General features: G+C 60.5%; 52 protein-coding genes and 1 pseudogene (2 of these 53 running past the window's edge). 22 read left to right on the top strand and 31 right to left on the bottom strand.

What is annotated here, in order from left to right:
* Both JKL48_RS08260 and JKL48_RS08255 read left to right on the top strand, forming a co-directional pair.
* Positions 1-968, top strand: the 3' portion of a protein-coding gene (locus tag JKL48_RS08260; RefSeq protein ID WP_317191912.1) for a PAS domain-containing sensor histidine kinase. 43 nt of this gene lie to the left of the window's left edge; the window shows 968 of its 1,011 coding nt (coding positions 44-1,011); the start codon falls outside the window, past its left edge; the stop codon is at positions 966-968.
* Positions 969-1,678: 710 nt separating this feature from the next.
* Positions 1,679-2,149: a hypothetical protein gene (locus JKL48_RS08255; RefSeq protein WP_201981234.1), complete on the top strand. Its 471-nt coding sequence runs from the start codon at positions 1,679-1,681 to the stop codon at positions 2,147-2,149.
* 115 nt (positions 2,150-2,264) lie between these two features.
* On the opposite strand, the gene JKL48_RS08250 is transcribed toward JKL48_RS08255, so the two are convergent.
* Complete coding sequence (locus JKL48_RS08250; RefSeq protein ID WP_201981233.1) at positions 2,265-3,359, bottom strand: DNA polymerase beta superfamily protein; 1,095 nt, start codon at positions 3,357-3,359, stop codon at positions 2,265-2,267.
* An 83-nt stretch (positions 3,360-3,442) separates the two neighbouring features.
* Positions 3,443-4,213, bottom strand: coding sequence for a nucleotidyltransferase domain-containing protein (locus JKL48_RS08245; RefSeq protein ID WP_201981231.1), 771 nt, complete (start codon positions 4,211-4,213; stop codon positions 3,443-3,445).
* A 216-nt stretch (positions 4,214-4,429) separates the two neighbouring features.
* On the opposite strand from JKL48_RS08245, the gene JKL48_RS08240 reads away from it, so the two are divergent.
* The 3 genes from JKL48_RS08240 (at position 4,430) to JKL48_RS08230 (ending at position 6,920) form a co-directional block, all read left to right on the top strand.
* Positions 4,430-5,029, top strand: coding sequence for a TMEM175 family protein (locus tag JKL48_RS08240; RefSeq protein WP_201981218.1), 600 nt, complete (start codon positions 4,430-4,432; stop codon positions 5,027-5,029).
* A 191-nt stretch (positions 5,030-5,220) separates the two neighbouring features.
* Entirely contained in the window at positions 5,221-6,393 is a 1,173-nt protein-coding gene (locus JKL48_RS08235) for an ImmA/IrrE family metallo-endopeptidase (RefSeq protein WP_201981216.1), read from the top strand.
* A gap of 2 nt (positions 6,394-6,395) precedes the next feature.
* Complete coding sequence (locus JKL48_RS08230) at positions 6,396-6,920, top strand: DUF4411 family protein (RefSeq protein ID WP_201981207.1); 525 nt, start codon at positions 6,396-6,398, stop codon at positions 6,918-6,920.
* A 69-nt stretch (positions 6,921-6,989) separates the two neighbouring features.
* Here the strand turns inward: JKL48_RS08230 and JKL48_RS23075 are convergent, their stop codons facing one another.
* From JKL48_RS23075 to JKL48_RS08220, 3 genes are read right to left on the bottom strand one after another with little or no spacing between them, the layout of a single operon-like run.
* Entirely contained in the window at positions 6,990-7,292 is a 303-nt protein-coding gene (locus JKL48_RS23075) for a hypothetical protein (protein ID WP_236668677.1), read from the bottom strand.
* Entirely contained in the window at positions 7,283-7,951 is a 669-nt protein-coding gene (locus tag JKL48_RS08225; RefSeq protein ID WP_317191908.1) for a metallophosphoesterase, read from the bottom strand. The genes JKL48_RS23075 and JKL48_RS08225 overlap by 10 nt, the downstream gene beginning before the upstream one ends.
* A complete protein-coding gene (locus JKL48_RS08220) occupies positions 7,909-8,805 on the bottom strand; it encodes an AAA family ATPase (RefSeq protein WP_236668676.1) in 897 nt (298 codons plus the stop codon). Before JKL48_RS08220 ends, JKL48_RS08225 begins: the two co-directional genes overlap by 43 nt.
* A gap of 28 nt (positions 8,806-8,833) precedes the next feature.
* Between JKL48_RS08220 and JKL48_RS08215 the strand changes: the two genes are divergently transcribed.
* From JKL48_RS08215 to JKL48_RS08205, 3 genes are read left to right on the top strand one after another with little or no spacing between them, the layout of a single operon-like run.
* Positions 8,834-9,364 carry a hypothetical protein gene (locus tag JKL48_RS08215; RefSeq protein ID WP_201981205.1) on the top strand — a complete coding sequence of 177 codons (531 nt, stop codon included), beginning with the start codon at positions 8,834-8,836 and terminating at the stop codon, positions 9,362-9,364.
* An 18-nt stretch (positions 9,365-9,382) separates the two neighbouring features.
* Positions 9,383-9,931, top strand: coding sequence for a hypothetical protein (locus tag JKL48_RS08210; protein WP_201981202.1), 549 nt, complete (start codon positions 9,383-9,385; stop codon positions 9,929-9,931).
* Positions 9,932-9,939: 8 nt separating this feature from the next.
* Positions 9,940-10,524 carry a Fic/DOC family protein gene (locus tag JKL48_RS08205; RefSeq protein WP_201981200.1) on the top strand — a complete coding sequence of 195 codons (585 nt, stop codon included), beginning with the start codon at positions 9,940-9,942 and terminating at the stop codon, positions 10,522-10,524.
* Here JKL48_RS08205 and JKL48_RS08200 read toward each other — a convergent pair.
* The 3 genes and pseudogenes from JKL48_RS08200 to JKL48_RS23735 all read right to left on the bottom strand — a co-directional run.
* On the bottom strand, positions 10,499-10,660 hold the full coding sequence (locus JKL48_RS08200; RefSeq protein ID WP_201981369.1) for a hypothetical protein: 162 nt from the start codon (positions 10,658-10,660) through the stop codon (positions 10,499-10,501). The genes JKL48_RS08205 and JKL48_RS08200 overlap by 26 nt on opposite strands.
* Positions 10,661-10,671: 11 nt before the next feature.
* Positions 10,672-10,815, bottom strand: coding sequence for a hypothetical protein (locus JKL48_RS23740; RefSeq protein WP_394368847.1), 144 nt, complete (start codon positions 10,813-10,815; stop codon positions 10,672-10,674).
* A gap of 77 nt (positions 10,816-10,892) precedes the next feature.
* Positions 10,893-10,943, bottom strand: a pseudogene (locus JKL48_RS23735) (hypothetical protein); the annotation flags it as partial.
* Positions 10,944-11,037: 94 nt separating this feature from the next.
* Between JKL48_RS23735 and JKL48_RS08190 the strand changes: the two are divergent.
* Entirely contained in the window at positions 11,038-11,802 is a 765-nt protein-coding gene (locus JKL48_RS08190; protein ID WP_201981194.1) for a hypothetical protein, read from the top strand.
* Positions 11,803-11,884: 82 nt separating this feature from the next.
* Positions 11,885-12,517 (top strand): hypothetical protein, encoded by a 633-nt coding sequence (locus tag JKL48_RS08185; RefSeq protein WP_201981192.1) that lies wholly within the window; start codon positions 11,885-11,887, stop codon positions 12,515-12,517.
* A 72-nt stretch (positions 12,518-12,589) separates the two neighbouring features.
* On the opposite strand, the gene JKL48_RS08180 is transcribed toward JKL48_RS08185, so the two are convergent.
* The 4 genes from JKL48_RS08180 to JKL48_RS08165 form a co-directional block, all read right to left on the bottom strand.
* Positions 12,590-14,059, bottom strand: coding sequence for a GH1 family beta-glucosidase (locus tag JKL48_RS08180; RefSeq protein WP_201981189.1), 1,470 nt, complete (start codon positions 14,057-14,059; stop codon positions 12,590-12,592).
* A 46-nt stretch (positions 14,060-14,105) separates the two neighbouring features.
* Positions 14,106-15,137, bottom strand: a complete 1,032-nt coding sequence (locus JKL48_RS08175; RefSeq protein WP_201981186.1) for a glycosyltransferase family protein — start codon at positions 15,135-15,137, stop codon at positions 14,106-14,108.
* Positions 15,138-15,218: 81 nt separating this feature from the next.
* Positions 15,219-16,139, bottom strand: coding sequence for a UDP-2,3-diacylglucosamine diphosphatase (locus tag JKL48_RS08170; protein ID WP_317191907.1), 921 nt, complete (start codon positions 16,137-16,139; stop codon positions 15,219-15,221).
* Positions 16,136-16,369 (bottom strand): hypothetical protein, encoded by a 234-nt coding sequence (locus JKL48_RS08165; RefSeq protein ID WP_201981183.1) that lies wholly within the window; start codon positions 16,367-16,369, stop codon positions 16,136-16,138. The genes JKL48_RS08170 and JKL48_RS08165 overlap by 4 nt, the downstream gene beginning before the upstream one ends.
* 224 nt (positions 16,370-16,593) lie before the next feature.
* On the opposite strand from JKL48_RS08165, the gene JKL48_RS08160 reads away from it, so the two are divergent.
* Complete coding sequence (locus JKL48_RS08160) at positions 16,594-17,181, top strand: hypothetical protein (RefSeq protein WP_201981181.1); 588 nt, start codon at positions 16,594-16,596, stop codon at positions 17,179-17,181.
* 134 nt (positions 17,182-17,315) lie between these two features.
* Positions 17,316-18,464 carry a hypothetical protein gene (locus tag JKL48_RS08155; RefSeq protein ID WP_201981179.1) on the top strand — a complete coding sequence of 383 codons (1,149 nt, stop codon included), beginning with the start codon at positions 17,316-17,318 and terminating at the stop codon, positions 18,462-18,464.
* On the opposite strand, the gene JKL48_RS08150 is transcribed toward JKL48_RS08155, so the two are convergent.
* From JKL48_RS08150 to JKL48_RS08090, 13 genes are all read right to left on the bottom strand, one after another.
* Complete coding sequence (locus JKL48_RS08150) at positions 18,430-18,978, bottom strand: NUDIX domain-containing protein (RefSeq protein WP_236668675.1); 549 nt, start codon at positions 18,976-18,978, stop codon at positions 18,430-18,432. The genes JKL48_RS08155 and JKL48_RS08150 overlap by 35 nt on opposite strands.
* 62 nt (positions 18,979-19,040) lie before the next feature.
* Positions 19,041-19,787 carry an HAD family hydrolase gene (locus tag JKL48_RS08145; protein ID WP_201981178.1) on the bottom strand — a complete coding sequence of 249 codons (747 nt, stop codon included), beginning with the start codon at positions 19,785-19,787 and terminating at the stop codon, positions 19,041-19,043.
* Positions 19,788-19,851: 64 nt separating this feature from the next.
* On the bottom strand, positions 19,852-20,835 hold the full coding sequence (locus tag JKL48_RS08140; RefSeq protein ID WP_201981177.1) for a hypothetical protein: 984 nt from the start codon (positions 20,833-20,835) through the stop codon (positions 19,852-19,854).
* A 44-nt stretch (positions 20,836-20,879) separates the two neighbouring features.
* Entirely contained in the window at positions 20,880-21,935 is a 1,056-nt protein-coding gene (locus JKL48_RS08135) for an alpha/beta hydrolase (protein WP_201981176.1), read from the bottom strand.
* A gap of 236 nt (positions 21,936-22,171) precedes the next feature.
* Complete coding sequence (locus JKL48_RS08130) at positions 22,172-23,464, bottom strand: glycoside hydrolase family 5 protein (RefSeq protein ID WP_201981174.1); 1,293 nt, start codon at positions 23,462-23,464, stop codon at positions 22,172-22,174.
* A gap of 155 nt (positions 23,465-23,619) precedes the next feature.
* The gene (locus JKL48_RS08125; RefSeq protein ID WP_201981172.1) at positions 23,620-25,098 is read right to left on the bottom strand and encodes a glycoside hydrolase family 30 protein; all 1,479 of its coding nucleotides are present in this window, start codon (positions 25,096-25,098) and stop codon (positions 23,620-23,622) included.
* 46 nt (positions 25,099-25,144) lie between these two features.
* Positions 25,145-26,668 (bottom strand): carboxylesterase/lipase family protein, encoded by a 1,524-nt coding sequence (locus tag JKL48_RS08120; protein ID WP_201981169.1) that lies wholly within the window; start codon positions 26,666-26,668, stop codon positions 25,145-25,147.
* A gap of 11 nt (positions 26,669-26,679) precedes the next feature.
* Entirely contained in the window at positions 26,680-28,140 is a 1,461-nt protein-coding gene (locus JKL48_RS08115; protein ID WP_201981167.1) for a glycoside hydrolase family 30 protein, read from the bottom strand.
* Positions 28,141-28,254: 114 nt separating this feature from the next.
* Positions 28,255-29,691, bottom strand: a complete 1,437-nt coding sequence (locus JKL48_RS08110; protein WP_201981165.1) for a glycoside hydrolase family 30 protein — start codon at positions 29,689-29,691, stop codon at positions 28,255-28,257.
* A gap of 297 nt (positions 29,692-29,988) precedes the next feature.
* Entirely contained in the window at positions 29,989-31,473 is a 1,485-nt protein-coding gene (locus JKL48_RS08105; RefSeq protein WP_201981162.1) for a RagB/SusD family nutrient uptake outer membrane protein, read from the bottom strand.
* 26 nt (positions 31,474-31,499) lie between these two features.
* The gene (locus tag JKL48_RS08100) at positions 31,500-34,670 is read right to left on the bottom strand and encodes a SusC/RagA family TonB-linked outer membrane protein (RefSeq protein WP_201981159.1); all 3,171 of its coding nucleotides are present in this window, start codon (positions 34,668-34,670) and stop codon (positions 31,500-31,502) included.
* A 74-nt stretch (positions 34,671-34,744) separates the two neighbouring features.
* Positions 34,745-35,212: a carbohydrate kinase family protein gene (locus JKL48_RS08095; RefSeq protein WP_201981156.1), complete on the bottom strand. Its 468-nt coding sequence runs from the start codon at positions 35,210-35,212 to the stop codon at positions 34,745-34,747.
* Between the two features lie 183 nt (positions 35,213-35,395).
* A complete protein-coding gene (locus tag JKL48_RS08090; protein ID WP_201981153.1) occupies positions 35,396-38,248 on the bottom strand; it encodes a substrate-binding domain-containing protein in 2,853 nt (950 codons plus the stop codon).
* 723 nt (positions 38,249-38,971) lie between these two features.
* On the opposite strand from JKL48_RS08090, the gene JKL48_RS08085 reads away from it, so the two are divergent.
* Positions 38,972-40,486 carry a DEAD/DEAH box helicase gene (locus JKL48_RS08085; protein ID WP_201981151.1) on the top strand — a complete coding sequence of 505 codons (1,515 nt, stop codon included), beginning with the start codon at positions 38,972-38,974 and terminating at the stop codon, positions 40,484-40,486.
* A gap of 371 nt (positions 40,487-40,857) precedes the next feature.
* Positions 40,858-41,343, top strand: a complete 486-nt coding sequence (locus JKL48_RS08080; RefSeq protein ID WP_201981149.1) for a hypothetical protein — start codon at positions 40,858-40,860, stop codon at positions 41,341-41,343.
* A 111-nt stretch (positions 41,344-41,454) separates the two neighbouring features.
* On the opposite strand, the gene JKL48_RS08075 is transcribed toward JKL48_RS08080, so the two are convergent.
* The 3 genes from JKL48_RS08075 to JKL48_RS08065 all read right to left on the bottom strand — a co-directional run bounded on the left by JKL48_RS08075 (position 41,455) and on the right by JKL48_RS08065 (position 45,426).
* A complete protein-coding gene (locus tag JKL48_RS08075) occupies positions 41,455-41,640 on the bottom strand; it encodes a hypothetical protein (protein WP_201981146.1) in 186 nt (61 codons plus the stop codon).
* 970 nt (positions 41,641-42,610) lie between these two features.
* Complete coding sequence (locus JKL48_RS23730) at positions 42,611-43,339, bottom strand: helix-turn-helix domain-containing protein (RefSeq protein ID WP_201981145.1); 729 nt, start codon at positions 43,337-43,339, stop codon at positions 42,611-42,613.
* Between the two features lie 311 nt (positions 43,340-43,650).
* Positions 43,651-45,426 (bottom strand): L,D-transpeptidase family protein, encoded by a 1,776-nt coding sequence (locus JKL48_RS08065; protein ID WP_201981144.1) that lies wholly within the window; start codon positions 45,424-45,426, stop codon positions 43,651-43,653.
* A gap of 394 nt (positions 45,427-45,820) precedes the next feature.
* Between JKL48_RS08065 and JKL48_RS08060 the strand changes: the two genes are divergently transcribed.
* The 3 genes from JKL48_RS08060 to JKL48_RS08050 all read left to right on the top strand — a co-directional run bounded on the left by JKL48_RS08060 (position 45,821) and on the right by JKL48_RS08050 (position 49,811).
* Positions 45,821-47,644: a M1 family metallopeptidase gene (locus tag JKL48_RS08060; RefSeq protein WP_201981142.1), complete on the top strand. Its 1,824-nt coding sequence runs from the start codon at positions 45,821-45,823 to the stop codon at positions 47,642-47,644.
* A gap of 112 nt (positions 47,645-47,756) precedes the next feature.
* Positions 47,757-48,671, top strand: coding sequence for a cyanophycinase (locus JKL48_RS08055; protein ID WP_236668674.1), 915 nt, complete (start codon positions 47,757-47,759; stop codon positions 48,669-48,671).
* Positions 48,672-48,824: 153 nt separating this feature from the next.
* The gene (locus JKL48_RS08050) at positions 48,825-49,811 is read left to right on the top strand and encodes an aldo/keto reductase (protein ID WP_201981138.1); all 987 of its coding nucleotides are present in this window, start codon (positions 48,825-48,827) and stop codon (positions 49,809-49,811) included.
* A gap of 62 nt (positions 49,812-49,873) precedes the next feature.
* On the opposite strand, the gene JKL48_RS08045 is transcribed toward JKL48_RS08050, so the two are convergent.
* Positions 49,874-50,797 carry an isoaspartyl peptidase/L-asparaginase family protein gene (locus tag JKL48_RS08045; RefSeq protein ID WP_201981135.1) on the bottom strand — a complete coding sequence of 308 codons (924 nt, stop codon included), beginning with the start codon at positions 50,795-50,797 and terminating at the stop codon, positions 49,874-49,876.
* Positions 50,798-50,924: 127 nt separating this feature from the next.
* Here JKL48_RS08045 and JKL48_RS08040 point away from each other — a divergent pair, with 127 nt between their 5' ends.
* Both JKL48_RS08040 and JKL48_RS08035 read left to right on the top strand, forming a co-directional pair.
* Entirely contained in the window at positions 50,925-51,338 is a 414-nt protein-coding gene (locus JKL48_RS08040) for a DUF3127 domain-containing protein (protein ID WP_201981134.1), read from the top strand.
* A gap of 81 nt (positions 51,339-51,419) precedes the next feature.
* Positions 51,420-52,046, top strand: coding sequence for an AlbA family DNA-binding domain-containing protein (locus tag JKL48_RS08035; RefSeq protein WP_201981133.1), 627 nt, complete (start codon positions 51,420-51,422; stop codon positions 52,044-52,046).
* Positions 52,047-52,429: 383 nt separating this feature from the next.
* Here JKL48_RS08035 and JKL48_RS08030 read toward each other — a convergent pair whose 3' ends face one another.
* Together JKL48_RS08030 and JKL48_RS08025 are read right to left on the bottom strand one after the other, a co-directional pair.
* A complete protein-coding gene (locus tag JKL48_RS08030; protein ID WP_201981132.1) occupies positions 52,430-52,957 on the bottom strand; it encodes a DinB family protein in 528 nt (175 codons plus the stop codon).
* A 63-nt stretch (positions 52,958-53,020) separates the two neighbouring features.
* Positions 53,021-53,980, bottom strand: coding sequence for an alpha/beta hydrolase (locus tag JKL48_RS08025; RefSeq protein ID WP_201981130.1), 960 nt, complete (start codon positions 53,978-53,980; stop codon positions 53,021-53,023).
* Positions 53,981-54,125: 145 nt separating this feature from the next.
* On the opposite strand from JKL48_RS08025, the gene JKL48_RS08020 reads away from it, so the two are divergent.
* The 3 genes from JKL48_RS08020 to JKL48_RS08010 all read left to right on the top strand — a co-directional run.
* Positions 54,126-54,833, top strand: coding sequence for an alpha/beta fold hydrolase (locus JKL48_RS08020; RefSeq protein ID WP_201981128.1), 708 nt, complete (start codon positions 54,126-54,128; stop codon positions 54,831-54,833).
* 60 nt (positions 54,834-54,893) lie between these two features.
* Positions 54,894-56,066 (top strand): ATP-grasp domain-containing protein, encoded by a 1,173-nt coding sequence (locus JKL48_RS08015; protein ID WP_201981126.1) that lies wholly within the window; start codon positions 54,894-54,896, stop codon positions 56,064-56,066.
* A gap of 82 nt (positions 56,067-56,148) precedes the next feature.
* Positions 56,149-56,751 carry the 5' portion of a carboxylate-amine ligase gene (locus tag JKL48_RS08010; protein WP_201981124.1) on the top strand. The gene runs 501 nt beyond the window's last position, so only the first 603 of its 1,104 coding nucleotides appear in the window; its start codon is at positions 56,149-56,151; its stop codon lies off the right edge, out of view.

Below are 56,751 nucleotides of genomic sequence, written 5' to 3'. Positions count from 1 at the left end.
TGGCCGCCATGCTGGGCATGGCCCACCCCGACGAACTGCTCGGGCGCGCCCTGCTTGAGTTTGCTCATCCCGACCACCGCGACGATTGGCGCTACCTGCAAGAGCGCCTCTGGACCCACAAGCTGCCCTCGTTTTCCCTCGAAACCTGCCTGGTGCGCCCCGAGGGGTCGTCCTTCTGGTGCCGCGTAACGTCGGTGCTCTTCGACGACCAGGGCCAGGAGCTGGGCTACACCACGGTGGAAGACATCGACGACCGCAAGTCGTTGGAAATTTGGCACAAGCGCTTGTATGATGCACAGGAAACCATCCTGCACCTGGTGGCGCACGACGTGAAAACGCCCATCGCCCACATCCAACTGCTGGCCGACCTGCTGCGGCGCGAGCTTGCGCTGCCCGCCGGGGCTTTGCCCGCCACCGGCCAGTACCTTGCCCTCATTCAGCGCGCGTGCGAAGACATCCACGTTCTGCTCAAGGACCTGCTTTACCTCGGGGAGCTCGACGCGGCCCGCTTGCAAAAGGAGCGCACGGACCTGGGGGCATTTTTGGAGGCGCAGTTGGTTGTGCACCGGCTTGCTGCGCAGGAAAAGGGCATTGCCCTCGCCGTGGAAGTGCCGCCCGCTTCCGTCCAGGCCAACCTCAACCGGGCCTACTTCGGCCGGGTGGTCCACAACCTGGTCAGCAACGCACTTAAGTTTACCCCCGCCGGTGGCCACGTGTGGGTGCGCGTGAGCGAACAGGCCGGCCGGGCGCTGCCCGCGGTGCAGGACACCGGTGTGGGCATTGCCGCGGAGATGCAGCCCGCGGTGTTTGACAAGTTTACGCCCGCCAAGCGCGCCGGGCTCTACGGCGACACCACCACCGGCTTGGGCCTGTTCATCACCCAGCAAATTGTGCGCTTGCACGGCGGACGCATCTGGCTCGACAGCCGCGAGGGCGAAGGCACTACTTTCTTCGTTGAGTTGGTCTGAAACGGCGTTTGGATACCCTGAACCTGTTTAGGAAGTCGCTGGCGCGCGTCTCCGACGCGTGCTGACTGATTTCGCGCCTCTGGCTCGGGCGCTGAATACGTTCGGGGCGGAATGGCTAACCCGAGCCAACGGCTCAGACCCAGTCGGCACGCGTCGGAGACGCGCGCCAGCGACTTCCTAAACAGGTTCCCTGGCACTGCCACGGCCGGGCCCACCGCTGACATCGGCCAACTGTCACGCCCCTGCTGGCAAGTAAATGGAGTTCGACGGCGCCGGCAATCCCGGCGTTCGCTCCTGCTGCTTCCGCGCTGGAGCGCGCAGTTCTTTTGAGGGTTTGCATGGCGGCAGCACGGAGCCGGGAATTGGCAGGGAAAACCGGCACCCTGGCGGTGCAGGGTTTCGCACTCGTCCAATTCGTGGTACTGATTGAAGCGCACAAGGCAGGACCGGAACGGCCGCGGTGGGCGCACTGTAGCCGGGCCCACTGGTCGTCTACTTCCAGTCAGGCCGATTCGTTGCCGGGCAGCAGCGCAGTGGGCAGTCACGCACACGCGCCCAGCCAGCGCAGAGAAATAAGCTGAATTCAACCGTGTGTCAGAACAGCATCGCAGGAATTTAAACGCAACGGAATTTTAAGGCATATACCTCATAAAGATTAGCTGTTTTAGAAGCGTTATCGTATACACAAGTTCATTTAAATTGCTTTGAAAATGCGATATCCATTCTTTCTTCCGCTAGCTCTGTTGCTGGGTTGTGCTACAACCGACCAGACGGTTGTAGAAACCCCCACTGTAGCCACTGAACCGACGGTTCAACGAGCTTTTGATGTTCCGGCGTTGCTGGGGCTCAATGCTAATGAAATCGCAAGGCCACTGATTAGCCAGTCTATTCGGCCCGACCATGACCAAACACCCCGCGCGTCGGCAAACGGCACGACCGAAGCCCTCTACACGTATTGGCGCGATACAACGGCCCTGGAAGTGAGCTATGACCCGGCAACGTTGCGTGTCAATAGCTTCTTTGTCAAGACCAAGAGCGGACACGCGGCGGACTACACCACGTTGCTGAAATTGGCCAACGTCAGCAAGTTCGACAAGCGCTTTAGCATCGAGCCCATGTCTGCTGTCGATAATCCGAAACTGTATACGGGCGTGAAAATAGTGCCTGTAAGGAGCCTGTAGCGGCGGATGCCTGCCGGTAATTATTCAGCGAGAAACTCAATGCAACGCAACATGCTGTCGACCAGAGCATACGAAGCCGCAGGCACTGACGTGGGGTGGTCATTTACCACGGCCATTACCGAGTCAATTCGGTAGTGTCTGTATGTGCATAAAATTGTTTTCGCAGCTTGATGAGGAGGTTTTCAGCCGCAGCTTTGTCAGGAGCGTCGGGCAACTGGGATGCGGCAAAGGTCGTTTCGACCCGGACAACCCACTTCTCTGCTTCGGCAACCAATTCTTCGTACTCAAATTCGCCGCGTCGAATTTGCAACAGAAATTCCCGATTAGGTCGGCGCACGTTTAATCGGCCTTCCTTGGCAATTTCTTCTGCCATTTGCAACAGGCGGAAAACGTGCAGCATGTTTTTTGCGTCGTAATTTTTTCCGTGCTGCACGGTGTTTTGGTAGCGCTCGGCATTTCGCGTCTCTACCCATTCCCAATATTCCCGAAAGGCGCGGCAATACACGCTGTAGCCAGTGCGGTTGAAGGACAAATACGCCACCGGTTCCTCGCCTTTCGGCACAGCAGAAAGCACGACCTCCTGCGAGGTATCCGGGTCGCGCACCAGGCCGCGGTAGCCGCAGCGGCGCTCCAGCGTGTCATCCACAAACAGGGCGTATAAGTCGCTGAGGTGCGGCACGTTGGCCAGACCGCATTGCCCGGCAGTGTAGCCGTGGCGGGCCAGCCAGGTGGCCACGGGCTGCGCGCCCGCACCTACCGTTACGTAGCAGAAATCCAGCACCGATTTGCGGGCTGGTGGCTCGGGATGGTTAATTTTCTTGTTGAGTCCTTTGGCTTTGCGAATTTGCGCCACGGCGTATTCGGCGAAGCTTTGACGGCAGATTTTTGAGAGAAAATCAACCGCTTTAAACTGCTCAAAAAGCGGGTGTTTGTACACAACGCAGTCGGCCGGGGTGTCTAATAATTCCAACACCGTTGGGTTATTTTTCAGGAGTAACTCCACAAAGCGGCGCAACTCATAAAACACTTCGTCGTTGGTGTCGTTGGCCACCTGCGGTATATAATCGAGCCCATAAAACCGGGCTTCGGGCAAAATGAATACGCCTTTCAAATCGGTATCGGAATGCGGCAAACTAGTGCCGTAAGCGCGGCTGCCGCTAATGGCTTCGAAGAGAATGAGGTTTTCGCGGCGCAGGTCGGCAATAGTCATGTTGATTGACGCTGGTGTGCAGATAAAATAAAAGCCACCCGGCACAAAATGGAAAGGTATTTAATGCTAGGCAAATTGCTGACTTATTTCACAAATGCTTCGCTAAGCAAGGCTTGAAACACTGCATCCAGCTCGCTGGCTACAGTGCCGGGGCGCAGCACTGGCAGCGTTTCGCGGGCAGCTTGCCCGGTCGCCAGTTCGGCTTGCAGGAAGCTAACCAGTGCCACTGGATTCGGTATCCGGGTTTTCTCGTCGGCGGTGGCTTTGCGGGCTAGCAGCTCGTCCGCATCGGCCTGCAAGGCATTGGGAAGCAGCTCCCGCAGCGGCGCAAATTCCATGGGCGGCAACGCCGGTCGTTGCCGAATCCAGCGGGCGGCCAGCGCCGAGCGCACGGCATAGAACAGGCGTTTCAGACGGATTTCCTCGCTGTTCAAATCATCCTCTACCCCGTGGCGAAGTTGCCCCAGGTAATGGTGCAGGCCGGCTTTGCGATTGAAGGCGGCGGGCAATAGCGAGGCCAGCCGCGCCCGGAAATCCAGCGCCTCGTGGTACACCACCGGCGATTGCAGCCACTCAAACAGGGCGGCATTGGAAGCCCGCAGCAGGCGCAAAGCCTTGCGCAATTCCCAGCCGGCCAGGTCCAGCTCGTCATCGATGGGGAAGTTGAGCGTATCGCGCCCTTCGTCCAGCGTGAGGTACCAGGCCGGCGGATGACAATAGATGAAGCGCACGTCGAAATCCGAATCGGGCGAGGGAAAGCCCCAGGCCCGGCTGCCCGACTCGCAGGCGTAGAGGATTCGGATGCCGTGGGTGGCTTCGAGTTGGCGCAGGGCGGTGGAAATGCGGGTTTGCATGTGGAAATTATCTGGTAGGCCGTCATGCTGAGCGCAGTCGAAGCATCTTTACCGCAGCAGCAAATCCAATCGACAGGATTAGTTGTGTGGTAGAGATGCTTCGGCTGCGCTCAGCATGACGTTCAACGAAGTATACGCCACGAAAGTAGTAGGGGGCGCTGCGTCGCACTACTTTCGCAACTCACGCACTGCCCGGCAGTCCGCCGCAAACCCCGCATGCATAAACAACGACTCGAAGCTTTCAGCGATGGCGTACTGGCCATTATCCTCACCATCATGGTGCTGGAAATCAAAGTGCCGCACGGGGCCGATTTCGCCGCCCTGCGCCCGCTGCTGCCCGTGGTGCTCAGCTATGTACTGAGCTTCATTTACATCGGCATCTATTGGAACAACCACCACATGATGCTGGCCAGCACGAGCAAAGTATCGGGCGGCATCCTGTGGGCCAATCTGCACCTGCTGTTCTGGCTGTCGCTGGTGCCGTTTGTGACGGGCTGGATGGGTGAAAACCACTTCGCTCCCGCCACGCTGGCCGTGTACGGTGTGATACTGCTCATGGCCGGCGTGGCCTACTTCGTGCTTCAGAACTGCATCATTGCCATCGAAGGTCCACACGCTACTTTGGCCCGCGCCGTCGGGCGCGACTTTAAGGGAAAGGCTTCACCCCCGCTCTACCTGGCGGGCATCGCGGCCAGCTTCTGGCAGCCGTGGGTGGCGGGCGGCATCTACGTGGCCGTGGCGCTGATGTGGCTCATCCCCGACCGGCGCATCGAGCGCACGCTGGTGGAAAAAGCTGATGGGAAGCACGTTGGGTAGCGGCAGCTTCGCGGATTTGTAGGGGGATGCGAGAGTAGCTGCTAGGATGCCTGAAAGCAGACATGAATCCATTTGCCGCGTAATGACTAATTGCAAGGGCCACAAACACTAGCCCAAAGCCATAGGGCGAACTTTTCGTCCTATGTTTGTGCTAAACAAATTAGATAAAAACCTACGAGTTAGGCTAAAAGGTGGCAGACAAGGCTTTTATAACACCTAAGGTTCTTAGGTGGGCGCGCGAATCAGCTCGTATGTCCCTGGAAACAGCGGCAGCGAAGGTTCCGACTACGCCTGAAAAGCTGAACGATTGGGAAGAAGGTACTCAGCAACCAACGGTTCGACAAGCTGAAACCTTGGCTAAGGCTTATCGCCGTCCTTTCGCGCTGTTCTTTCTTCCTGAAATCCCCCGAGACTTTCAGCCACTTCAAGACTTCCGGACTAAAAATGCTTCGCCCCTTGGCACGGCTTCTGTTTTTATCATTCGTGAGATGCAGCAGAAACAAGCTTGGCTACATGACGTGTATGAGGAGAGTGGAGAAAAGCCGCTGCCTTTTGTAGGAAGTTTCACTTTATCATCTTCGCCGCAGCAAGTTGCAAAGTCTATTCTTTCACAACTTGAAATCAATCCTTCCTTCTATTCGACGGATAATCCTATAAGAGAATGGATATCTAAAGCTGAGCAGCGGGGCATATTCATTTCAAGAACCAGTTTCATTCACACTCGAATGAAAATTGACAGTGAGGAATTGCAGGGCTTCACTATTGCTGACTCTTATGCTCCGTTCGTGTTTATCAATTCAGGCGATTGGGATGCGCCTCAGCTTTTCACATTAGTTCATGAACTAGCACACATCTGGATTGCGCAATCAGGCATTTCAAACGCTACTGATTCATTAGTGCGCGGAAAAGACAAATTTCATCTCGTCGAATTGTTCTGCAACGAAGTGGCAGCTAATGCTCTGATGCCTTCTGAACTAATGCGAGCATTGCCTAAAAACACCTTTCAGTCAGGCAGTGTGGTATTTAGAACAGCCAAGACTATTGGAATTAGCTCGTTTGCCTTCCTAGTTCGGGCACTTGAACTAAACTTAATTTCTTTAGATAAATATCGAGAACTCAAACACGTTGCTGACGCTGATTTTAGAGAGTTCCTTAAGAAAGAAGCCGCAGCAAAAGAACGCCAGAAAGACAAGAAAGGAGGACCTAATCCTTATCTGTTGCTTTTGAACAAGAATGGGCGTCTATTTACGCAAGTTGTACTAGATGCTTTTCGAAGTGGCTCACTTCCACCCGCTCAAGCCAGCAACTTATTGAAAACGAAAGTGACCAGCTTTTCCAAATTTGAGGATTTCCTTTATAAATAAGCATGAATCAACAGTCGTACTGTCTCGATGCCAACGTGCTGATTCAAGCTTGGCAAAGCTATTACTCTCCTGATTTTTGCCCATTATATTGGCAGGTCCTCAATGACCTTGGTGTACAGAAGCGCGTTTTCATTCCCCAAATGGTCTATAATGAAGTCGCCGATACCGAAGACGACTTAGGCAAATGGCTGAAGAAAAGCAAAATCCCTATTGATAAAATTGACGGTAACGTAACTGAGATTCTAAAGCAGATTTATGCCGCCAACGAATCACACAAATACCTTGTAGATAACACTAAACAACGTTCGTTGGCAGACCCTTGGCTAATTGCTCATGCTATCAAAGCACATGCTTGTGTTGTTACCAAGGAAATAAAAGTTACAGCAGCAAATTCCAATAGAATCAAAATCCCGAATGTTTGCGACAATATGAATGTCCGTTGGATTAATGATTTTCAGCTTGTCAGGGAATTAAAAATCAAATTCAGCTGTAAAGTTGACGCAAAAATTCAAGGTGAACTTTTCTAAATAAATTACTCAAGCAACAAAAAAGCCGTTGTTGAAGCGGCTTTTTTGTTGCTTTGACTTGGAAACAAATCACAACCGCGGGTCCACCGCCTCGTTTTCCAGCGCTAGCACCCCGAAGACGCACTGGTGCACGCGGCGCAGGGGTTGGCCGGCCACGAAGCGTTCGAGGCCCTCGACGCCGAGGGCGAACTCGCGCAGGGCGAGGTTGCGCTTGGCTTTCACGTTGCGCTGGCGGAGGCGGTCGAGGTGGCCGGGCAGCAGGTAGTCGGGGCCGTAGATGATGCGCAGGTACTCGCGGCCGCGGCACTTGAGGGCGGGCTGGAGCAGGCCGCCTTTGCCCTGGGGAATTAAGTCGTAGGGCTTCACCACCATGCCTTCGCCCCCGGCTCTGCGGGTTGTTCTGACTCGCGGACTACAGAGTCCGTGCTACTTGTCGTGCTGCGGCGGTAGTTGAGCGGGCGCACAGGCTCGCAGTAAACCTGCGCGGCGGGCACGGCCACGAGCTCGCGCTCGGGGTAGCGCAGGGCGGTGAGGCGGCCGCCGAACACGCAGCCGGTGTCGAGTTCGATGGTGTTGTTGAGCCATTCGGCATCGGGCACGGGCGTATGGCCGAAGGCGACCATGGCGCGGCCCCGGTACTCGCGGGCCCATTCGTAGCGCACGGGCAGGCCGAATTCGTCAATCTCGCCGGTGCTTTCGCCAAACAGGGCGAAGGCTCGCACGGCCCCCGAGCCGCGCCCCTGCATCTCCTCGGTGAGGCCGGCGTGGGCCACGACCAGCTTGCCGCCGTCGAGCACGTAGTGGCTCACCAGGCCGTCGAGGAAGCGGCGCACTTCGCTTTTGAAGGCTTCGGGCTCGGGTTCGAGCTGGGCCAGGGTTTCGGCCAGGCCGTGGTTGATGGTGACGTTTTTGCCGTTGAGGTGGCGCAGGAGCTTGATGTCGTGGTTGCCGGGCACGCAGAGGGCGGTGCCGTCGCGCACCATGCTCATCACCAGGCGCAGGACTTGCGGGGAGGCGGGGCCGCGGTCCACGAGGTCGCCGAGGAAAATGGCCTTGCGGGTCGTTCGGGCGGGCGCCTCACCCCCTGACCCCTCTCCGAAAAAGGAGAGGGGGTGCGTTCAACGGATGCATGACTGCGCAGGTCCGGTGCCCCCTCTCCTTTTTCGGAGAGGGGGTCAGGGGGTGAGGCGCCCGCCTGCACGGCCAACGGCGGCGCCACCCGCACGCCCAAATCCCGCACGTCCGTAATCGGCTCTTCCGTAATCTGATACCCCAGTTTCTCCAGCAGCGCGCGCAGTTCCTCGTAGCAGCCGTGCACGTCGCCGATGATGTCGAAGGGGCCGGTTTCCTCTTGGCGGTTGTTGTAGAGGCGGTCGCGGGTGATGGACTGGATGGCGTCGATTTCGCCCACGTTGCGCAGGTGGTGGATGTGCCGGAAGCCCTCCTGCTTGAGGTTGCGCAGGCTGCGGCGCAGCTGCTGGCGGTGGCTGGCGATGACGTGCCGGCCCAGATGGCGGCGGTCGGGGCGCTGGGCGTTGCGCTCCTGGGCCACGACGTCGAGCACTATCGCCACGGGCAGCACGTGGTATTGGCGGGCCAAGGCCACCAGGGGCTTGCGGCCTTCCTCCTGCACGTTGGTGGCATCGACCACGGTGAGCAGCCCGCGCTTCAGGCGCATGGCCACCAGGTAGTGCAGCAGTTCAAAGGCGTCTTTGCTGACCGATTGGTCGTTTTCATCGTCGGCCACCAGGCCCCGGCAGGCATCCGACGACACGATTTCCGTGGGCTTAAACAAGCGCCGCGCAAACGTGGACTTGCCCGCGCCCGTGCTGCCAATGAGGATAATAAGGGAGAGTTCGGGCACCTTGAGGGTATCTTGGGGCATTGTTTCGGGCAAATGATGACTCCACCCAATGGCGAAGCTCTATTTAGACATTGACGGCGTTTTGCTTACGTCAAAAAATACGCGAGCTGCGCCCGGCGTTGATGCGTTTGTTGCTTTCGTCACGCAACAATTTGATTGCTACTGGCTGACCACGCATTGCAAAGGCGACAGCCAGTCCGCGCTCAAATATCTCTCGCAATTTCTGCTTCCCTCGACACTTGAGCAGCTTAAAGATGCTGTGCATTCCACAAACTGGGACGCGCTCAAAACCGAAGCTATTGAGTTGGAATCTGATTTCTATTGGGTTGATGACAATCCATTTCAAGCAGAAATAGCTCGGCTAACCACCCGTCAGGTAGCCGACCGACTAATTGTTGTCGACTTGAGTCGTCCCAACGAGCTGTTCACTGTTCAAACCAAACTGCAAGAATCGCTTAAAACTCCGCTCACTTCCTTTGCTGACCATCTTACCGCGCAATACGGCCAGCCAGATTCCCCGTCCCGAATGGCGTTTGAAGAAGAGTTTGCAGCGTTCAAACACGAAGCCCAACAGCATTAACTAAATAACGCCTCACGAATGAAAGTCGGCAAGCAATTCAACACGCTCACCTTCGGGGAGTATCTACACCTGATTGAGAACCACAAGAAGTTCACGGATTTCAATACGCTGGGGCTATTTCGCTCCATCGTGGAAACTACGAAACTCAGCCTCGAAGAGAAACTTGAGCTACGGAAAGTGGCGGTTGCAGCGTTTGCGAAGACGTTTGACTTTCTGCAATTGAAAGACCCACAGACGTATTTTGAAGTGAATACGCTGGGCGAAAACTTGACGTTAGCTGATGAGCATCAAGCCTGGGAAGATATCAAAGCAAATCAGCAACGAATACTAGAAAACAAAAAAATAAGATACCGCAACTTTGGTATTTATTCTAAACACAACTGCCCTTATGTCACCTGTCCATTTAATGGCGTGATGTTTAAACAAGCTTCTCTTTTGTCAGATAGAAATATGCATTTCCATGCCGACAGCAGAAATCGTTACCTCAATTGGGAGAAGTCGGAGGACCGCAAAAAAGCCCGGAAATCAAATCAAGGATTAATCAGCCAACGAATGCTTGAGGAATAATTTCCCGCATGGATAAGTACCGCGCCTCTGCTCACGAAAGCGAAATCCTGCCAAATCTGCTGGGCCTGACCGATGCCACAGCCATTGGCTTGGCCGAGTTTGAAGGTTTTCTGCGGGCCGATATCGTGCTGACGGAAGCCCTCATGCCCACCACCAAATTCACCCTGAACTATCTGCTGGAAATGCACCAGCTGGCGCTGGGCCATCTCTATGCCTTCGCGGGCCGCTACCGTGAGGTGAATATTTCCAAAGGCGGCTTTACCTTTCCGGCCGCCCGGTTTTTGCCCGCTTCGATGCAGCAGTTTGAGCAGGAATGGCTGCGCGAGCCCTTGCCAGCCGACCACAACGCTTTGTTGGACCGGGTGGGTGCCATCCACGGCGAGTTGCTGTTCATTCACCCATTCCGGGAAGGCAACGGCCGCACCGCCCGCCTGCTGGCCAACCTGATGTTGGAACAGCAAGGATACGAGCGGCTGCGCTGGGAACTGATTGACGCCGCCGCCTTCCCGCGCTACGTGGCGGGCGTGCAACAGAGCGGCCTGGGCAACTACGCGCCCATGCAGGTCCTTATGCGGACGCTTTCCCCAGGCTAGCTTCCACCTTGCGCAAGGCGGCCTGCGCCTGCTCGGCCGATACCTGGATGCCCTCGATACGGAACGAGGCACGCATGGCTTCGGCAATTTGCTGGCGCTTGGCGGCTTGGCGGGCAGTGGGTATAGTAGGCTTCATGGGCGCATGATTTAGAGCGGCAAGGTAGAAACAAGGAGCCGACCGCGCCCGGTTCCGTCGGCCACCAGGTCCCGGCAGGCATCCGACAACACGATTTCCGTGGGCTTGAACAGGCGCCGCGCAAACGTGGATTTGCCCGCGCCCGTGCTGCCAATGAGGAGGATAAGGGAGAGTTCGGGGACCTTGAGGCTACTTCGATGCTCTGCAGGCGCGCCGGGTTCTTGTGCAGCAGGTAGCCCAGGTCGGTAGCGGGCTGGTAGGTGGTGGAGATGGTGAGGAGCATAGACTATTACGGATTGCGCAGCGTTGGGAGGCAGCGCACAAGTTTCGGCAAGCTACATAAGCTTCTCTTGCCGCTCAGAAACCCTGAACTTCCTATGAAACCACTTTTCCTTTTGCTCCTGCTGCTCACGATGTGCGCCAAGCCACAGCCGCCCAGCTTTAGGGAATGCCCCTGCACGCATACCGACCCGAAGAAGCGGCTTTATAACCAAGTGCTGACCGAGCTAATTGAGCAGCGTTTCTACAGCAGCTATTTGCCTGATAGCGCCAACGAGCAAATCCGGGAGGCAATCCAATTACAGTTTCCGCAAGGTTCCGATTTTAAGCTCGGCACTGAGGAATTCAGGCGATATGAGACAGTTCGAAAAGAATTAGAGGCAGTTCAGCAGAACCGGCTTTTCGGTGACAGTGCACGATTTAAGACAATTTATCTGGATACGGATTTGCGTCGAGGAATTCATCCCTTCACCTTGCCCCCAGCATCCCAAGCTACAGAAAGCCCTGACGCATTTTCTCAACTAAATATCCGAATAAATTTGCTGTTTTCTCAGGTTGTTCGGAGTGACACCGCTGACGCTATTCATCAACTCAATGCCCTGCAATCGGATATTTTACCAACTGATTTTCAACTTTGCACGGCAAAAATTATTTCACGCCCCTCAACTAGCAAAAGGCGATTTAATTGGGAGCGTACTACCGTTCGCTTTTCGAAAATTGTATTCAACGCAACGCAAACCAAAGCATTACTTCGGTACGATATGAGTTGTGGAAGCAAGTGTGGTTTTGGAGAGATTTTACTGGTGGAAAAAACCAACGGCAATTGGCATATCAAACAAGCGGAAGAGCTTTGGATTTCGTGATTTACGTGCCTGACAGCGCTGCAAACGAGTACTTTCCCGAAATTTGTCCCAGCCGCACCAATTTTCACCGGCCAACTCTGTTTTGTCCGATACCACCCCTCCCGCCGCGCCTACCGGCCCTTCCCTCAATGACTTCGCCAGCTTTTATCTCTATGGCCTCACCAATTACCCCTACCAGCAATCTACTGATTTAGCGAAGTTTGGCGAATTGTATAACCTCGTCATCGGCAACCACGGCGGACTGGGCATTGCCAGCACGTTCCATCCCTACCAGCTGGTGAACCAAGTGGGGGTGACGGTGTGGTATGCGGCCTACGCCCAGTTCTACACCCAGCCCAACCGCTTGGAGTTATTCGCGGAAATGACCGTTGAAAAGACTTCTTTCGTGGTAGTGCCGCCCGTCTCGTTCGCCGAATTTCACATTTGGCCCGATACCCGCCTGACTACCGACGAAAACCCGATTTTCGGACGCTTTGTGCCTTTCGTCATTCCGTTTCTGGTGCGCAAAGACCCGGAGGCATTGCGCTGGGATGCCGTGTTTGCCGCCGCTGAAGGCAGCAAAAACCGCATCAGCGCCTACTTGGAAGCGGTGAACAAGGCCATCAAATTCGTGCAGCCCGCGCCGGCCTTCGTGCTGGGCTTTGAGGAATTTGACGAGCAGCGGCCAGAGCAGTTGGTTGAGAAGTTTCTGAGCTGCCGCGATATGCTGCTGTGATGTAGCGTGGACTCTGCAAGTCCGCGCTTTCCGCCAGTCATGCCTCGGCAGCGCTCGGCATGATGGCCAGGCTTACTGCACCGTATTTGCGCCAGTGCGCAATGCCACTTCCGCGCTATTGACCACTGCCGCACCGCTTAGGAATTTCTTATACCAGCGCCCTGAGTCCTTCAAAATCCGCTCCTGCGTCTCGTAATCGACGTGGATGAGGCCGAAGCGCGGGCCGTAGCCCTCGGCCCATTCGAAATTATCGGTTAGACTCCAGGCGAAATAGCCGCCCACGTCCACGCCCTCACGCTTGGCCCGCAGCACCTGCCCAATGGCGGCCTGCAGGTAGGCGCGGCGCGCGGCGTCGTGCACCCGCCCCTCCGCTACCACATCCGGGAACGCTGAGCCACTTTCCGTTATCAGCAGTTTTGGCGCATTTGGATAGGCTCCATACTGTTTCAACATTTGGTAAATCGATTCCGGATACACCTCCCAGCCCATGTCGGTGTAGGGCACGCCGCGCTGCTTGGCCGGCACCAGGGCGGCCCATTGCAGCGGCAGCCAGGGCGAAAATTTCACCACCTCGCGGGTGTAGTTCTGAATGCCCCAGAAGTCAAAATCGAAGGCCATGCGCTGTTCGTCGCCGGGCTTTTGGTAGCGCTCCAGCAGCCAGCGCAGGGCGGGCAGTTCGGCCGTGGGGTAGCCCAGGCCGAGGGTGGGCTCCACAAAAAAGCGGTTCAGCAGGGCGTCGGCGCGGCGGGTGGCGGCTTCGTCGAAGCGGTTGCCGGGGCGGTGGGGCATGACGTATGAGCACGAAAACGTGGTGCCAATCCGGGCCGCATTGGGGAGCAGGGCGCGCAGGGCGCGGCCGCCTTCGGCCTGGGCCAGCGTGGCGTGGTGGGCCGCCGCCAGAAAGGCCCCCAGGTGCCGCCGGCCGGGCGCATGAATGCCCAGCAAGTGCCCGGCGCCCACAAAGACCATGGGCTCGTTGAGCACGGCCCAGTGCGGCACCCGGTCGCCGAGGCGGCGGGCCATGAGTTGGGCATACTCCGAAAACCAGCCCACGATGCTGCGGTTGGTCCAGCCGCCCCTGGCTTGCAGGGCACTGGGCAGGTCCCAGTGGTAGAGCGTGAGCATGGGGCGCAGGTCGCGCTCCAGGCAGGCATCCACCAGCCGGTCGTAGAAGTCAAGCCCCCGGCGATTGACCGCGCCCACGCCCTCGGGCAGCACCCGCGACCACGCGGCGGAAAAGCGAAAATCCGTCAGACCCAAACCGCTGGCCAGGTCCAAATCGGTTTCGTAGCGGTTGTAAAAATCGGCGGCCACCCGGCCGTGCTCGTTGCGCCGGATGGCGCCCTTGCGGCGCGTAAAATCGTCCCAGATGCTGGGGCCCTTGCCCTGGTGCTGCCAGGCGCCTTCGGTTTGGTAAGCCGCAGCAGAAGCTCCCCAATGGAAGTCCGAACCAAAATCGGTACGGGAAAATGCTGCCGGAGCAGATGCCGGAAAAAAAGCCGCCGGCAGGGGTTCATCGTAGCGGGGAGGTAGCTCAATCATGCGCGGGGCGCGGGGTTTCTAATGGATGAAGGCTGCAATTGACGTTCTAATGATGGCGCTTGGCTGTCCTAACGCTATTCTGCTGCAATTGCTCCCGCAGCAGCTTATCAATTACGGCGGCCGTTTGGTCAGGATAATTCACGGGCACGATTTCGGCGTTATTCAGCCACTGGTCTACTTTGTCGAGGTTCTTGTCTTTAAAATTTTTGATGACGGGCACGCCCATTTTGGCCAGTGCGGCGGCGTTGCATTGCTGTTCGTATTGCTGCTTCATGGGCATCACGAGCAGCTTTTTGCCGAGGTAAAGCGCTTCGGCGGGCGTTTCGAAACCCGCCCCACAAAGCACCCCGGCCGCGCGGGACAGGCTGTCGAGAAAGTCGGGGCCGCTCACGGGCCATACGCGCACGTTGCCGTATTTGGCGGCCTCGTGGCTGTGCTTGCTGAACACCTCCCAGCGAATGCTACGGCTCAAATGCTGCAACCGTTCCACCAGAATTTCCTCCTCGTAGGCCGGCAGGTACACCGTGTAGTGGCCCTCGTTGGTGGGGCTCAGCTCGCGCACCTGCTGCCGAATCACAGGCGTGAAAATTTCCGGAGCATAGCGCTGGAAATGAAAGCCGTACTGCGCCGTGCTGGGCGCATAGTGTTTGAGAACGGCCCGGCCGGCAGGGTCTTCCTTGTCGGGCCGCGGGGCGGCGGGGTGCAGCACGGCGCTTTGGTGGCTGAGGGCCACGCAAGGCACGTGGCGCAACTTGCAGGCCCAGCTGCTCACCGGCTCGAAGTCGCTGATGACCAGGTCGTAGTCTTCCACCGGCAGGTGCCGCACCTCGTGCAGGAACTTGGCCGAATTGAACTGCACAAACGTCTTCACGAAGTTGATGCCGCCCTTTTTGCCGAACACAAAGCCCATGCCCTGCGCCTTGTATTTCACCGCAAAGGGCAGCGGCAGGTCGGCGGGCGGGCCGCTCACCAGCACATCCAGCCGGTCGCAGCGGCTCTGCAGCAGGGGCACCACGTCGAGGGCGCGGCTGAGGTGGCCATTGCCGGTGCCCTGAATGGCGTAAAGTATGCGGGCCATCTAATGGAAATCTGAATTGAATTGCAAGAACGTCCTGCTTCGCCTGCGGTCAGCAGGACGTTCTTTCGTAATAGTAACTGCTTACGCCTTCATCTTAAACTCGGCTAATAATCCCTCCAGCAGCGCGGCCGGGTCGGCGTCGGCGAGTGCTTCGGCCGCATCGGCGGCTTCCGTTTCGGCCGTTTGCTGCATGGCCGGGTCGTCGTTATAATAGTAAAGCTGCCAGCCGGCTGCGGGCGTGTATTCCAAGGCCGTTAAATTCTCCACCCAATCGCCGGAATTCAGGTAAGTCACCTCCCCTTTTTCGGTGTTCAGGGTTTTGATTTCGGGCTGGTGAATGTGCCCGCAAGCCACATAGCGGTAGCCTTCGTCGGCGGCAATGGCGGCGGCCGTTGCCTCGAAGTTGCTCACGGCGGCCACGGCCGTTTTCACCCGCTCTTTCACCAGCTTGCTCAGGGCCACGCGGGGCCGGCCGCCTTTGGCCAGCACGTAGTTCACAAAGCGGTTTATCAATATCAGCAAGTCGTAGCCGTGGCCGCCGAGCTTGGCCAGCCAGCGCGAGTGCCGCATGGTCACGTCGAACACATCGCCGTGAAACAGCCAGGTGCGGCCGTGGGGCAGGTCGAGCACCAGCTTGTTTGCAAGGCGAAAATTGCCCAGCTTCAGGCCGGCGAATTTGCGCAGCAGCTCGTCGTGGTTGCCGGTCAGGTAGTGAATTTTGACGCCCTTGGCGGCCAAACCGGCCAGGTAGCGCACCGCCCGCATGTGGGCCGGCGGCCAGTAGTTTTTGCTAAACTGCCAAATGTCCACAATGTCGCCGTTGAGCACCAGCACCTGCGGCCGGATGCTTTTGAGGTAGCGCAGCAGCTCGGTGGCGTGGCAGCCGTAGGTGCCCAGGTGCACGTCGCTGATAACGGCCACCTGCACCCGGCGCTTGCGACGGGACCGGACGCGCAGGGCACTTATTTCGCTTTCGTTCAAGGCAATGGGCGCGCTCTTCACGCGGCAGCGGCTTGGGTGAACCGGCCGCCCCGCGCGGTCCCGGCACTGCGGCGCGGCCGGATGGCCGGTCCGCCGTGCCGCCCGGCCAGCACGCCCCCGCCCCCAAACGCCGACCGTAAACTCCCCAGCGTGTGCAGCCCAAACGCCGCCCACAGCGCCAACTGAAACAACTCGTAGACGAGCCAGCGCCCCAGGCGGCGCAGCCCCAAAATCAAGGTCGGGAAATACATGGCGGAAAAGGTTAGACCCAGTGAAAATCCTGCTTTCAAAGTTCAAGCTTTCCCATTATGGCTTGATTACGGTCGCATTACCCTTACGTCAAGTTGCGCCACCGCCATGCAGTCCAATTTCAGTACCCGGCACTTCCGTTACTTTGGGCCGTACCCCGTTACTTTGTCGGCCCGAATTTATTTTCTTTCCCGTCCCGTATAGCAAGCCCGCTACCTTCCCCAACATGCTTTTTCTGACCCGTCATTTTCTCGTGCTGGCCTTGCTGGGCCTGTGCGCCGGCACTGCCCTGGCCCAGCCCACCGGCAAAGCCGCCAAAGGCCGCAAGCGCTACACCTTCGCCCAAAGGGATTCGGAGTCGCCCTACGTGCAGAACGTAACCAAAAACACCGACGAAGAGCAGGATGTCGACGGCTCCTTCACTCGCCTCGGCTACCGTTCCTACGCCGACATGCTCACCGAAATCAGTGCCCTCAAGAAGCTGCACGACTGGGCCGACACCACCTACCAGCGCCGGGTAGCGGCCATTCCAGCGGGCGGTGCCTTGGTGGTCACCATTCACCGCCAGGGCCCTAAAAATGCTGATTTGGGCAACCTGACCCTTACCGTCACCGACAAAACCGGCAAGGAAATTTTCGCCCACACGCCGCCCCACGGCACCGGCCGTTTCTTCGGCCGCGACCTCTACCAGGCCAAAGCCGTCATTCCGTTCCCCAAAATGGAGCCTCAGGAGTTGAACGTAAGCATCCGCGACGCCAAGCTGTATCAGACGTTTGATTACACCCTGGCGCTGCCGGCGGCCACAGCGGAATAATTTCGATGGGCAGCTCATTGACCCCAGCGGGGCGGCACTCATCCGATGAATGGTCGCCCCGCTGGGGTTTTGTTTTTTGGAAGCGCCGGATTTCGCCGCCCGGCACCTATGCTCTTTATCCAAGCTGAAACTGCGTGAAGCGTACCTTTTTCCTCGTTTTCAGTGGCTTGCTGCTGGGGCTATGGGTGGCCCTGAGCTGGCCCACTTACCATTATCCCAACCCAGCAGCACTGCGCCGAAAAGCTCATTACCTGGAACGCATCATTCGGACGCCAGAAGCGGAAGCCTCGGAATTGACGGCGTTGGGGAATGCCGAATGGTCCCTGTTTTCGCTGTCGTATGCGGTGTATGCTTTCACGAACATGGCGCAGTTGGATAGTACCTTCCGGCCCGAAGCTGCGCATTACACCCAGCTGGCCATTGGCAAAATGCTGGCGGGCAGCGGTGCCAGGGCATTTCGCAACCCAAACGCGGCTATTGAAGCCGACTCGATAACCTCGGTGCTCTACCTCGGCCACCTCAACCTGATGCTGGGTTGCCACCGTCTGCTTGACTCCGCATCGCCTTACCGGGCCCTGCACGATTCTCTCTCCGCCACCCTGCACCGCCAGCTCGCCACCGCACCCAACCACTGCCTGGCATCTTACCCCGGCGGCGTGTGGATACCCGATAATACCGTGGCCCTGGCCTCGCTGCAACTCCACAGCGAACTGACTGGCAGTCCTTACCGGGCCTTTTGCCAGCAATGGGTTGCTTACGCTCGCCAGCACCTCACCGACCCCAAAACAGGCCTACTGCTCTCCAAGCCCGCCACCCGCCACCAGGAAGCGGAAGAACCGCGCGGCTCCCACCTGGGCTGGAGCATTTTCTTCCTTTGCCGCTTTGCCCCGGCCTACGCCGCCGAACAATACCAGCGCTACCAAGAGCAGTTCAGCACCAATTTCGGCGCCATTCGCCTCTACCACGAGCGGGCCGGCAGCTACGAAACCAGCGCAGGCGACGTCGACAGCGGCCCGCTGATTCTGGGCTACAGCATCCCAGCCAACGCTTTCGCCTTCGGCAACGCCGTGGCCCTGGGCGACTGGCGCAACGCCCAGCGCCTGCGCCGCGTCATCCGTTTCGGCAGCCGCGAGGTAGAAACGCCGGAGGAACTGCACTACCGCGTGCGTTTCGTGGATTTATCCGTCAGCCCGCTGGCGGAGGCACTGCTGCTCCACGCCGAGACGATGACGCCGTGGCACGGTGCTCCTACCGCCGCAGCCGCACCCACTGCACGGCAATAAAGGTCTTCGCATCGCGCAACGGCTCGGCTATTAGCGCCTCCCAGCTTAGCTCCACCATTTCGATGTGCTCGTGTTCTTCGGCCAGCCCGCCGCCAGCACCGGGGCGGTGGCTCACCTCGGCGTAGTACACGGTGATTTCCTCGGAGCTGGTGCCGGGCGAGGGCCAAATGCACACAATTTCTTCCAGCTTGTCGATTTCGTAGCCCAGCTCCTCGTGAATCTCGCGGCGCACGGCGGTTTCGGGGGCTTCGTCGCCGTCAATCATGCCGGCGGCAATTTCCAGAATTTCCGCTTCCGGGCCGATGCGGAACTGGCGGGTGAGGACGTATACCTGCCGGGCCGTGTCGTAAACCAGCGCGGCCACGGCCTTGCCGGGCGCAAACTGCTCGCGCTTGAGTTGGTGGTCGCCGTCCTGCACTATTAGCTGGTTGACTTTGTAGTGGCCGTTGAAAACGCGGCTGCGCTCGATAATCTGCATGAGGAGAAGCGGTGGGGTGAGAATTTCTGAAGCCAAAGAACGGTTGAACGGATATTTCCTACCTGTTGGCGGTGGTTGCCCTGCGTCAAACCAGGCTCCTATTTCGCGTTGATAATCTTTTGCAACGCATCTTCCAGGGGTTCGAAGCTGGTGATTTCGGTGACGTGCGGCAGTGGCCGGGCCACGCCCAACCGGTTGAGCCACACCGGGCGAATGCCAACCGCCAGCGCGCCCAGCACGTCGGCCTGCCAGTTATCGCCGACCAATACGGTTTCTTCGGCGCGGGCCTGCAGGCGCTCCAGGGCGACTTCGAAAATTCGCGGGCTGGGCTTGGGCACGCCCACTTCTTCGGACGTAACGAGGGCATCGACCAAGTCCGTCATTCCCAGAAAACGGAGTTTGTCTTCTTGCTCCGCCGTGCGGTTGTTGGTCACGACGCCGATGCGGTAGTGCGGTTTCAGGGCGTGCAGCAGCGCCACGGCACCGGCCACGGGCTGGCGCATCAGGGGGTAATGCGTGTGGTTGGCCCGCACAAAATCGTCGATTTCCGACGCGGTGGCGGCCGGCCAATACGGCGCCAGGAGGCGTTCGAAGCGCCGGCGCCGGGCCTCTTCGTAGGAGTAGCGCCCGGCCATCAGCAGGACATGATACTCCTCGAGCAACTCACTATAAAGCTGATAAAAAGACTCAAAATCAACCGTCTGAAAAAACGGCAGCGGCGCGGCACTGGTCCGCAGCGAGGCTCGGGCCGTGGCAATATGGTCGAATAAGGTGTCGTCCAAATCGAAAAGGACGGTGGTCAGCGGTGGCGTCGAGAGCGGTGGTATTTCGGAGTTCAGCGACATGATGCCCGGGTGTTTCTTTGCGCAAGAGCCGCAGCTGGCAAGCTCTTGCGCAAAGAAACGCCGGTTATTGCCTTGCGCCGGTGGCTTTCCGGTCTTTCCCTTGGCTGCGCGGGGCATGGCCGGCGGCCCGAAGCTGCTCGTATGCAATGCGTTGCAAAGCGGTAGCCTGCGTGGGCGTGATGCCGAGGGTGGCCGCTGCCTCTTCGGCCGGGCCCAGTTTGCGTGGGTCGCGGCTGGTGATTTCGCCGAACACGACGCAGGCGCTGAGGTAAGCGCCCCAGCGGCTGGGGTGGCGGTGGTCGGCTTCCCAGAGGTTCATTTTGTCGGGCTCGGGAGCGTAAGGATTGGGCATGGCCAGGCCCGCTTTGATGGCGCGCAGCCAGGCATCGCCGGCCGGGGCCACGCCGGCAAAATGGCCGTTCTGCTGCGCCAGGCCATAATACGCATGATGCAAGTCCTGGGTCATCGAGTCGAGTGGCAAGCCGGCGTAAGCAGAGTTAGGCGGGTAGTTTGACGACGCACCGGCCCAGGTTTCATAGAAGTACACCTGGGCGGCGGGGTTGGCCGCGTGGATGGCCTGCTCGAGTTTGGTGGCGTATTCCCGAAACCGTTCAGGCTGCCCGCCGCGGCGGCTGGGCAGCGGCCCGGTGCTCAGGTCGTGCATGATGACCTTGTTCCAGCGCGGCTGCCGGATGATGGCCAAGGCGCTGTCGTAGTGGAACTTCAGGGTTTGCCCGCTGATGGCTTCGATGTGCACTTCGTAGTTCAGGCCGGCTTCGTCGGTCAGCTTTTTGAAGATGCCGGGCACGCCGCCCCAGGGCCCGGGCTCGTTCACGTACATGCGGCGGCGCTGCCCCTGGCGGTCGGGCGTGAAGTTCTCGTCGGTAATGGCGGCCGCGTTGTAGTTGAGCATCGGCGGCTTGGCGCCGTGGAAATAGCTGTTGCCCACGAACAGCATGACCACCGGTTTCTTCGGCGGCTTGGCGGCGGGCGCGGCGGTCAGCTTCATCGCAAAAGCCAGCAGAAGCAGGGGGCAGAAGTAGCGCATGGAAGGGGTTCGGGAGAAGCCAAGAGGCGAATTTTTGGCTAATACTAGGGCTGAAAATCCAGATACTTGTCGAAAAACGGCAGCACGTGCTGGAACATTCGCCCGTCGTGCCCCATGATGCGGCTGCCGTGCGTGCCTTCGTATTCCTCGGCCGTGTGGGGAATGCCAAAAGCCGCGAGCCACTGGCTGAACGTGCGGCAGGTGGGCGGAATGTGGCGCACCTCGTCCTGCGCGCCCCAGTCAAAGGCCAGGGCCCGCAGCTGGCGCAGGGCGGCGGTATGGGTGGGCAGCAGGTAGGTGGGCGTGCCCGCCACCCAGCGCGCCAGCGCGGCATCGCGCCGGGCCAGGCTGTCGGCGCCCAGCGAGCCGGGCAGGTCAGCCCCAAACGGCTGCGCTTTCGGGTTCGCCGAAAAGGCGCGCGCGACCGCCACCGTGGACTGCGCCGGGTGGCTGCTTTGCAAGCCGGCCGGGCCGGTGGCGCGCAGGGCCGTGGGCAGCCCCGGCCCGGGCAGGTAGCTGGGGTGCGGCCCCGCCAGGGCCGGGCTCAGCGCGTAGGCGGCGGCCCAGTTGCCGGGGTATTGCAGGGCCAGCCGCAGCGTGCCCCCGCCGCCCATGGAGTGGCCGGCCAGGCCCCGGCTGCCGGGCCGGGCCAGCGTCCGGAACTGCCCGTCGATGAACGTCACCAGCTCGTGCGCCGTGAAGTCGGCCCAGGGCCCGTTGGTGGCCGAGTTGACGTACCAGCTGCCGCCAAAGCGCGTCTGCTCATTCGGCACCACCACGATTAGGGGTCGGATTTGCTTCTCGGCAATGGCCTGGTCGAGCAGGGCTTTCATGCCGTCTTGGTTGAAAATCAGGCTGTCATTCCACGTGAAGCCGTGCAGGTAGTACAGCACCGGGTAGCGCTGCCGGGGGGCGGCGTCGTAGCCGGCGGGCAGGTACACGCTCACCCGGCGGCGCGGGTTTTCGCCGCCGGGGTTGCCGCGCAGCAGCTTGGAATCGAGGTAGGTGACGACGACACGGCTGGCGGGCGGTGGGGCAGTCTGGGCCGTGAGCTGGCGACTGCCGGGCAGCAGCACCAGCAGGAGCAGCAGGTTTTTCATGCTTGGATTCGGGTTTCAATCCGGAAAATGCCAGAACGTCATGCTGAGCGTAGTCGAAGCATCTCTACCGCTTCGTGGCCTGGCACTCACCAAACCATGCCGCGAAGATTTCCGGCTTCAATCGTTGCAGCGAATGAATTAGTGCCTCGGTAGAGATGCTTGCCTACGGCGACCTACGGTTCGGCTACGCTCAGCATGACGTTCTTCTTCCTCTTTTCCAATTCAATTTTCCTATCTCACTTCTTCAACTCCGCCTTTAGCGCGGCAATGACATCCGGGTTCGGCAGGCAGTTTTTGAACCGAATATTCTCCAGAATCTGCGGCAGCTCGGCGGCGCTTTTCACATCGACCAGGTAGGGCGGCTTGATGCGCAGCAGGGCGGCAATGGGCTTGTCGTTGAAGCGCTTGTAGGTCCACTGGCACCAGCCGATGCCGGCGCTGTTGAGGTTGCGAGCGGCTTCGCCCATCCACACGGGCGTGTTTTCGCCGGTTTCGCCCACCCACACCGGCACGTTCTGGGTTTCGCGGAAGCGCAGCAGGTTGCCGATGGTGCCGAGCTGGTTGGCGTCGGGGTTGCTGGCATCGGGCGCGTTGCTGAGCGGGTACTTGGCCATGTTGTAGCGGTGGGCGTTGTACACCAGGTTTTCGGGGTGCGTGAAGGTCCGGCGCTCGATGGCGTTGTAGTTGTTGCCGTAGCCGTTGCCTTCGAGCAGCAGCAGGTGCTGGTCGCCGGTGGCGCGCACCGTGTTGATGAGCCGCTCCAGCATGGCCTGGATGGGCGGGTTGTCGCCGGGCACGTGGTTGGGCTCGTTCACGAGGTCGTACATCGCAATGCGGCTGTCGTTCTTGTAGCGCCGCGCCAGCACAGCCCACAGCCCGTTGGTGATGTCCTGGTACACGGGCTCCTTCCAGAAGTCGAGCGGCTGCAAGGCATCGGAAATGTTGGAATCGGTGCCCTGGGCGCCGGGCGCGGCGTGTAGGTCGAGCACCACGTACATCTTGTTGGCCGCGCACCAGGCCAGGGTCTTGTCAATGATGCGAATAGCTTCCAGTTTTTGCGGCTCCCGAAACAGCTCGCCTTTTTGCTGCCATTCTTTCAGCTTCGCCACATAATCAGCATACGGCACCGTGCCCCGGATGACGCCGTTGCGCACCGCCCGCTGCTTCTCGGTCAGAAACAGGTCGTAGTGCAGCGGCAGCCGGATGCAGTTAAACCCCTGCTGGGCAATGAAGTCGATGTCGGTTTTGGTGATGAAGTTGTCGCGGTACTGCTGGTAGAACTTCTCCACGGCCGCGTCGGTCAGGCCCGCGCCGTACAGCACCTTTTTCACCGAGCCCTGGGTGCCGCCGTAGCCGGGCTTCATCATGTAGCCTTCCTGCAACAGCCAGCCGCCCAGGTTCATGCCTTGCAGCAGCACTTCGTGGTTTTGCGCATCCACGATTTTGGGCCCGTCGGCGTGGAGAAACGGCGTTTGGGCTTGCGTGGCGAGGGAAAGCAGGACGAGGAAAGCGGCGGGCAGAAGCTTCATGCGCGGGTGGGATGGGAAAAACAGGGATTTGCAGCGCTTGACTAACCTCACCCCCGGCCCCTCTCCCGCGGAGAGGGGAGCCACGGCGGCGCGACCGTCTGCCATCGTCAGGCTCCCCTCTCCGCGGGAGAGGGGCCGAGGGTGAGGTTGCCCGTTTAGTCAATCACGTAGGTAGCAATGGAATGCGCCGGGCTGGTGGTGGCCGCCGCCTGCCCTTTTATCCAGAGCTGAAACTCCTGGGGCTTGTCGCCGCTGTTCATCACCACCACGGCCACCTTGCCGTCGGGGTTGCGGAAGGCGGTGGCCTGCAGCCAGCCGCGGGTGCTGGTGCTGGACACGCGCTTGGCGCCGGGCCGGATGAACTTGGAAAAATGGCCGATATAATAATAAGCGTTGGTGTAGATGAGCTTGCCGGTTTTAGTATCGGCAATGATGGGGGCGAAACAGAAGTTGCCCACGTGGTTGGGGCCGCCGGTTTCGTCCAGCAGGATGTTCCAGTCGGTCCAGCCCACGGTGCCGGCGTTGAAATCGTTAATCATGGAGTTGCCGTAGCGCTCGCCCAGCCGCCACTCGTTCACCTGGTCGAATCTGAATTTCTCCACGCAGCCTTCCGTAAAAATCAGGTTGGTGTTGGGGTAGGCCTCGTGGGTGCGGCGCACGTTGTCGAAGAGCATGGGGCTGCCGGTCCAGGTTTCGTACCAGTGGTAGCCGATGCCCCACACGTACTTGGCGGCGTCGGGGTCGTCGAGCACGGTGCTGGCGCGCTGGTACACCAGGTCGCGGTTGTGGTCCCAGGCAATGAGCTTCTTCGTGCCCAGGCCGCCCTTGGCCAGCGTCGGGCCGAGGAAGTTTTTGATGAAATCCCGCTCCTCCTCGCCGGTGTACAGGCACGACTCCCATTTTTGGGTGGCCATGGCCTCGTTCTGCACCGAGAGGCCCCAGATGGGCAGGCCCAGCTGCTCGTAGGTCTTGATGAACTTCACGTAATGGTCGGCCCAGGCCTGGCGGTATTTTGGCAGCAAGTGGCCCCCGTGCAGCCGGTCGTGGTTGTCCTTCATCCAGGCGGGCGGGCTCCAGGGGCTCACAAACAGGGGCAGCCTGCCGCCCGCCGCCGCCGTGGCCTGCTTGATGAGCGGAATGCGAAACTGCTCGTCGTGCTTCACGCTGAACGTCTTGAGGGCCGCGTCGTTATCGGCCACGTAATCGTAGCTGCCACTCGAAAAATCGGAGCTGGCAATGCTGGTCCGGGCCAGCGTGTAGCCGATGCCGTCGGTCGGGCTGTAGTAGGCCTTCAAGAATTCCTGCTGCTGCGCCTTGGGCAGCTTGGCAAAGGTTTCGGCCGAAGCGTCGGTTATCGCCCCGCCGATGCCGAGCATGGTCTGGAAGGTTTTGGAGGGGTCCACGAACACGCACACCTGGGTTTCGAGGGGCTGCGCCGACGGCTGAAACGACAACGCGGCGCCGGCCGTCAGGTGCTGCCCGGTGCCCTGGGCGGTGGTGTACACCCGCGCGCTTTTGCCCGCGGCCGAATACCCGACCGGCTCGGCCAGCGCGGCGGCCATTTGGGCGCTGGCCGCCACCGGCGCGAGGGCCGTGAGCAGCAGCGCGGGCAGCGTATTGGAGAAGGACAGCATGATAAGTTCTTAAATAAAAGCGTGGGATAGAAGAAAAATCGTGGAATCAGAGCCGAAAAGCCTGGTTGGGAAAGGCCGCATCCTCATAAGGCGCGGGCAGCGGCCGGGCCCGGCTCACCGAGTCGAACACCATGGCCTGGGGGCGCTTCGGCTCGTAGGCGGGCCACGCCGGGCCCGGCGCGCCCCCCGCGATGAAGCGCACCCAGCGCCCGTGCATTTGGCGGGCCAGTGCCCGGCTCGCAGGCGAGCGCGCCGCCTTGGGCCCCAGCGTGTTCCATACGTAGCCCAACTCCTGGGCGTGCACCGGCCCGTTGCCGCCGGGCGTCCGGTAGTCGAACCGATACAGCCACACCGCGTGGCCGGCCTGGGCCAGCGCGCCCGCCAGCCGGTACGAGGCCAGCCGGTAGAGGTAGTCGGTGGTGATGCGCAGCCAGGCCTGGTCGGCGGGCTGGGTGCGCTGCGCCTGCTCGTAGGCGCGCCACACCCGGTCGCCGTTGGCGCCGAAAAGCTCGGTGAGCACACCCGGGTTGGGCGTTTTCAACGCGGGCCAGAAGCCCATGAACAGGCCGGCTTCGTCGCGGTTGGTGCCAACCAGGGCGCGCACACTGGGCCGGCCGGGGCGGGCCAGGTGCGCCAAGGGGGCTTCGGGAATGGTGCTGCCATCGAGCACGGGGCCAAACAGCTGCAGCCCCCCAGGCCCGGCCGCCAGCTGCTGCTGGGCCCGGATGATGTCGGCGGCGGGCAGCGTGAGCAGCTGCGCGGCCTGGTCGGGGCGCAGGCCCAGGGCGGCCAGCAGCCGCGCCGTCACGGTGGCGGCGGTGGCGGTGTCGCGCACGGCCTGCGTGCCGCCGCTTTCCAGAATCACCTGCTGAAACAGGCCGTCGGCGGCGGGCGCGGCCAGCACGGCGCTCACCAGCTTGGCCCCGGCCGACTCGCCCATCACCGTCACGCGGCCGGGGTCGCCACCGAAGGCGGCAATGTTGTGGTGCACCCAGCGCAGGGCCGCCACCACGTCGAGCAGGCCCGCGTTGCCGGCCGGCCGGTAGGCAGCCCCCACCTGGCGGCCCAGCTGCAAAAAGCCGAACGCGCCCAGCCGGTAGTTGAGACTCACGGCCACCATGCTGTCGCGGCGCGCAAAATTCTGACCCGGAAAGTCATCGCCCGAGCCGCCCGTGAAGCCGCCGCCGTGCACCCACACCACCACCGCCTTGGGCCGGGCGGCGCGCAGCGAGGGCGTCCACACGTTCAGCGTCAGGCAGTTTTCATCGCCTTGGGGTCCGGCGTTGCCGCCCTGCGGCGCGCGCGGCCCAAAACGGGTGGCCGGCCGCACACCGGCCCAGGGGCGCAGGGGCTGCGGTGGGCGGAAGCGCATCTCCCCTACCGGCGCCTCGGCATACGCTATGCCTTTGAATACCAGCACACCCGAAGTATCGCGCGCGCCTTGCACCCGCCCGGCCTGCGTCTGGCCGATGGGGCCCGCGGCGGGTTGCGCAACAGCGAGGGCGGGAACGAGGCCCGCCAGGGCCGTCGCAAGCAGCCAGGGCCGCCCGTAAGTCTGTGGCCTGGCCAAAGCAGCCCCGCCTACCATACGTAAGTTGCTACCGAGCCGCCGTAGAGCGAAGTGTTGACCACCTTGCCTTTGTATTGAATATTAAAGTTTTGCAGGGTAGCTCCGCTGTTCAGAACCACCAGCACCCGCTTGCCGCTGGGGGTTTTGTAGGCTACGTTGGGCAGGTTGGTGGGCGTGTTGGTGGCCACGCGCACCGAGCCGGGGCGCACAAACTTGCTGCTGTGGGCCACCGTGTAGTAGGCTACGTTGCGCGTCACGGTATTGCCCGCAATGGTGACCGCGCCCAGGCACTGCGAGCAGCCGCCGTTGGTGTGCGGCCCATAGTTCTGGTCGCTGGCCAGGTTCCATTCCAGCACGTTGCGGCTCCAGTTGCGGGGCGCCCCGATTTCGAGGTTATTGACGTGGTAGCTCAGGTCGCTGCCGAAGGACGTGGTGCCGGGCGCCTGCACCCACTGCTCGGTGAAGTACACATTCTTCGTCGGAAACTGGTTGTGAATCCCATCCAGCGAACCGATGACGCCCCCGTAGAGGTGGAAAGCCGAACCGTCGATGAAGGGGCTGGCGGCGGCATCGCTGAGCACGGAGGTCACGAAGTTGAGGCCGGCCTGGTCGGGGTTGTGGTCGTAGGCAATGATTTTCGTGGCCAGGTTTGCGGCCCGGAAGGCCGGCCCCACGTTGTTCTTGATGAAGGCGGCTTGCTCGGCGGCAGTCATCACCATGCTGGGGTTGTTGTTGGGGTTCAGCGGCTCGTTTTGCAGCGTCACGGCGTCGATGGGAATGCCGGCGGCTTGCATTCCCTGCACGTATTTCACGAAATACCGGGCGTAGGCATCGTAATACTGCGGCAGCAGGCTGCCCCCAACGGGGCTGTTGTTCGACTTCATCCACGACGGCGCCGTCCAAGGCGAGCCCAGGATTTTAACAGCCGGGTTTACCGCCAGAATTTCCCGCAGCACCGGAATGAAATAGGCCTGCTCGGGGGCCAGGCTAAAATTGGCCAGGCCGGGGTCGGGCGTGCCGGCGTCGTCGTAGGTATATACCTGGCTGCTCAGGTCCGATGCTCCGATGCTGATGCGCAAGTAGCTCACGCCCACATAAGTGCTGTCCGTCGCAAACAGCTCGCGGATGAGCGCCGCCCGGCTGCTGGCCGACATCAGGCTCAGCACGTAGGCGCTGCCCCCGGTGAGGGTGAAGCCGAAGCCGTCCATGGTTTGGAAGGTCTGGGTGGTGTCGACCACAATGGTGGGGTCCGAGTTGGTGTTGGCTCCAAAAACCAGGCTGACTTTGGGCCGGTAAAACAGGGTTGTCTTATCCGGAGTGGTCAACCACTCAACTACCTGCGACGGGGCCGTCGTGCTGGGCGTGGTGGGGGTGCTGGGCTGGGTGGCCGGTTCCGCGTCTTTCTTGCAGCCCCCCAGCAGCAGCGCCAGAAACAAAGCGGCCAAGTAGGGAAAGCGGGTGGGAACGTTCATTGGGAGGAAGGAGGAATTGGAACGTTGAGACGTCATGCCGAGAATTGCGAGGCCGGCCTGCCGGGCGTAGCCGAGGCAGGCCGGCCTTTTAGGTCACAGTCGTACATGTACATGCTACCACACGTAGGTAGCCACCGCACCGGCTGGCAGCGTGGCGGGCGCGGAGCGGCCCTGGTAGCGCAGGCTAAAGGTTTGGGGCGTGGCCTGGTCGTTGAGCACCAGCAACACGTGGCCGCCGGTGGGCGTGCGGTAGGCCACGTTGGGCAGGCCGGCCACCGCGCTGGAGGCCACGCGCACCGAGCCGGGGCGCACAAACTTGCTGCTGTGGGCCACCGTGTAGTAGGCCACGTGGCGGCTCACCGTGTCGTGGGCCAGCGTGATGGCGCCGAGGCACTCTTTGCAGCCGCCGGGCGTGTGCGGGTTCTGGTGCGGGTCGGCGGCCAGGTTCCACTCCAGCACGTTGCGGCTCCAGTTGCGGGGCGCGCCCACAAACAGGTTCTTGACGTGCCAGCCCAGGTTGCCGGCAAACGGGCTGCGCGCGCCCACCCACTCCTCGGTGAAGTAGACGTTTTTCTGCGGGTACGCGTCGTGCACCTTGCTCAGGGCCTCAATGGGGCCGGCGTAGAGGTGGAAGGCCGAGCCGTCGACGTACGGGTTGGCGGTGGCATCGCCGAGCACCGTGAGCGGGTATTCCGGCTTGTCGGCGTTGTGGTCGTAGCAAATGATTTTGGTGTCCAGCTTCGCCGCCTTGAACGCCGGCCCCAGGTGCTTGCCAATGAACTCGGCCTGTTGCTCGGCCAGCATCAGCAGGCTGGGGTTGTTGCCGGGGTGCAGCGGCTCGTTCTGCACCGTAACGGCGTCGAGGCGGATGCCGGCTTTCTTCATCCCTTGCAGGTATTTCACAAAGTACTGGGCATAAGCCGGGTAAAATTCCGGCTTGAGCGAGCCGCCTTTGGTGGCGCCGTTGGTTTTCATCCAGGTCGGCGGGCTCCAGGGCGAGCCCAGGAGCTTGAGGCCGGGGTTGATGGCCAGAATTTCCTTCAGCACCGGAATGAGGTGCTTTTCGTCCTCGGCAAGGCTGAACTTGGCCAGCGCGGGGTCGGTCTGGTCGGCGGGCAGGTCGTCGTAGCTGAAAACCTGGGCATCGAGGTCAGAAGCCCCAATGCTCAGGCGTAAGTAGCTCACCCCGATGCCTTGCGCGTCGGTGCCAAACAGCTCCCGCAGCAGGGCCGTGCGCCGGGCCGGGCTCATGGCGTGCAGCAGCTCGGCGCTGCCGCCGGTGAGGCAGTAGCCAAAGCCGTCGATGGGCTGGAAGCGCTGGCTGTCGTCAACCTCAATCACGGTGCCGGTGGCCGCTGCGGGCGCAAAGGCCAAAGCGCCCGGCTGCCTTTGCAACAGCTGGGTTTGGTCGGGCGTGGTCATCCAGCAGGCGATGCCGGCGGTTTTGGTTGGGGTTTTGGGCGCGCCTTTGCGGGCCTGGCCGTGGCCGGGCAGCAGCGCGAGTGTGAGCAGGGCCGCCGTGCCCCAGCGGAATATCGAAACCGGATTCATGCGCTTGGTAAAAAATGCGGCTGGCGAACTTTTGCCGGGCCCGCCAGCCGCATTACGTTCAACTGAATAAATAATTTAGCGCGGTGTCGGGGTTGGTGTAGAGTAGCGCGAACGTTGTCGTTCGCGTCCCCGCGCCGCGAGCTCGTTCTGGCACGCGAACGACAACGTTCGCGCTACTGACCGCACGTACACTCACTTCGAAACGGCTCTAACTGGCCGATAGCATGTCGCTCCGAGGCAAAAGCAGAAAACTGTTCCCACCATTCGCCCGCTTCCGCCCCGAAACGACAGCTAAGGTTAGTACCCAGGGTTCTGTTTGAGCTGGGTGTTGGTGTTGATTTCGGCCTGCGGAATGGGGAACACCAGGTAGTTTTGGTCGCGGCTGCCGCGCTTGGTGTTGATAAGGTCCAGGGCCGTGATGGTGTGCGTGGCGCTGGCATCGGCCAGGGTGTGGCGGGCGTAGCGCACCAGGTCCCACCACCGCTCGCCCTCGAAGGCAAATTCCAGGCGGCGCTGGCGCTCAATCTCGGCGCGCAGGGTTTGCTTGGTAGCGGCCTGCGCCGAGCTCAGCGTGAGGGCGGCCAGGCCGGCCCGCTGGCGCACCAGGTTCAGTTTGGCCAGCACATCGGTCGAGGGCCCGGTTTGCTCGTTCACGGCTTCGGCGTAGCTCAGCAGCACCTCGGCGTAGCGCAGCACGTAGCAGTTGTCCACGGAGTTGAAGCCGTTGCCGATGCTGGTCCACTTGTACACGAAAGGCCCCCGGTCGTTGGCATTGGCCCCGGAAACCCCGATGTTTTTGGCATCGATGTAGCTCACGTGGTCGCGGCCAATCAGCAGGTTGGAGCTGTTGCGTACCAGTGCGTTAAAAGCCCAGCGCCGGTCGTTCACGGTATCGGCAAAAGCAATCAGCTCGGCCGTGGGGATGTTGAACTTGGCATAGGAATAAGTGGCCACGGGCAGCGGCAATACTTCGTCGGCAATCAGGTTGCCCCCGTCGGCCGAGCCGGCATACTGAATTTCAAACAGCGACTCGGCCCCCTTGTTCTCGGCGGGAAACAGCGACTTGAAGGTGGCGTTCAGGGCAATATTGTTGGCAATTACCTTGTTGGCGGCCGTCTGGGCCGCTGCCCAGTTGCGCTGGGTGAGCTGCACGCGGGCCAGCAGGGCATTGGCGGCGTTGCGGCTGGCCCGGTTCGGGTTGGAGGCGGGCATCTGAATGGCGGCCCGCTGCAGGTCGGCCACTACCTGGTTGTACACGTCGGCGGCGGCCGTGCGGGGCAGGTTTATTTCGGACGGCTGGCTGGTTTCGGTGGGTTGCAGGCGCAGGGGCACGTCGCCGTAGGCCCGCACCAGGTTGAAGTAGCACAGCGCCCGCACAAAGCGGGCCTCGCCCTGAATCTGGCTGCGGCGGGTCGTGTCCATCGTCACGTTGGGCACGTACTTGAGCACCACGTTGGCCCGGTTGATGCCCAGGTAGCACTGCCGGAACAGGTTGCTCACCTGCGAGGTGCCGGGCGTCCAGGCAATGGTGCGGAGCGCGTTCACGTCGCCGTTGGCGCTGGTGCAGTTGTCGGTCGGCATCTCGCCAATAGTGTAGTAGTCCTGGCCGTAAAGGCCGGCGCCTTGCAGGGCATCGTAGACGGCCGTGATACTGGCTTCGGCGTCATCCGGCGAGCCAAAGAAGTTGGTGTTCGTGATGCTGGTCAGGGGGTCTTTCTGCAGGAAGTCACAGCCGGCCAGCATCAGCAGGCCGCCCATCGACAGGATAAATAGCTTTTTCATTGGGAATTCAAGTCAGGAGCGAAAGATTAGAAAGTGGCGTTGAGCCCAACCGTGTAGGTGCGGGCCTGCGGATACACACCGAAGTCGCGGCCCACCGAGGTGTTCGAGAGCGGGTCGGCGTTCAACTCCGGGTCGTAGCCCGAGTACTTGGTCCAGGTCACGAGGTTGTAGCCCGTACCGTAGATGCGCAGGTTCTTGAGGGCCGCGTGTTTCGAGATGCTGGCCGGAATGGTGTAAGCCAGCGTCAGGTTCTTGAGGCGCACGTAGGAGCCGTCTTCCACGAAGCGCGTCGAAAAGCGGTTGTTGCCGTTGGGGTCGCCAAACACCGGGCGCGGAATGTCGGTGTTCGTGTTGGTGGGCGTCCAGTGGTTGAGCACGGCCGTGCTCTGGTTCAGGGCCGTGGTCTGGCCTTCCGTCACGGTACGGTTCTGGTTGTAGATGTCGTTGCCCACCGAGCTCTGGAAGAACACGCTCATTTCCAGCCCCTTAAAGGTGAAGTTGTTGGTAAAGCCCAGATACGCTTTGGGGTTGGGGTTGCCGATTACCACCCGGTCGCTGGCATTAATGACGCCGTTGCCGTCGACGTCCTCGAAGCGGATATCGCCGGCCTTGGGCGACAAGCTGTTCTGCTTGGGCAGGTTCTGGCCTTCGGCGTCCGACTGCACAATGCCCACCACCCGGTAGCCGTAGAACGCGCCCAGCGGCGAACCGGGTTGCACGATGTTATCGCCGACAATGGTGCGGGGAATCGGCTGGTTATTGGCGTCGACCGTGGTGCCCAGGTCCAGCACCTTGTTGCGGTTGAACGTCACGTTGAAGTTCGACGTCCAGCCGAAACCGTCGGTTTCCGGCGTCACGTTGGTGGTGACAAGGCCAATCTCTACGCCCTTGTTCTCAATAGAGCCCACGTTCTGAATCACGCTCAGCGTGCCGGCACCTGTGCTCTGCGGAATGGGCACTTGCGTAAGCAGGTCCGAAGTGTGCTTGTTGTACACGTCCAGCGTGAGGTTGATGCGGTTGTTGGCCAGGCCCACGTCGAGGCCGGCGTTGTACTGGCGAGTGGTTTCCCAGCGCACGTCGTTGCCAATCACGCTGCTCGAAATGCCGCCCAGAATGGCCGAGCCGCTGCCCTGGTAGTTGTAACCCAGTGCGTAAGTCGAGAAGCGGCTGTACGTATTAATTTCCGAGTTGCCGTTGGCGCCGAAGCTCAACCGCAGTTTCAAATCCGACACCACGTTCTGAATAGGGAAGAAACTCTCCTTCGAGATGCGCCAGCCCAGCGAAGCCGCCGGAAAGTAGCCGAAGCGGTTTTTACCACTGAAGCGGCTGGCGGCGTCGGTGCGGAAGCTGACGGTGGCCAGGTACCGCTCGTCGTAGTTATAGATGGCACGGCCGAAATAGCTCAACAGCGCCCATTGCTCTTCGAAGCTGTAGGGAATGCCGTTGGCCGTGGCGCCGGCACTGAGGTAAGGCACCGAGTTGGAGGGGAAGCCTTTGGTGCTGCCGCCGTTCGTAACCCGGTCGTAGCTCTGCATCGACTCGCCGCCCAGCAGCGTGAGGTGGTGCCGGTCGCCGAGGGTGCGGTTATACGTCAGCGTATTCTCGTTAATCCAAGTCAGCTGAAACGAGTTGCCCACACTGGCCGAGCCCCGCGTCGAGGGGTCGGCGGCCGACGTGCCGGGGTAATTTCGGCTGTAGAACGAGTTGCCGTTCTCGCCTCGGTAGTCGATGCCAAACGTGGAGCGCAACGTCAGGTCCTTTAGAATGTCCAGCTCACCGTACAGGTTATTCTGGAGCTGGTACACCACGGCTTGGTTGCTGGTTTCGAGCAGGTTGCCCACCGGGTTGTCGCTCAGCGTGAAGGGGTTGGTGCCGTACGTCACGCCGTCGGGGTTTTTCACCGGCACGGTCGGAATCTGCGTCAGAGCGCCCAGTACCGTGCCCGAGTTGCCCAGCGCCGACTCCGAGCGCACCGTACCGTTGGTGTGGCTGCGGCTGGCGTTGAGGCTGGTGCCAATCCGCAGTCGGTCGTTGATGTGCTGGTCGACGTTGATTTTGAAGTTGTAGCGGTCAAACCCCGAGTTGATGTTGATGCCGTCCTGCTTGAAATAGCCGCCGCCCAGGTAATAGCGGGTTTTCTCGGTGCCGCCGGAGGCATTCAGCTGGTAGTTCTGCTGGTTGGCGGACCGAAAAATGGCGTCCTGCCAGTCGGTGTCGTAGGGCGGCAGGTTGTTAAGGTCGGGGTAGCCGGGCGCCTGGCCGGCATTGGTCCGAATCTCGTTGTATTCCTGGGCAAACTGCCGGGCATTGAGCACGTCCAGCTTCTTGCGCAGGGACTGGCGGCCGAAGTAAGCGTTCAGGCTTAGCTGGGACTGGCCCACTTTGCCGCGCTTGGTGGTAATCACCACCACGCCATTGGCTGCCCGCAGCCCGTAAATGGCCGCCGCCGCCCCATCCTTCAGCACGTCGATGCGCTCAATATCGTTGGGGTCAATGGTAGAGAGCGGGTTGAGGCGCTGGTTGTTGTTGTTGATTTCCTGGTTATAAGTCGGCAGAATTGGAATGCCGTCAATCACGTACAGCGGCGAGCCGTTTAGGCTGACGGAGGCACTGCCCCGCACCCGTACGCTAAAGGCCGCGCCGGGCGCACCCGAGCTACTGGTCACTTGAATGCCGGGCGCCTGTCCCTGCAAAGCTTGGTCGAAGCTAGCCACGGGCTGGCGAGTCAGCGCCGCCCCGCTCACCGACGACACGGCCGTGGTCAGGTCCTGCTTGGCTTGGGTGCCGTAGCCCACCACTACTACTTCTTTCAACGACTGCTGGTCGTCGGCCAGTTTGATGTTGAAAGTGGTGGTGGTGCCCACAACCACTTCCTGCCGCACAAAACCCACCGAGCTAAATACCAGGGTGCTGCCCTCGGGCACGGTCAGCGAGAAGCCCCCGTTGACATCGGTGGAGGTACCGGTGGTGCTGCCTTTCACGAGCACCGTCACGCCGGGCAAGCCCTCACCGGCAGCGTTTGTGACGCGGCCCGTAACGGGAATGTCGCGCCGGGCCGTTTTTTGGGGAACCAGGCGCAAGCCTGCTGCCGCCTGCGCGGCTCCGAAACCGGTGAGCAAGGTGCCACTCAGCGCAGACGTGAGCAGCACCTTCCGGAAGGGCCCAGGGCCCGGTAAGAATGGTAAAGGAGTTGACATGGATTGGTGTGAGTTGGGTGGGAAGTAAAGAAATTAGGTTGGTGAATGGGCGGCAAAACGGGCTGCCCGCCCCGTCAGGGCGCGGGTAAGGAGTCGGCTGGCGTTGCCGCCGCACTACGGCCCAGGTGGTCGGAAAAGCGTATATGAGCCCGCGCGGCCGCGCTTGCCTCCCGCAGGCAGTGGGCGGGGGCGTGCCCTGCCAGCAGGCCCGTGCGCAGGCCCCCCCGCAAAGCATTGCTGCGGCCAATGCCGGGCAGCACGGTGTGAGCCGCGCCGGGGCACCGCAACAACGTGTTCATCACGCCCGTGAGGTGCGCAGGGCTTGGCTGAATGAGCTGGGTGGCCAGGCCCTGGTGCGCACCAAAGGCCAGCGGCTCGCGGCCCGGTTCGCCGTTGCCCACCCGGCGGGTGCGCTGCACGGGCGGGCCCGGCCGGTGCAGGTACAGCGCGGCACTAAGAGGCGCGCCGCCCGGCTGGCGGCCGGTGGGCAGCACGTCCCAGAGCATTTCTCCGATGCAAACGATTGGGGCCGGCAAGGTCATATTTGCAGAAGCTTTCCACAAATGTCACCGCCTCAAATCCACATCACTATCTCAATTGTATCAATCTTCGTTCAGCAAACAGATTCCGAATATACAATTTGATTATCAACAGTTTAAATAAAATAAAAAGGATTACCCCTACCGGATGAGTGTAGCTTTTAGCACACGATTCAAGAAAATATTTCAGTGCGCCGACGAAGCGTGCAGGGTCCGAAACTTCGATGGCGTGAGCTGGTAGCGGGTGCGGAAGCTGGCCGTGAAGTACGAGGGCGAAGAGAAGCCCAGCTCGTAGGCAATTTCGGCAATCGTGAGGGTGTCGTCGAGCAGCAGCTCGCGGGCCTTGGTGAGGCGCAGGCTCTGGATGAAGTCGGTGACGCCGGTGTTCAGCACGGCCTTTACTTTGCGGTAGAGCTGCATGCGCGACACGCCCAGGCTGCGGGCCACGTCTTCCACGCTCAGGTCGGTTTTGGTCAGGTTGGCTTCCACAATGGCGGTGAGGTCGGCCAGGAATTTCTGGTCGGCCAGGGTGGTGGCGCCCGTCGTGTCCACGCTCAGCTCGCGGCGAAAGTGCTCGCGCTGGCGGGCCCGGTTGGCGAGAAGTGTGCGCACACTCTCCAGCAAAAACGTCGGGTTGAACGGCTTGGTCAGGTACAGGTCGGCGCCGGCCTGCACGCCTTCCACCTGCTGGTCGGGCGCCCCGCGGGCCGTGAGCATAATCACCGGAATGTGCGAGGTGCGCCAGTCGGCGCGCAGCTGGGCCACCACTTGCAGGCCGTTCAGGCCGGGCATCATCACGTCGCACACTATCAGGTCGGGGATGAGGTCGGTGGCCATGGTGAAGCCGGAATGGCCGTCGGTGGCGCTCTGCACCCGGTAGGCCGCCCCCAGCTTGCGCACCAGAAAGTCGTTCACCTCCTGGTTGTCCTCAATCACCAGCACCAGGGTTTCGCTGGCAGCTTCGGCCGGGAGCACATCGGCCACAGCCTCCACAGCCAGCGGCTCGGGCTCGTCCAGCGAGAAAACCACGGGCCGGAACAGCTCGTCGGCGCGCAGGGCCTCGGGCAGCTCGCGGGGCAGCCGCACGGTGAACGTGCTGCCCTTGCCCGGCTGGCTGCTGAACGAAAGCTGGCCCTGGTGCAAGCGCACCAGGCCCTGCGCCAGCGCCAGGCCCATGCCCGACCCCTTGGCCACCGCGCCCTGGTCGCCCTGGTAAAACCACTCAAATATGTGCCCCCGGTCCTGCTCGCTGATGCCCAGGCCGGTATCGGCCACGCTCACCTGCAGCGCCCGGCCCTGGTCGGCAGCCTGCAGGCTGACGGTAATCTGGCCGTGGTCCGGGGTGAATTTCAAGGCGTTGGACAATAAGTTGAAGAACACCTTATCCAGAATATTGCCGTCAAACCACGCGGTCAGCACCGGCTCGGCGGCCAGAAAGCGCAGGCGCACGTCGCGCAGCTGGGCGGGTTTCTCGAAGGCGTCTACGATTTCGCGCACAAACGTCACCAGATTTCCCTCGGTGGCGTGCACGGCCATCTTGCCCACCTCAATCTTCCGAAAATCAAGCAATTGGTTCACCAGCTGCAGCAGGCGCTGGGTGTTGCGGCGCACCAGGCTCAGGTCCTGCCGCTGGGCGCTGCTGAACGTGGCGCTGTTGCTCAGCAATTCCTCCACCGGCCCCAGAATGAGGGTGAGCGGCGTGCGCAGCTCGTGCGAGAAATTGGTAAAAAAGCGCAGCTTGGCTTCGGTGTCGGTGCGGGCGCGCTCGGCCATCACTTCCAGTTGGTTGCGCTGCGAGCTGATTTCCTCGTTCTGAGCCGTCAGCTGGCGGTTTATCTTGTCATTCTCCGCGTTTTGCTGGGTCAACTGGCGGTTGATTTTGTCGTTTTCCGCATTTTGCAAGGCCAGTTGCAGGTTAATCAGGCGGTTTTTGCGGGCCGAGTGCCAGGCCAGCGCGCCCAGCGCCAGGGCCACCAGCAACGACGCCAGCGACACGTAGAGCGCCACCTGCTGGCTGGCATAGGTAGCGCGCAGGCGCTGCAACAGGCTCTGCTGCTGCTCGATGTCCTGCTGCTGGCTCACCATCTTATCGGTTTGCTGCCGCATGGTCAGCACGTTGGTCGAGTCGATGACCATCGTGCCCAAGGTATTTTCCCGCTTAAAGGGTTGTTTGCGCAGGATTTTCAAGGCGGTGCGAATGGCGTCCTCCCCGCCGGGCGCATACAGAATCGAGGCCTGGAGCAGGCGCCGCTGCACCAGTTCTATGCCCTCCCCCTCGCTCGCCAGGCCATCCACCCCGATAATTTTTATTTGCCGGTCGCGCCCCAGCTTCTTGCAAATCAGGTAGGCCCCGCGCGCCATGCCATCGTTGTGGGCAAAAATCAGCGACACCTCGGGATGGGCCTTCAGCGCGGCGGTAAGGGCCGGCTCCGGCAGCCGTTCGGTCCAGTCGCCGGTTACCCGGCTCACCACTTGCAGATTTGGATAATCGCGCAGGGCCACAACAAAGCCCTCGTGCCGGCCCGAAGTTGCCGAGGAGCCCGGCGAGCCCAATATTTCCATCATGCTGCCCCGGCCGTGCAGCAGGCGGGCCGCGTAGCGGGCCGCCGTTTGCCCTACTTCCAGGTTATCGGCCCCCACGAAGGCGGTGTAGGCTTGTGAGGCCGTGCGCCGGTCCAGCAGCACCACCGGAATGCCCCGGCGGTAGGCCTCCTCCACGGCCGGCGTCACGGGCTCCGACTCGTAGGGCGAAACAATGAGCAAGTCGATGCCGCTCTGAATAAGCTCGCGGATTTGTCGTTTCTGCAATTCGCTGTTGTCGTGCGAATTGAGCATCTGCAACCGCACTTCCGGATGGAAGCTCAGCTCCCGCTCCATGCCGGCCAGCATGGCCTTGCGCCACGGCCCGTTGGTGCTGCACTGGGCAAACCCAATGCGGTAGCGCGGCGCCTTGGCCGGCTGCGCGCACCCCGCCAGCAGCAGCGCAACGAGCAGCCAGGCCGCCAGCAGCTTCAACCGATTGACTGTTAACTTGTCCAATTACTCGCAGAATACCAGTGAAACGAACTTAGTGGGCCGAGCGGCGCTTCTTACCGAAGAAACCGCTGCACAACGCGGGCCTTTTTCCGGCAGGGTTTCATGCCCCGGAGGAAAAGGAGGAATCTTAATTAAGATGTCCGTAAAATTAATAAAATAACCGCGCAGCGGTTCGGGCACGCACAGGGCTTGCGTTGAGCCCGCCCCCTGACACGCCGCCGTTCTGGCCCCTGGCCATGGCCAACGAAGCCGGGGCGAACTCCCCAGCCCGCGGCCGAACCGTCCCACCGTGCATGGGGCACGGATATGTTGTACCTTTGCAAAACCCAGGGCCGCCGTCGGAGCAGCCCGCTGCCCGGCTGCGTCGGGCAAAGCCCCGCGCCTCGGCTGTCTCCGCGAAGTAAGCGCACCTCACTCCCATTTCTCTTTATTCAGGGAATCTGACGGCCTCCGACGAGCCATCAACCCCCGCCCACGCCCGGCCTCGTCCAGCGTGGCCATGCCCGCCTATGCCACGCCGTAGGCTGAACCACTCATTTTGTGGACGACTGTCCGCCAACCATTTCTCAGGGGCAATACCGAATTCTGAAGAACGTCCTGCTGAGCTTGTCGAAGCATCTCTTCCGCCATAGTAAATGACTTACTTGCGCGGGAGAGATGCTTCGACAAGCTCAGCAGGACAGCCGGAACAATAGCTGCCTTGCCCCGAAATTCACATCCCCCCACATGACGTTTGACGAGTTAAATCTAATTGACCCGATTCTTAAAGCCCTTAAGGAAGAAGGTTACACCACCCCCACTCCCATTCAGGAGCAAGCCATTCCCCACGTCCTCGAAGGCAAAGACCTCCTCGGCGTGGCCCAGACCGGCACCGGCAAAACGGCCGCCTTCACCGTGCCCATCCTGCAAGTGCTGCACCGCACCGCCCAGGTGGCCAGCCACCCGCGGGGAGCCATTCGCTGCCTCGTGCTCACGCCCACCCGCGAGCTGGCCATCCAAATCAACGAAAGCTTCGGCGCCTACGGCCGCCATCTGAGCCAGATTCGCCACACCGTTATTTTCGGTGGCGTGAGCCAGGGCGCGCAGGTGGCCGCCCTCAAGCGCGGCGTGGAAGTGCTCATTGCCACGCCCGGCCGCTTGCTCGACCTCATGAACCAGGGCTTCGTGGACCTGCGCCAAATCGAAGTGTTCGTGCTCGACGAAGCCGACCGCATGCTCGACATGGGCTTCATCAACGACATCAAGCGCATCCTGCCCAAGCTGCCCGCCAAGCGGCAGACCCTGTTTTTCTCGGCCACCATGCCCGGCCAGATTCAGGAGCTCGCCAGCACCATTCTGCGCCCCAACCCGGTGCGCGTAGCCGTCACGCCCGTTAGCAGCACCGCCGACACCGTTACCCAATCGGTGTACCTGGTGGAAAACAACGACAAGCCTGCCCTGCTCCGCCACATCCTCCAGGACAAGGCCATCAAGCGCGTGCTCGTGTTCACCCGCACCAAGCACGGCGCCGACAAAGTAGTAAAGGCGCTGGCTGCTAACGCTATTCCGGCCGAAGCCATCCACGGCAATAAGAGCCAGAACCACCGCCAGCGTGCCCTGTCCAATTTCAAAGCCGGCAGCACCCGCGTACTGGTGGCCACCGACATTGCCGCCCGCGGCATCGACGTGGACGAGCTGACCCACGTCATCAACTACGAAATCCCCAACGAGCCCGAAACTTACGTGCACCGCATTGGCCGCACCGGCCGGGCCGGGGCGTTCGGCACCGCCTTCTCCTTCGTGGAAGACGAGGAGCGCGCTTATCTCCAGGATATCCAGAAGCTTATCAGCCGCCAGATTGACGTGGAAGCTGAGCACCCCTTCGTATCGGGCCGCATCAAGCCCGTGATGCTGCACGGCAACGAGCGCATCGTCCGGCCCAAGGGGCCGGCCGGTCGTCCGGCCCGCTCCGGCCCCCGCGAGGGCGGCCAAGGCGGTGGCGGCGGTCGTTCAGGTGGCGGCCAAGGCAATGGACGCTCCGGCGGCCAGGGCAGCGGCGGACGTCCCAGCGGCAACGGGGGTGGCCGGCCCAGCGGCGAGCGCAGCCGCCCAGCCGCCCCGGCCAGCAACGGCCAGTCCGATACCGCCCGTCGCTTCGGCAGCGGCGGGGCCCGCGTAAACGTGGGCGGCAGCCGCGAAGGCGGTGACCAGGGCGGCCGTCGCCGGGGCGATGCCGGCGGCTCGCGCCGTGGTTCGTTCTAAGCGGTAGCCTTGTTATGCTGTCGTGCTGAGCGAAGTCGAAGCATCTCTACTGAGGGAGTAATCCAATCGACAGGATTAGCGCGGTGTCGGGGTTGGTGTACCGTAGCGCGAACGTTGTTGTTCGCGTCCCCGCGCCGCTAGCTCGTTCTGGCACGCGAACGACAACGTTCGCGCTACTGACCGCACGTACACTGACTTCGAAACGGCTGTAGTTGCACAGTAGAGATGCTTCGACTTCGCTCAGCATGACGGCCCTTTTCAATGAGCACAACTCAACAAAAAGCAGAATGACCCGGAAAACTTTTTCCGGGTCATTCTGCTTTTTAGGGCTGATTACTTGCTTCATCTGCAAATAATTTCTCCCGTTTCTTATGGCTCAGCCCACGCTTCCCGTTATCCAAGCTCTGCGCGACACGGCCCAGCGCCTCGCCACCCAAGCGCCCTACCAGTGGGGCCACATGGGCAGCTGCAATTGTGGCCACCTCGCCCAAACGGTTACTCGCCTCACGAAGGCCGAAATCCACGCCCGCGCTATGCAGCGCTACGGCGATTGGGAGCGTCAGATAATTGACTACTGTCCCACCAGCGGCTTGCCCATCGACCAAACCATCGATGAAATGCTGGCCCTGGGCTTTACGCGCCACGACCTGACCCACTTAGAACGTCTGTCCGATGCCCGCATCCGCCGGGAGATTCCCTTCGAGCGCCGCAATGCCCTCCGGCACAACCAGCGCGACGATGTAGTGCTTTACCTGCGCACCTGGGCCGACTTGCTGGAGCGTGACTTATTGGCTGGCATCCGCCTGCCATGCTTGGAGTCGCCCAGCTTCTCCCCGGTGCTGGTAGCCGTGCGCTAGATGCCGCACAATCAAAGTGCAACCCAACGCAAAAAGCCCCTGCCAGCATGCTGGCGGGGGCTTTGTTTTTTCAAGAAGAGGTACCAGGGCGTACTAAGCCGATGGCGGCACTCAGATGCGGGTCACGTTGGAGCGCTGGGCTTCGCGGTAGCCTTCGGCGCGATGAGCGCGCTTGTAGGCCGCATCGGCCGAGGGGTCTTTCTCCGCCTCAGCGGCATCGGGGGCCTGGGCGCATGAGGCCGTCAGGAGCATTGCCGCAGCGGCGGCCAACCAGAGATTCGTGCGAGTCAGTTTCATGCCACGAAGGTAGCCCGTCGCCGTCAAATGAACAACCGCAAACCAGTTCACTGCCCTCCGGATTTCGCCTCAAACGTGCATGCAGTCCTTGGGCAATGGTGCTAGAACACCTTCCAACACCATTACCCAAGGCTTCTTTCACGCATTTACATTTGACAACAAACCACGAAACCCAAGTGCTGCTCCTAATCTGGAAACGTAAAGCCGTATGCCAAACTACGTGACCAGCCCGGCGCTATAAGTTGCGAATTTTCACGCAGCAGCGCGGGATAAATGGCAACCAGCAGTGCCATATTTTACCCCTAGTCCATTAGTAATCACCCCTACCCATCTTGCCTTATACCCAGACTACTCTTACCAGCATGCCGGACAATTACATTAGCATGCTGCACTACCAAAGGTCCAGAATATTAGTGCGAAAATCCTTAATAGCGCATGCTTTGACAGTACCATAAAACAGGTAAAAGACATACTAACACAGCACCAATCAATTCAATGTAACACTTTCATTAGTCGTGCATATACAAATGAAATACTGGCACTTATGATTAAAAAAACAAATGCCAAATCGTCTTTACCATAAATCTACACCCATTAGCACTCCGCAGCAACTCACGAAGTTTCATACAGGAGGAGCAAGCGGGCGTTTGGCATACGCATCAGAAACATAAAAGCATCAGTTATCGGGACTGACAAATTGTATTAATCCTTTCAACCATGCCCAAATCAGTTCTTGCATCTGGGGATATGCTTTGTACAAGCAAAAACGAGTGCTTACTCTTACGAGCGCCCTGATGCTCGTGTTCTATAGTAGCCCCATGTGAAAAAGTTTGGCCGTGAGAAGTTGCTATTTCGCAACTCAGCTCAGAAGTGCACCAATGTGCCGGCGCGCGTAAGAAGAGATGCCTCTTTCTACACCGGTCCTATTTTCTGGATTGCATTCGAAAACGTCAAGGCGTAAGCCGAGTTGCTATTCCGGTTGGTAATCGGCAAAGGAACCGTCCCGATAGAAAATCACAATGCGCCGGATTGGCTTCTCAGCCCCGGCAAACAAAGCCGTTGCGGCATCGGGAGTTGTGCTGCCTACTGTAGGTGCCGAAGCAACCTGCCGGCCCGAACCAGGCGCAACCGGCGCTTCTGGCTCAGGGATGGCAGGTATTTCCGGCAGGGAGCCGCCCGGTAGCGTGTGTGTGAACGGGTCTTCTGATACAGACGCCTGCACAGGCGCTTCGGAAGGGGGCATAAGGCGGACTGCTCCTGGCAAAAAGCGCTGAAAAGCCCGTTTGGTAACGGGTTTAGCCCCTTGCTCTGCAACAGAGTTGCCCAGTGGACCGGAAACCGGTGCGGCCACGCGCGGCGTATCAGCTGGCGCGGCCGGTTTTGGCTCTGGGGGAGAGGCCAGTACGGGGGGCGCTTTGGGTGCAGCTGGTTTCTGTATGGCAGCCGGGGCTGGGGCTCCCGGCGAGGCTGGTGGTTGCGCAGTTGGACTGAGGCTCTGCATGGGCCCGGTTCCATTCAGGAGCCACGGCATTGACAGGTCGGGCATGGCGGCCAAAATTCGTTGGACCACTTCCAAGCTGGGCTTATTGCGCCCCGAAAGGATGTGGCTCACAATTGGACGAGCCACGCCAATAGCATCGGCAAACTGGGTGGGGGTAAGCTGACGGGCTTCCAGCAGCGTGCGGATGCGTTCTACCATTGCAATTAGTTTGATTACAAATGTAGAACAATAAATTTATCTTTGGGCTCCCGCCCCAGAAAGGCGTTGTTTACAAAAATACACAGTTACTGACGCCTGCTTATTACAATAGTAAACAATATAGACAGCACTTGCTGAGTTATCCCGTCCTCAAACAATTGTAATCACAGATGGTTGCAGAATTGTCTTTGTCATTTATATAGAAAAGGCCCGCTGACCTCATGGTCAGCGGGCCTTTTCGCAGCGTCCAACAAGGGGCTAATTGCTTAGACTACGGCCTGTCCGAAGCCTGGAAATGGTATGGAAGAAGCCTAATCGAAGTACTCGCGGGCCAGCTTTTTGTCGAGGCCGTAGATGTCGTCGCGGAAGTGCGGGTGGCCATCTGCATCGGCCCAGGCGGTGAAATACACCAGGTACACGGGCAGCTTTTCTTTGAGGGTAATGTACTTCTCGTGGCGGGTGGCAATGCTGTCGAGGATGGTTTGCTTGTCCCACTCGGGCCTATCGCGCAATAGGTAAGTGGCCAGTTTGATGGGCTCGGAGAGGCGCACGCAGCCGTGGCTGAAGCTGCGGTTGCTCTGCGAAAACAGCTCGTCGTGGGGCGTGTCGTGCAGGTAGATATCGTTGGAATTCGGGAAAATGAACTTCACATCGCCGAGGTCATTCTTCGGGCCTGGGCGGCGGCGCAGGGTGTATTTGAAGGTCTCCTGCGTCACGTTGGCCCAGTCAATGGTGGCCGGGTCTATTAGCTTGGCTTTGCGGCCCACGCCCTTCACCACCTCCATATCGAGGCGGTCAAGATAATTGGGGTTGGCCACCAGCTTGTCGCGCAGCTCATTGTCGATGATGCTGAAGGGCACGTTCCAGTAGGGCGAGAGCACCACGTACTCCATTTTGTCGCTGAAAACCGGCGTCTCGTGCAGCACCTTGCCCACAATAACGCGCATATTGAAGGCTTCTTTCCCACCCTCAATCACGTGCAGCGTGTACTCCGGGATGTTCACCAGCAGGTAGTTTTCCTCAAACTTTTTGGGAAGCCAGCGCCAGCGCTCCATGTTCAGAATGAGCTGGTCGATGCGCGAGCCGATGGGCACGTTGAGCTGGCGCAGGGTTTCGCCACGCACAATGCCATCGGGTTTCAGGCCCGCATCTTCCTGGAAGAGTTTCACAGCCTTAACCAATTCATCGTCGTATTTCTGCCCCACAGGGGCCGCTCCGGGAGTGGTTCCGGGCGCAGTGGCCGTGGTTGGAGCAGGGGAAGGAGTGCTGGCAGCGGCACCGCCGGCGCTATCGAGCAGGCGTTTGCGAAGGGCTGCTACGGCCGGAGAAGTGTCGCCCGGTTTCAGGGTGAGGGTGGCCGGCAACGTGGGCCAGCCACCGGCCCGCTCTTGGGCACGGTAGGTAGCCAGGGCCTTTTTGAGCTGGTCGTACTCCGGGTGCAGCGGGGCAAACTCGTAGTAATTGTACCGGCTTTTGCGCTCGCCCAGGAAGGTCAGCAACGCTTTATTGAGCTTGATTTTATTGGGCTTGACCTGCCAAGATGTGCTTTTGGTATCGCGCGGATTGGCCACTCCCCGATAGTAATCATTGGCCCATTTCATGTACACGCCGGTAAGGGCGACGTCAATTTGTCGCTCCAACGCATTGTGGCTTACCGAATCGGTCTTAACCTTATCCAGGTCGGCAAGCAACTTCTTAAAGTCTTTGACCTGGTAATCTTTAGGGTCCAGCCCTTCATCTGAGGCTTTAGCTATAATTTGCTGCAAGGTTTCGACCTGGGGCACTGGCTGATGGTCTTTGAACCACGCCAAGCGAAAGCCTCGCTCCCGGTAGAATCGCCTGGCCGCAAGCAGCTGCGGCTTGAAAGCCGGTTCGGCCTGAAACGTCTTGATGACATAGGTGCTGTCGAGCCGGGGCTGTGGGCCTAAAGCAGTTGCCGTACCGGAAGAAGCGGTAGATGCGGCATCAGCCGTAGCGTGCTCGCCGGTCTGGCTCTGGTCGGAGCCGCAGGCTTGCAGCGAGGCACCGCCGAAGGCGATGACGAGCAACACCCACAGGAAGGAAGTAAAACGAAACAGAAAAGACATTGGGGAAAGTGAAGCGAGCGGAAAAAGCTTCCGGCAACCCCGGAAGCTGGGCGTTGTACTGCCAAGCCGGAAGCGGGGTTGCACCAGGGCCCTGAAAGCCCCCGGCCGCAAAGTACGGCACCACGGCCCACAGCCAACGCAGACCACAGCCAGAATCTTGCCAACTGCCCGGTACAGGCTCCGGCTTTCGCGACACTTATGGGGCAAGCCCGCTCCGACCCAAGCGGTGGTGAGGGCCAATCCAAGTCCGGCCACTGCACTGGCAGGCTTGCCAAACGCAGGAACGGCAACAAAAACGCCTAGGGGCCGGCCCCACTTTTCGACGGGCTCCCCTCGGGCATCCGGTATTTTTTCTGGTCTTTTGGGGTCGCAACATTTTTTGAACACCTCGCCCATGCCTACTGCTGAATCCCCGTCCATCCTTTTACCCACCGACCCGCACAGCTTCGCCAGCGGCAGCCCCGTTCGGGTGGGGCACCTGGCCCTGGCGCTCACCGTCGATTTTGCAACCCGCACGCTGGCCGGGAGCGCCACCTGGCAGCTGGCCAACCCCGGCTCGGCCAGCGAAGTCGTGCTCGATACCCGTGACCTGGTCATCGAGGGTGTGGAAATTCTGACGGAGGCCGGAAATGCTGCCCCCGCGGCCTTTTCGCTCGGTGCCCCCGATGCCGTGCTGGGCCAGGCCCTGCGCATCGCGCTGCAGCCCGAAACCACGGCGCTGCGCATCGGCTACCGCACGGCCCCTACGGCCGCCGCCCTGCAGTGGCTGGCCCCGGAACAGACGGCCGGCCCCGAGCCGTTCCTGTTCACGCAGTCGCAGGCTATTCTGGCGCGCACCTGGCTGCCGTGCCAGGACTCGCCCGGCATCCGCTTCACCTACGAGGCGACGGTGCGCGTGCCGGCCCATTTGCTGGCCCTGATGAGCGCCGAGAATCCGCAGCAGCTGAGCCCCAGCGGCGAATACCGGTTTCGCATGACGCAGCCCATCCCGGCCTACCTCATGGCCCTGGCTGTGGGCGACCTCGCTTTCGCGCCACTCAGCGACCGCACCGGCATCTACGCCGAGCCGGCCACGCTGCCCGTGGCTACCCACGAGTTTGCCGACCTGGAAAATATGGTGGCCGCTGCCGAAGAGCTCTACGGTCCCTACCGCTGGGAGCGCTACGATTTATTGGTGCTGCCCCCCTCCTTCCCATTCGGGGGCATGGAAAACCCCAGATTAACATTTGTAACACCCACCATCCTGGCCGGCGACCGCAGCCTCACCAGTTTGGTGGCGCACGAACTGGCGCATTCGTGGTCCGGCAACCTGGTTACAAATGCAACGTGGAACGATTTCTGGCTCAACGAAGGATTTACGGTCTATTTCGAGCGGCGCATTATGGAACATTTGTACGGCTGCGAGTATGCCGACATGCTGCAGGTGCTGGGCCGGGCGGCCTTGCACCACACCATTGAGGAAATTGGCGCGGCCAGCCCCGACACTCATCTGCACCTGGCCCTGGCCGGGCGCGACCCCGACGAGGGCCTCACCGAAATTGCTTACGAGAAAGGCTGCGCGTTTCTGCTCACGCTGGAGTCGTTGGTAGGCCGGCCGCCGCTCGATGCCTTTATCAAGAGGTACTTTGCCCGCTTCAGTTTTCAGGCCATGGACACGGCCACGTTTCTGCACTACCTCCGCGCCGAGTTGCTGGACCGGACGCCGGGACTCGAAGCCCGGCTCAACCTGGCCGCCTGGGTAGAAGGCCCCGGCCTGCCGGCCAACGCCCCCGCGCTCACCTCCCACCGCTTCGATGCCGTGGACCAGGCCCTGGCGCAACTCCAGGCCGGGGCCGCCCCCGCGGCTCTGCGCTCTGGCACTGCGGGCTGGAGCAGCCACGAGTGGGTGCATTTTCTGCACGGCCTTCCGCCCACGCTTTCGAGTATTTTGGCAGCAAAACTGGACGAAGCCTTTCATTTTACAAAATCCGGTAACGCCGAGATGCTGGCGGCGTGGTTCCCCGTTGCCCTCCGAGCCGGCCATTCGCCAGCCGTTCCCGCCCTTGAAAAGTTTCTGCACAAAGTAGGGCGCCGCAAATTTCTGGTGCCACTTTACAAGGCGCTGCTGGCCTGGCCGAATGGCCCGGCACTCGCCCGCGCCATTTATGCCGAAGCGCGGCCCAACTACCACTCCGTGGCCACCAGCACCCTCGATGCGCTGCTGGCCGAACAGAAATAACGCACCGTATATAATAGGTCTTCCGGCCCGAACTTTGTCTGGGACTTTGCTCCCGCCCGGCCACAGGCCGGCGCCTGACCGTATTGTATTTCTCAGTTACTTCTGCTATCCGTTGAAAACCATCATTCCGCTCGGCAAGCTCATCGCCGTGGGGGGCAACGAGGATAAGGGCACCTACCCCAACCCCAAGACCCGCCGCAAGTACTACCTCAACTTTTTTGAGTTGGGCATCCTTAAACGCATTGTGCTGGAAACCGGCAAGCCCGACCCGCGCATCGAAGTCATCACCACGGCCTCGATGATTCCGGCCGAAGTAGGTCCCATTTACACCGGTTCCTTCGCCATGCTCAACTGCCTAAACGTGGGCATCATGGACATCCGCACGCCCGAGGACGCCCGCCAGCCCGACTACCTGGAGCGCCTGCTGGCCGCCGACGTCGTCATGTTCTCGGGCGGCAACCAGTCGCGCCTGCGCGAGATGTTTGGCGAAACCGACTTCCTCGACCGCATGATTCAGCGCTATTACGCCGAGCCCAATTTCGTGATTGCCGGCACCAGCGCCGGGGCTATGGCCATGTCGCAGCACATGATTCGGGGCGGCTCCGTGCCCGATGCTTTGCTGAAAGGGGCCGTAAAAATGGGCACCGGTCTGGGGCTACTGCCAGCGGCCATTGTCGATTCACACTTCGTGAAGCGCGGCCGGTTCGGGCGTCTCATCGAATCGGTGGCGCTCCATCCCAAGCTCATCGGCATTGGGCTGGGCGAAGACACCGGCGTGCTCATTACCAAAGGCAATTGGGTGGAAACCATTGGCTCTAACTTGGTTATCATATTGGATGGGCACAACATTCAGCACAACAATGCCGCTGCCGCCAAGAAAGGCACCGTGCTGTCCATTGAAAACGTAACGATGCACGTGCTGGCCAAAGGCAACGTCTATGATATGCGCGAACGCAAATTCTACGTGAGCAAAGACGCGCTGCCCATCCCCCCTGTCACCGAAACCATTGGCTCTGCAGCCGAGTAATGGGGTCCAGCAGCCCGCCGGAAGTCTGCTTAATGCCTCGGTGAGCAGGCTTCCGGCGGGCTGCCAGCATCTGGGCGCTGCGCATTCATTCCTTGGTACCGACAGCCGGCGCTGCCCCCATTCCCTCCCCTTACCTTATAACCAACCCACCGCATGAAGTACCGCAAGCTTGGCAAAACCGGCTATTCCGTTTCTGAAATCAGCCTCGGCACCTGGCAGGTGGGCGGCCAATGGGGTGCCCCCTTCAGCCACGACAACGCTGACCGCATCCTGAACGCGGCCGTAGATGCCGGCATCAATTTCATTGACACGGCCGACGTGTACGGCGACGGTGAAAGCGAAAAGGCCGTGGGCCGCCTCGTGCGCAGCCGCTCCGAGCGCCTTGTGGTGGCCACCAAATGCGGCCGGCGCCTGCAGCCGCACACGGCCGATGCCTACCAGCCCGCCGCCCTGCGCCAATTTGTGGAGGACAGCCTGCGCAACATGCAGCTGGAAACCCTCGACCTGGTGCAGCTGCACTGCCCGCCCACCGACGTGTACTACCGGCCTGAAATTTTCGAGCTGTTTGACCGGCTGCGGGAAGAAGGCAAAATCCAGCACCTGGGCGTCAGCGTTGAGAAAGTAGAAGAAGGCCTCAAGGCCATTGAGTTTCCCAATGTGACTGCTCTCCAGCTGATTTTTAACATGTTCCGCCAGCGGCCGCCGGAACTGCTGTTTAAAGAAGCTGCCCGCCGCGACGTGGGACTCATTGTGCGGGTGCCCCTGGCCAGTGGCCTGCTCACCGGCAAACTCTCGCCCCAAACCCATTTCCTGCCCGACGACCACCGCACCTTTAACCGCCACGGCGAAGCCTTCGACCGGGGCGAAACCTTCTCCGGCGTAGACTACGAAACCGGCCTGGCTGCTGTTGAAGCATTGAAAGCCGTATTTCCGGACAATCAACCCCTCGCGGCTTATGCTTTACGCTGGATTTTGATGTTCGACGAAGTCAGCTGCGTCATCCCCGGCGCCTCGCGCCCCGAGCAGATTCTCTCGAACCTGCAAGCGGCTGAGCTACCGGCGTTATCAGTTGAGCAAATGCAGGCCGTACGGGAGATTTATGGCCGCCGGATTCGTCCTCTTGTGCATTATAGTTGGTAATCGCGGCGATATGTAGCACAAACAGCACGTCCTGCTGATTTTTGTCTCTGCCTACTACGAGGCTACTCCTTATATATAGCCACCAGCGCCTCCCCTCCTTCAACGCGGCTGGCGCGGTACATCCCCTCCGAGTTAAACGGCAGGGTGACGTTGCCGGCCGCGTCCACGGCAATCAGGCCGCCCTCGCCGCCAACCGGCGCAAGCTTGTCCTGCACTACGATGCGGGCGGCCTCTTCCAACGACAAGCCCTTATACTCCATCAGGCACGCCACGTCATAAGCCGCCACAGCCCTGATAAAATACTCTCCATTGCCGGTGCAACTGATGGCGCAGCGCTCATCGGCCCAGGTTCCCGCCCCAACGATAGGCGTGTCGCCGATGCGGGAATAGCGCTTGTTAGTCATGCCGCCGGTGCTGGTGGCGGCCGCTAGGTGGCCATACTGGTCGCGGGCCACCGCCCCCACGGTGCCCTTTTTCCAGTTGGGGTCGGCGGCGTGGTCGAGCTGCATTTTGCCGGAAGCAATGGCCTCCTGAAGCTGGTCGAAACGTTTTTGAGTGAAGAAATACTCGGCCGGCTGCAGCGGCAGGCCGTATTCGCGGGCCAACTCGTCGGCGCCGGGGTAGCCTAATAATACGTGCTCCGTTTTCTCCATCACCAGCCGGGCGGCGCGGATGGGGTTCTGCACCTGTCGCACCCCAGTCACCGCCCCGGCCAAGCGGTTGTGGCCATTCATGAGGGCGGCGTCCATTTCGTGGTGGCCGTCGTGGGTGAATACAGCGCCGCGCCCGGCATTAAACAAGGGGCAGTCTTCGAGGCTACGCACAGCGGCTTCCACGGCATCGAGGGCGGCGGCACCGTTGCGCAGCAGGTCGTAGCCGGTGGTTAGCGCCGCTTCGAGGGCCGCGCGGTATTCGCGTTCTGCATCGGGCGTAAGGGAGGCGCGGGCAATGGTGCCGGCCCCGCCGTGGATGGCGAGTGCAAACATATTTTTTATGAGAAAAACGGGCAAAAAAGCCCTGCAAAGGTAGGTTGAGGGAACGGCCGGCCGGCCGCTTGCGTTTTTTTTCGTAGGTTTGATGTTCAAGTCTACAAAATCAAAACACCCTACTTTTATGGCATACGACGTAACCGGCCGGCTGCACGAAATATTTGACGAACAGCAAGTAAGCGAGAAATTTCGCAAGCGCGAGTTTGTGCTCGAAGTCCAGGACGGCCAGTATCCCGAGCATATCAAGTTTCAAATGGTTCAAGACAAAACCAGCCTCATAGACCCCTACAAAATAGGTGATGAAGTGAAGGTTACCTTCAACCTGCGCGGCCGTGGCTTCAACAAAAACGGCCAGATGCTCTACTTCACCAACCTTGAAGCCTGGAAAATTGAGGCTGCCGGTGGTGCCAGCTACGGTGGTGGCAGCAGCCAGCAGGCCGCTCCCCGGCCCGCCGCTCAGAACCAGAACCCGACCCTGCGCGCTCAGCCTTCGGCCGCGCCCATCGCCAGCGACGACGACAACGACCTGCCTTTCTAAGGCTGTTAGCTGCAACACAAAAAATGCCGCTCCGGAACGCCGGAGCGGCATTTTTTATGCCCGATTAATGTATAATTAGGCATGGATTTACACGAGCTGATTGCGCAGGGCGAGGGCGAAGAGTTGGAATTCAAGCAGAAGACGACGCACCCCAGCCGCATCTCGCGCACGCTGGTATCGCTGGCCAATACGCGGGGCGGCACCGTGCTGGTGGGCGTCGACGATGCCGGCCGCATTCTTGGCGTGCGCGACCCGGAAGAAGAATTATACGTGCTCCGCGAGGCCGCCCAGCACTACGTCGAGCCACCGCTCACTACCCTCCGCTTCCAGGAAGTGGAAACCGACGGCCGCACCGTCCTCATCGTGACTGTACCCGAGAGCATTAATAAACCCCACCGCGCCCAGGTCGCTCCCAATGACTGGCGCGGCTACGTGCGCGTGCGCGATGCCAGCGTGCAAACCAGTGGCCTCACCGAGAAACTATTGGAGCGCCAGCAACCCGAGGCCCGGCTCGAAAAAATCCCGCTCAACAAGCAGGAACTGGCCGTTATCGATTATCTAAAAACCCACCCGCGCATCACCCTGGCGCAGTACATGAAGCTGGTCAATTTTGGCAAGCGCCGAGCCTATCAGACGTTGATAAAGCTGGTACTGCACGGCTACATCCGCCACCACGATAAGGAGAAAGAGGTGTACTACACTCTCTGAACCGCGGATTTATCGGATTCAGCGGATTGGTCGGATTTTGTGGGAGATTTTTCCTGACGAAAAAGGCCGCTCAGAGAAGTGGCCTTTTTTAGTTGGAAAGCTAATACGAGTCAGTCACAAAATCCGACCAATCCGCTGAATCCGATAAATCCGCGGTTCAGACTACTCCTGCTTGCGGGCGCGGGCTACTTTCTTCTCTTCTTTCTCCGCTTTTTTCTCCTTCATGGATTTAACGGGCTCTTTCTTTTTCTCTTTGCGGGCGTCTTGGGCTTTGGCCATAATTGAAAAGAAGTTTTAGGTGAGGAATGGCGTTTTATGGGTTTCAACGCACAGGCGGACCGGTGTGTTGTGCCGGGCGAAGGTAGAAATTTTACCGAAAACCGCTACAAAATGGGCTGGTAACGCTCGCGAAAAATATGCAGATGGTGCCGCTCGTGGCCCGACACCATGTAAAGCAAGGCCCGCACCGTGGCCGGGCCACCGTTGGCGGTGCCACGCCGATTCAGTTGCTCCTCGGTGAAGCTCTCAAATAGCGCCAGCGTAGCAGCGCGGGTAGCATCGTATTCGGCCAGGAGGCTGGCGAGGGAGCGGGCGTTGGCATTGCTATTGGCTACGTAGTCGTCCTGCTCGAAACCGGGCAGGTTCTGGCTGTCGCCCCGCGCAAAACGCAGGGCGCGGTAGGCAAATATCCGCTCGCTATCAATCTGATGCAGCAGCATTTCTTTTAGGGTCCACTTGCCGGCCGCATAGGGCTTTTCGGCCTGGGTTTCGCTGAGGGTGCCGAAAGCAGCATGGATTTCCTGGGGCTGTTCGCGCAGGGCCATCAGGGGGCCGCTGCCCTCCGGAATCAGATTGATGTAAGTAGCAGCATAGGGCAAAAAATCGCCGGGGCTGGGGCGGGTTGCAGACATGGACTAGGGATTAGGAACTGATAGGCAAGTAAATACCACGGGCACCGACGCAGATGCCGCGGCTTAGGGCAACACAAATGCGGGCGGTTCGGTCGGGGACTCGGGCGGGTCGGTGGGCAGGAAAATGCTGGGCGCCAGGTCCGGATTAAGTTGCAGGCGCACCACTGGCAGCGGCGCGGTGAGCCGGGCCGCGCTTGCGTCGTGGCCAAATGCCCAAATCAGAAAATCGGGCATAACCCGGCCCCAGGTATCCTGGTGATGGTGCCCGCCCTCTACCTGCACGTAGCGAATGGCCTTTTGCGCATCCATGCCAGCTTTTATCAGCTCTTCAATGATGTCGAGGCAGTCTTCAATCGAGTCAATCACGCCGTTTTCGTTGCGGTCGCCGCGCTCATCGAGCGTGCCGGTTTGGAGCCAGAAGCGGTGGGTTGGATGCGCCCAGCGCCGCCCCACCAGCCGGTGCATGATGCGGTCGGCTGGCGTGTAGCCCGCGCCCACGGCCCGCTGCCGCCACCAGAACGAGCCCGAAAAAACCCCGGCGCGCAAAAACGCCTCGGGGTGGTGCCACACCATATCGAACGCCGACAGCCCGCCGAGCGAAAAACCGGCCATGACGGCCTCGGCCGGGTCGGCGGAAGCATCGTAATTGGCTTGTGCAAAAGGCAATAGTTCCTGCAGCACGAAATCGGTGTACGCGCCGGCCAGGCTGCCGCGGCCGTTGAAATCGGCGTGCGCGGCGGTGCCGTATTCCTGCACGCGCTGCTCATTGGCATGGGGGGCCACCACCAGCAGCGGCCGCACCGCCCCGCTCCTATACAAGGCATCGAGGGTGGCTTGCAGGCCCAGCCGTTCCACGTCTTGCCCATCGTTGAGGTAGAGCACGGCATACGGGGGCGCAGCGGTGGCGGGCGGGAGTAGAAGGGTGAGTTCTACCTCGCGCCCGAGAAACCGGGAGGTCAGAATTTCGCGGGCCAGCCGGGTGCCCGGCGAAACTGGCAACGAATCGGTTCTTTCTGAAAACATCAAACAAAGTAAGGCCGCTGGCCGGAGTTGACCCCAAATATGGAATTAAAACCGGCTACATGTGGCGGTTCAATTATTTCTTGACTAGTTTGCCGCGCTGCTGTTCCAGAATGGCCGCGTTTCACCGCCCTTATTCCCCCCGCCCGTGCACGAACAACACCGCCGCTTTTATTCGCACCATCTTGGCCAAGACATTGACATGCTGGTATTTGGCGACTGGGGCTACCCGGTGGTTATTTTCCCTACTTCGGGTGGCCACGCCGACGAAGCCCGCAATTTCAAACTCATTGAGGCGGCGCGCCCCCTGATTGAAGCCGGCCGCGTCAAACTATTCTGCATCGACAGCATCGACCAGCACTCCTGGTACGCCAAGCACTTATCGCCCGATGTGCGGGTCCGGAACCATGTTTTTTATGACAAATTTCTGAGCGAGGAATTGGTGCCCATGCTGCAGCACGAGTGCCACGTCGATAAAATTGCCGTGGCCGGCTGCAGCTTCGGCGGCTTCCATGCCCTCAATTTCGCCTTTCGCCACCCTAGCCAGGTGGCGCATCTGTTTACGATGGGCGCCGCCTTCGACATTCGGCAGTTTGTGGACGGCTACCACGACGACAACGTATACTACAACAACCCGCCCGAGTACATTCCGGGCGCCCACAGCGAGCATTTTCAGTGGATGAACATCATCCTGGGCACGTCGGAATATGATTTCTGCAAAGGCGCCAACTTGCACATGGCGCATTTGCTGGGCCTGAAAGGCATTCGTCACACGCTGGATGTGAAGCCCTACGGCACCCACGACTGGCCCGTGTGGCGCGACATGTTTCCCCAATACCTCAGCACCATCGGCTAACTAGCCCGCACTTTTCCCCTTCACCTTCACCCGTAGCTTAAACGCTGCAAAACAATCATTATGAAAAAAATTGGTATACTCTTCGGACAGGAAAACACTTTTCCGCAAGCCTTTGTCGACCGCGTCAATGCCAAGGCACCGGCCGATATCCGCGCCGAGTTTGTCAGCATCGAGCAGGTCGAGCAGCACGTCGCCCCCGATTACGCCGTCATCATCGACCGGATTTCGCAGGACGTGCCCTTCTATCGGGCCTACCTGAAAAATGCCGCCCTGATGGGGACAGCCGTGATTAACAACCCCTTCTGGTGGTCGGCCGACGAGAAATTCTTCAACAACGCCCTGGCCGTGCGCCTTGGCGTGCCCGTGCCCAAAACCCTGCTCCTGCCCAGCAAAGAGCGCCCCACCGATACCAGCGAAAACTCGTTCCGCAACCTGGCCATGATGGATTGGGAAGCGGCCTTTGCCCACATCGGTTTCCCCGCCTACATGAAGCCCCACTCCGGCGGCGGCTGGAAAAGCGTGTACAAGCTGCACTCGCCGGAAGATTTCTTCCGGGCGTATGACGAAACCGGCCAGCTGGTAATGCTTTTTCAGGAATCGGTGGACTTCACCGACTACTTCCGCTGCTACTGCATCGGTGGCAAGGAGGTGCTCATCATGCCCTACGAGCCCCGCAACGAGCCGCACCTGCGCTACGCCACAGAGATGAAAACCACGGGCGAAGCCGGCGAAAAGCTGCTCGCCACCATGAAGGAGTATGTGCTGAAGCTGAACGAAGGCCTGGGCTACGACTTCAACACCGTAGAGTTTGCCGTGCGCGACGGCATTCCGCTGGCCATCGACTTCGGCAACCCGGCGCCCGATGCCGACATCAACTCGGTGGGCGAGAAGAACTTTGAATGGGTGGTGGAAGCAGCTGCCAACATGGCCATTGAGCGCGCCATTGCCCAAAAGCCCGGCCAGGACAACCTGACCTGGGGCACGTTTGTGCACCCGCACCGCGCCAAAGCCCACACCACGGAGTTCACGGTGGCGGAGCTGCCAGAAGTGAAAGTGGCCACCAAGAAGCCGGCCGCGGCCAAAGCGGCTCCCGCGCCCAAGGCCGCTGCTGCCCCCAAAGTTCCGGCTGCCCCCAAGGCTGCCAAAGCCCCAGCCGCCGAAAAGCCGGCTGCCAAGGCCGCCACTGCAAAGGCCCCGGCCGCGAAGAAACCAGCCGCTAAAAAATCCGAATAGCCCCATTTGAGTAGCGCCGAACCTGCCGTTGCTGCTGCGGCGGCAGGTTCGACCAACTTTTCCTTATTAGTTATCTTCTTCCATGGCCACCCCCACGTTTACCCTCGGCATCGAGGAAGAATTTCAGACCATTGACCCGGAAACCCGGGAACTGCGCTCGCACCTTTCCCAAATTGTGGAAGGAGGCAAGGTCACGCTGCACGAGCAGGTGAAGGCCGAGATGCACCAGGCCGTAGTGGAGGTTGGCACCAATATTTGCCACAACATCCAGGAGGCCCGGACCGAAGTGCTGCACCTGCGCCGGCAGGTTATTGAGTTGGCTGATAAGCAGGGGCTTAAAATCGGGGCCGCTGGTACGCACCCTTTTTCGCGCTGGCAGGAGCAGCCCATTACGCCCGATGCCCGCTACGATAAAATAGTGGAAGAACTGCAGGAGGCCGCTCGCTCCAACCTCGTTTTTGGCATGCACGTACACATCGGCATCGAAAACCGCGAGATGGGCGTGTACATGATGAACACGCTGCGGTATTTTTTGCCGCACTTGTTTGCCCTCAGCACCAACTCGCCTTTTTGGGAAGGCCGCGAAACCGGTTATAAGTCGTTCCGCACCAAGGTGTTTGAGCGGTTTCCACGCACGGGCATTCCCGGCTTTTTTCATAGCGCCAGCGACTACGACGAATTTATC

This window comes from Hymenobacter rubidus, from assembly GCF_016734815.1.
Lineage (GTDB): Bacteria > Bacteroidota > Bacteroidia > Cytophagales > Hymenobacteraceae > Hymenobacter > Hymenobacter rubidus.
The sequence above is the reverse complement of the archived record's forward strand: the minus strand, read 5'-3'. Positions and strand labels throughout refer to the sequence as shown.

Bases quoted from the DNA above. Each gene is read 5' to 3' on its own strand.
- JKL48_RS08255 (WP_201981234.1), top strand. From the start codon at position 1,679: ATGCGATATCCATTCTTTCTTCCGCTAGCTCTGTTGCTGGGTTGTGCT.
- JKL48_RS08250 (WP_201981233.1), bottom strand. From the start codon at position 3,359: ATGACTATTGCCGACCTGCGCCGCGAAAACCTCATTCTCTTCGAAGCC.
- JKL48_RS08245 (WP_201981231.1), bottom strand. From the start codon at position 4,213: ATGCAAACCCGCATTTCCACCGCCCTGCGCCAACTCGAAGCCACCCAC.
- JKL48_RS08240 (WP_201981218.1), top strand. From the start codon at position 4,430: ATGCATAAACAACGACTCGAAGCTTTCAGCGATGGCGTACTGGCCATT.
- JKL48_RS08230 (WP_201981207.1), top strand. From the start codon at position 6,396: ATGAATCAACAGTCGTACTGTCTCGATGCCAACGTGCTGATTCAAGCT.
- JKL48_RS23075 (WP_236668677.1), bottom strand. From the start codon at position 7,292: ATGGTGGTGAAGCCCTACGACTTAATTCCCCAGGGCAAAGGCGGCCTG.
- JKL48_RS08220 (WP_236668676.1), bottom strand. From the start codon at position 8,805: ATGCCCCAAGATACCCTCAAGGTGCCCGAACTCTCCCTTATTATCCTC.
- JKL48_RS08215 (WP_201981205.1), top strand. From the start codon at position 8,834: ATGGCGAAGCTCTATTTAGACATTGACGGCGTTTTGCTTACGTCAAAA.
- JKL48_RS08210 (WP_201981202.1), top strand. From the start codon at position 9,383: ATGAAAGTCGGCAAGCAATTCAACACGCTCACCTTCGGGGAGTATCTA.
- JKL48_RS08205 (WP_201981200.1), top strand. From the start codon at position 9,940: ATGGATAAGTACCGCGCCTCTGCTCACGAAAGCGAAATCCTGCCAAAT.
- JKL48_RS08200 (WP_201981369.1), bottom strand. From the start codon at position 10,660: ATGAAGCCTACTATACCCACTGCCCGCCAAGCCGCCAAGCGCCAGCAA.
- JKL48_RS08190 (WP_201981194.1), top strand. From the start codon at position 11,038: ATGAAACCACTTTTCCTTTTGCTCCTGCTGCTCACGATGTGCGCCAAG.
- JKL48_RS08180 (WP_201981189.1), bottom strand. From the start codon at position 14,059: ATGATTGAGCTACCTCCCCGCTACGATGAACCCCTGCCGGCGGCTTTT.
- JKL48_RS08175 (WP_201981186.1), bottom strand. From the start codon at position 15,137: ATGGCCCGCATACTTTACGCCATTCAGGGCACCGGCAATGGCCACCTC.
- JKL48_RS08165 (WP_201981183.1), bottom strand. From the start codon at position 16,369: ATGTATTTCCCGACCTTGATTTTGGGGCTGCGCCGCCTGGGGCGCTGG.
- JKL48_RS08160 (WP_201981181.1), top strand. From the start codon at position 16,594: ATGCTTTTTCTGACCCGTCATTTTCTCGTGCTGGCCTTGCTGGGCCTG.
- JKL48_RS08145 (WP_201981178.1), bottom strand. From the start codon at position 19,787: ATGTCGCTGAACTCCGAAATACCACCGCTCTCGACGCCACCGCTGACC.
- JKL48_RS08140 (WP_201981177.1), bottom strand. From the start codon at position 20,835: ATGCGCTACTTCTGCCCCCTGCTTCTGCTGGCTTTTGCGATGAAGCTG.
- JKL48_RS08135 (WP_201981176.1), bottom strand. From the start codon at position 21,935: ATGAAAAACCTGCTGCTCCTGCTGGTGCTGCTGCCCGGCAGTCGCCAG.
- JKL48_RS08130 (WP_201981174.1), bottom strand. From the start codon at position 23,464: ATGAAGCTTCTGCCCGCCGCTTTCCTCGTCCTGCTTTCCCTCGCCACG.
- JKL48_RS08125 (WP_201981172.1), bottom strand. From the start codon at position 25,098: ATGCTGTCCTTCTCCAATACGCTGCCCGCGCTGCTGCTCACGGCCCTC.
- JKL48_RS08115 (WP_201981167.1), bottom strand. From the start codon at position 28,140: ATGAACGTTCCCACCCGCTTTCCCTACTTGGCCGCTTTGTTTCTGGCG.
- JKL48_RS08110 (WP_201981165.1), bottom strand. From the start codon at position 29,691: ATGAATCCGGTTTCGATATTCCGCTGGGGCACGGCGGCCCTGCTCACA.
- JKL48_RS08105 (WP_201981162.1), bottom strand. From the start codon at position 31,473: ATGAAAAAGCTATTTATCCTGTCGATGGGCGGCCTGCTGATGCTGGCC.
- JKL48_RS08100 (WP_201981159.1), bottom strand. From the start codon at position 34,670: ATGTCAACTCCTTTACCATTCTTACCGGGCCCTGGGCCCTTCCGGAAG.
- JKL48_RS08095 (WP_201981156.1), bottom strand. From the start codon at position 35,212: ATGACCTTGCCGGCCCCAATCGTTTGCATCGGAGAAATGCTCTGGGAC.
- JKL48_RS08085 (WP_201981151.1), top strand. From the start codon at position 38,972: ATGACGTTTGACGAGTTAAATCTAATTGACCCGATTCTTAAAGCCCTT.
- JKL48_RS08080 (WP_201981149.1), top strand. From the start codon at position 40,858: ATGGCTCAGCCCACGCTTCCCGTTATCCAAGCTCTGCGCGACACGGCC.
- JKL48_RS08075 (WP_201981146.1), bottom strand. From the start codon at position 41,640: ATGAAACTGACTCGCACGAATCTCTGGTTGGCCGCCGCTGCGGCAATG.
- JKL48_RS23730 (WP_201981145.1), bottom strand. From the start codon at position 43,339: ATGGTAGAACGCATCCGCACGCTGCTGGAAGCCCGTCAGCTTACCCCC.
- JKL48_RS08065 (WP_201981144.1), bottom strand. From the start codon at position 45,426: ATGTCTTTTCTGTTTCGTTTTACTTCCTTCCTGTGGGTGTTGCTCGTC.
- JKL48_RS08060 (WP_201981142.1), top strand. From the start codon at position 45,821: ATGCCTACTGCTGAATCCCCGTCCATCCTTTTACCCACCGACCCGCAC.
- JKL48_RS08050 (WP_201981138.1), top strand. From the start codon at position 48,825: ATGAAGTACCGCAAGCTTGGCAAAACCGGCTATTCCGTTTCTGAAATC.
- JKL48_RS08045 (WP_201981135.1), bottom strand. From the start codon at position 50,797: ATGTTTGCACTCGCCATCCACGGCGGGGCCGGCACCATTGCCCGCGCC.
- JKL48_RS08040 (WP_201981134.1), top strand. From the start codon at position 50,925: ATGGCATACGACGTAACCGGCCGGCTGCACGAAATATTTGACGAACAG.
- JKL48_RS08035 (WP_201981133.1), top strand. From the start codon at position 51,420: ATGGATTTACACGAGCTGATTGCGCAGGGCGAGGGCGAAGAGTTGGAA.
- JKL48_RS08030 (WP_201981132.1), bottom strand. From the start codon at position 52,957: ATGTCTGCAACCCGCCCCAGCCCCGGCGATTTTTTGCCCTATGCTGCT.
- JKL48_RS08025 (WP_201981130.1), bottom strand. From the start codon at position 53,980: ATGTTTTCAGAAAGAACCGATTCGTTGCCAGTTTCGCCGGGCACCCGG.
- JKL48_RS08015 (WP_201981126.1), top strand. From the start codon at position 54,894: ATGAAAAAAATTGGTATACTCTTCGGACAGGAAAACACTTTTCCGCAA.